The organism is Levilactobacillus muriae (genome assembly GCF_045862015.1).
GTDB lineage: Bacteria > Bacillota > Bacilli > Lactobacillales > Lactobacillaceae > Levilactobacillus > Levilactobacillus muriae.
Map to the genome: position 1 here is coordinate 57,672 of NZ_BAAFRU010000009.1, position 57,671 is coordinate 115,342.

44 protein-coding genes, 1 tRNA gene and 1 pseudogene are annotated in these 57,671 nt (G+C 48.0%); 11 read left to right on the forward strand and 35 right to left on the reverse strand.

Translation table 11 applies throughout. From position 1 onward, the window contains the following. Nucleotides 1-287: 287 nt before the first annotated feature. Together ACKTSF_RS07910 and ACKTSF_RS07915 are read right to left on the reverse strand one after the other, a co-directional pair. A complete protein-coding gene (locus ACKTSF_RS07910) occupies nucleotides 288-1,253 on the reverse strand; it encodes a hypothetical protein (RefSeq protein ID WP_407888266.1) in 966 nt (321 codons plus the stop codon). After that, nucleotides 1,250-2,749, reverse strand: a complete 1,500-nt coding sequence (locus tag ACKTSF_RS07915; protein ID WP_407888268.1) for a DUF5677 domain-containing protein — start codon at nucleotides 2,747-2,749, stop codon at nucleotides 1,250-1,252. The genes ACKTSF_RS07910 and ACKTSF_RS07915 overlap by 4 nt, the downstream gene beginning before the upstream one ends. Nucleotides 2,750-2,960: 211 nt before the next feature. On the opposite strand from ACKTSF_RS07915, the pseudogene ACKTSF_RS07920 reads away from it, so the two are divergent. Then, a pseudogene (locus tag ACKTSF_RS07920) lies at nucleotides 2,961-4,044 on the forward strand (IS256 family transposase). Between the two features lie 422 nt (nucleotides 4,045-4,466). On the opposite strand, the gene rlmH reads toward ACKTSF_RS07920, so the two are convergent. From rlmH to yycF, 7 genes are all read right to left on the reverse strand, one after another. Then, the gene (gene rlmH, locus ACKTSF_RS07925; RefSeq protein ID WP_407888270.1) at nucleotides 4,467-4,946 is read right to left on the reverse strand and encodes a 23S rRNA (pseudouridine(1915)-N(3))-methyltransferase RlmH; all 480 of its coding nucleotides are present in this window, start codon (nucleotides 4,944-4,946) and stop codon (nucleotides 4,467-4,469) included. Nucleotides 4,947-5,481: 535 nt separating this feature from the next. Further along, the gene (locus tag ACKTSF_RS07930; RefSeq protein ID WP_407888272.1) at nucleotides 5,482-6,837 is read right to left on the reverse strand and encodes a S1C family serine protease; all 1,356 of its coding nucleotides are present in this window, start codon (nucleotides 6,835-6,837) and stop codon (nucleotides 5,482-5,484) included. Between the two features lie 147 nt (nucleotides 6,838-6,984). Beyond that, nucleotides 6,985-7,812 carry an MBL fold metallo-hydrolase gene (locus ACKTSF_RS07935; RefSeq protein ID WP_125700320.1) on the reverse strand — a complete coding sequence of 276 codons (828 nt, stop codon included), beginning with the start codon at nucleotides 7,810-7,812 and terminating at the stop codon, nucleotides 6,985-6,987. 203 nt (nucleotides 7,813-8,015) lie between these two features. Continuing rightward, nucleotides 8,016-8,873: a two-component system regulatory protein YycI gene (locus ACKTSF_RS07940; RefSeq protein WP_407888275.1), complete on the reverse strand. Its 858-nt coding sequence runs from the start codon at nucleotides 8,871-8,873 to the stop codon at nucleotides 8,016-8,018. Between the two features lie 26 nt (nucleotides 8,874-8,899). Further along, nucleotides 8,900-10,201, reverse strand: coding sequence for a YycH family regulatory protein (locus tag ACKTSF_RS07945; RefSeq protein WP_407888277.1), 1,302 nt, complete (start codon nucleotides 10,199-10,201; stop codon nucleotides 8,900-8,902). Next, entirely contained in the window at nucleotides 10,188-12,044 is a 1,857-nt protein-coding gene (walK, locus tag ACKTSF_RS07950) for a cell wall metabolism sensor histidine kinase WalK (RefSeq protein WP_407888279.1), read from the reverse strand. Before walK ends, ACKTSF_RS07945 begins: the two co-directional genes overlap by 14 nt. 47 nt (nucleotides 12,045-12,091) lie before the next feature. Next, nucleotides 12,092-12,808: a response regulator YycF gene (gene yycF / locus ACKTSF_RS07955; RefSeq protein WP_407888281.1), complete on the reverse strand. Its 717-nt coding sequence runs from the start codon at nucleotides 12,806-12,808 to the stop codon at nucleotides 12,092-12,094. A gap of 620 nt (nucleotides 12,809-13,428) precedes the next feature. Between yycF and ACKTSF_RS07960 the strand changes: the two genes are divergently transcribed. From ACKTSF_RS07960 to ACKTSF_RS07970, 3 genes are all read left to right on the forward strand, one after another. Further along, a tRNA-Lys gene (locus tag ACKTSF_RS07960) sits at nucleotides 13,429-13,501 on the forward strand. 220 nt (nucleotides 13,502-13,721) lie between these two features. Continuing rightward, complete coding sequence (locus ACKTSF_RS07965) at nucleotides 13,722-14,030, forward strand: hypothetical protein (protein WP_407888283.1); 309 nt, start codon at nucleotides 13,722-13,724, stop codon at nucleotides 14,028-14,030. Between the two features lie 453 nt (nucleotides 14,031-14,483). After that, nucleotides 14,484-15,086 (forward strand): hypothetical protein, encoded by a 603-nt coding sequence (locus tag ACKTSF_RS07970; RefSeq protein ID WP_407888285.1) that lies wholly within the window; start codon nucleotides 14,484-14,486, stop codon nucleotides 15,084-15,086. Between the two features lie 40 nt (nucleotides 15,087-15,126). Here the strand turns inward: ACKTSF_RS07970 and ACKTSF_RS07975 are convergent, their stop codons facing one another. From ACKTSF_RS07975 to ACKTSF_RS07990, 4 genes are all read right to left on the reverse strand, one after another. Further along, nucleotides 15,127-15,363 carry a hypothetical protein gene (locus tag ACKTSF_RS07975; protein ID WP_407888287.1) on the reverse strand — a complete coding sequence of 79 codons (237 nt, stop codon included), beginning with the start codon at nucleotides 15,361-15,363 and terminating at the stop codon, nucleotides 15,127-15,129. A gap of 317 nt (nucleotides 15,364-15,680) precedes the next feature. Then, nucleotides 15,681-17,291, reverse strand: coding sequence for a peptide ABC transporter substrate-binding protein (locus ACKTSF_RS07980; RefSeq protein ID WP_407888289.1), 1,611 nt, complete (start codon nucleotides 17,289-17,291; stop codon nucleotides 15,681-15,683). Between the two features lie 466 nt (nucleotides 17,292-17,757). Further along, the gene (locus ACKTSF_RS07985) at nucleotides 17,758-18,033 is read right to left on the reverse strand and encodes a hypothetical protein (protein WP_407888291.1); all 276 of its coding nucleotides are present in this window, start codon (nucleotides 18,031-18,033) and stop codon (nucleotides 17,758-17,760) included. Nucleotides 18,034-18,103: 70 nt separating this feature from the next. Further along, nucleotides 18,104-19,282: an MDR family MFS transporter gene (locus tag ACKTSF_RS07990; protein WP_407888293.1), complete on the reverse strand. Its 1,179-nt coding sequence runs from the start codon at nucleotides 19,280-19,282 to the stop codon at nucleotides 18,104-18,106. 242 nt (nucleotides 19,283-19,524) lie between these two features. Here ACKTSF_RS07990 and ACKTSF_RS07995 point away from each other — a divergent pair, with 242 nt between their 5' ends. Next, on the forward strand, nucleotides 19,525-20,061 hold the full coding sequence (locus ACKTSF_RS07995; RefSeq protein WP_407888295.1) for a flavodoxin family protein: 537 nt from the start codon (nucleotides 19,525-19,527) through the stop codon (nucleotides 20,059-20,061). Between the two features lie 483 nt (nucleotides 20,062-20,544). Here the strand turns inward: ACKTSF_RS07995 and dnaB are convergent, their stop codons facing one another. From dnaB to ACKTSF_RS08010, 3 genes are all read right to left on the reverse strand, one after another. Beyond that, nucleotides 20,545-21,948: a replicative DNA helicase gene (gene dnaB / locus ACKTSF_RS08000; protein WP_407888297.1), complete on the reverse strand. Its 1,404-nt coding sequence runs from the start codon at nucleotides 21,946-21,948 to the stop codon at nucleotides 20,545-20,547. A 219-nt stretch (nucleotides 21,949-22,167) separates the two neighbouring features. Further along, nucleotides 22,168-22,626: a 50S ribosomal protein L9 gene (rplI, locus tag ACKTSF_RS08005; RefSeq protein WP_407888299.1), complete on the reverse strand. Its 459-nt coding sequence runs from the start codon at nucleotides 22,624-22,626 to the stop codon at nucleotides 22,168-22,170. 74 nt (nucleotides 22,627-22,700) lie between these two features. Further along, entirely contained in the window at nucleotides 22,701-24,716 is a 2,016-nt protein-coding gene (locus ACKTSF_RS08010; RefSeq protein ID WP_407888301.1) for a DHH family phosphoesterase, read from the reverse strand. Between the two features lie 296 nt (nucleotides 24,717-25,012). On the opposite strand from ACKTSF_RS08010, the gene ACKTSF_RS08015 reads away from it, so the two are divergent. Beyond that, nucleotides 25,013-25,771, forward strand: a complete 759-nt coding sequence (locus ACKTSF_RS08015) for a MerR family transcriptional regulator (RefSeq protein ID WP_407888303.1) — start codon at nucleotides 25,013-25,015, stop codon at nucleotides 25,769-25,771. A 381-nt stretch (nucleotides 25,772-26,152) separates the two neighbouring features. Here ACKTSF_RS08015 and yeiL read toward each other — a convergent pair whose 3' ends face one another. Next, a complete protein-coding gene (yeiL, locus tag ACKTSF_RS08020; protein ID WP_407888305.1) occupies nucleotides 26,153-26,845 on the reverse strand; it encodes a transcriptional regulator YeiL in 693 nt (230 codons plus the stop codon). Between the two features lie 107 nt (nucleotides 26,846-26,952). Between yeiL and rihB the strand changes: the two genes are divergently transcribed. Together rihB and ACKTSF_RS08030 are read left to right on the forward strand one after the other, a co-directional pair. Then, a complete protein-coding gene (gene rihB / locus ACKTSF_RS08025) occupies nucleotides 26,953-27,882 on the forward strand; it encodes a ribosylpyrimidine nucleosidase (RefSeq protein ID WP_407888307.1) in 930 nt (309 codons plus the stop codon). Nucleotides 27,883-27,913: 31 nt separating this feature from the next. Beyond that, nucleotides 27,914-29,146 carry a NupC/NupG family nucleoside CNT transporter gene (locus ACKTSF_RS08030; RefSeq protein WP_407888309.1) on the forward strand — a complete coding sequence of 411 codons (1,233 nt, stop codon included), beginning with the start codon at nucleotides 27,914-27,916 and terminating at the stop codon, nucleotides 29,144-29,146. Nucleotides 29,147-29,192: 46 nt separating this feature from the next. Here the strand turns inward: ACKTSF_RS08030 and ACKTSF_RS08035 are convergent, their stop codons facing one another. Then, entirely contained in the window at nucleotides 29,193-29,657 is a 465-nt protein-coding gene (locus ACKTSF_RS08035; RefSeq protein ID WP_407888311.1) for a VOC family protein, read from the reverse strand. Nucleotides 29,658-29,675: 18 nt separating this feature from the next. After that, nucleotides 29,676-30,140, reverse strand: coding sequence for a VOC family protein (locus ACKTSF_RS08040; protein ID WP_407888313.1), 465 nt, complete (start codon nucleotides 30,138-30,140; stop codon nucleotides 29,676-29,678). Between the two features lie 635 nt (nucleotides 30,141-30,775). Between ACKTSF_RS08040 and ACKTSF_RS08045 the strand changes: the two genes are divergently transcribed. Together ACKTSF_RS08045 and ACKTSF_RS08050 are read left to right on the forward strand one after the other, a co-directional pair. Further along, nucleotides 30,776-32,377: a peptide ABC transporter substrate-binding protein gene (locus tag ACKTSF_RS08045; RefSeq protein ID WP_407888315.1), complete on the forward strand. Its 1,602-nt coding sequence runs from the start codon at nucleotides 30,776-30,778 to the stop codon at nucleotides 32,375-32,377. A 718-nt stretch (nucleotides 32,378-33,095) separates the two neighbouring features. Continuing rightward, on the forward strand, nucleotides 33,096-34,280 hold the full coding sequence (locus tag ACKTSF_RS08050; protein WP_407888317.1) for a metal-dependent hydrolase family protein: 1,185 nt from the start codon (nucleotides 33,096-33,098) through the stop codon (nucleotides 34,278-34,280). Nucleotides 34,281-34,572: 292 nt separating this feature from the next. Here the strand turns inward: ACKTSF_RS08050 and ACKTSF_RS08055 are convergent, their stop codons facing one another. The 4 genes from ACKTSF_RS08055 to ACKTSF_RS08070 form a co-directional block, all read right to left on the reverse strand. Next, complete coding sequence (locus ACKTSF_RS08055) at nucleotides 34,573-35,682, reverse strand: glycerol dehydrogenase (protein ID WP_407888319.1); 1,110 nt, start codon at nucleotides 35,680-35,682, stop codon at nucleotides 34,573-34,575. A gap of 264 nt (nucleotides 35,683-35,946) precedes the next feature. Continuing rightward, nucleotides 35,947-37,335 (reverse strand): sugar porter family MFS transporter, encoded by a 1,389-nt coding sequence (locus ACKTSF_RS08060; protein WP_407888321.1) that lies wholly within the window; start codon nucleotides 37,333-37,335, stop codon nucleotides 35,947-35,949. A 61-nt stretch (nucleotides 37,336-37,396) separates the two neighbouring features. Then, nucleotides 37,397-38,416: an aldose epimerase family protein gene (locus tag ACKTSF_RS08065; protein ID WP_407888323.1), complete on the reverse strand. Its 1,020-nt coding sequence runs from the start codon at nucleotides 38,414-38,416 to the stop codon at nucleotides 37,397-37,399. A gap of 3 nt (nucleotides 38,417-38,419) precedes the next feature. Then, nucleotides 38,420-41,722 (reverse strand): DUF5107 domain-containing protein, encoded by a 3,303-nt coding sequence (locus ACKTSF_RS08070; RefSeq protein ID WP_407888325.1) that lies wholly within the window; start codon nucleotides 41,720-41,722, stop codon nucleotides 38,420-38,422. A gap of 165 nt (nucleotides 41,723-41,887) precedes the next feature. Here ACKTSF_RS08070 and ACKTSF_RS08075 point away from each other — a divergent pair, with 165 nt between their 5' ends. Further along, nucleotides 41,888-42,754 carry a helix-turn-helix domain-containing protein gene (locus ACKTSF_RS08075; protein WP_407888327.1) on the forward strand — a complete coding sequence of 289 codons (867 nt, stop codon included), beginning with the start codon at nucleotides 41,888-41,890 and terminating at the stop codon, nucleotides 42,752-42,754. A 156-nt stretch (nucleotides 42,755-42,910) separates the two neighbouring features. Here ACKTSF_RS08075 and rpsR read toward each other — a convergent pair whose 3' ends face one another. The 12 genes from rpsR to ACKTSF_RS08135 form a co-directional block, all read right to left on the reverse strand. Then, nucleotides 42,911-43,150: a 30S ribosomal protein S18 gene (gene rpsR / locus ACKTSF_RS08080; protein WP_048733694.1), complete on the reverse strand. Its 240-nt coding sequence runs from the start codon at nucleotides 43,148-43,150 to the stop codon at nucleotides 42,911-42,913. 28 nt (nucleotides 43,151-43,178) lie between these two features. Then, on the reverse strand, nucleotides 43,179-43,751 hold the full coding sequence (gene ssb / locus ACKTSF_RS08085) for a single-stranded DNA-binding protein (protein WP_407888329.1): 573 nt from the start codon (nucleotides 43,749-43,751) through the stop codon (nucleotides 43,179-43,181). Between the two features lie 41 nt (nucleotides 43,752-43,792). Next, nucleotides 43,793-44,089 (reverse strand): 30S ribosomal protein S6, encoded by a 297-nt coding sequence (gene rpsF / locus ACKTSF_RS08090; RefSeq protein WP_407888331.1) that lies wholly within the window; start codon nucleotides 44,087-44,089, stop codon nucleotides 43,793-43,795. Between the two features lie 319 nt (nucleotides 44,090-44,408). Beyond that, nucleotides 44,409-44,531, reverse strand: coding sequence for a hypothetical protein (locus ACKTSF_RS08095; RefSeq protein WP_407888333.1), 123 nt, complete (start codon nucleotides 44,529-44,531; stop codon nucleotides 44,409-44,411). Nucleotides 44,532-44,543: 12 nt separating this feature from the next. Continuing rightward, nucleotides 44,544-45,401, reverse strand: coding sequence for a helix-turn-helix domain-containing protein (locus ACKTSF_RS08100; RefSeq protein ID WP_407888335.1), 858 nt, complete (start codon nucleotides 45,399-45,401; stop codon nucleotides 44,544-44,546). A gap of 307 nt (nucleotides 45,402-45,708) precedes the next feature. After that, nucleotides 45,709-47,667, reverse strand: coding sequence for a BspA family leucine-rich repeat surface protein (locus ACKTSF_RS08105; protein WP_407888337.1), 1,959 nt, complete (start codon nucleotides 47,665-47,667; stop codon nucleotides 45,709-45,711). Nucleotides 47,668-48,046: 379 nt separating this feature from the next. Then, nucleotides 48,047-50,710 carry a BspA family leucine-rich repeat surface protein gene (locus ACKTSF_RS08110; RefSeq protein ID WP_407888339.1) on the reverse strand — a complete coding sequence of 888 codons (2,664 nt, stop codon included), beginning with the start codon at nucleotides 50,708-50,710 and terminating at the stop codon, nucleotides 48,047-48,049. A gap of 235 nt (nucleotides 50,711-50,945) precedes the next feature. Then, nucleotides 50,946-53,483, reverse strand: a complete 2,538-nt coding sequence (gene gyrA / locus ACKTSF_RS08115; protein ID WP_407888340.1) for a DNA gyrase subunit A — start codon at nucleotides 53,481-53,483, stop codon at nucleotides 50,946-50,948. Between the two features lie 21 nt (nucleotides 53,484-53,504). After that, a complete protein-coding gene (gyrB, locus tag ACKTSF_RS08120) occupies nucleotides 53,505-55,451 on the reverse strand; it encodes a DNA topoisomerase (ATP-hydrolyzing) subunit B (RefSeq protein ID WP_407888342.1) in 1,947 nt (648 codons plus the stop codon). 3 nt (nucleotides 55,452-55,454) lie between these two features. Continuing rightward, nucleotides 55,455-56,609: a DNA replication/repair protein RecF gene (gene recF, locus ACKTSF_RS08125; protein WP_407888344.1), complete on the reverse strand. Its 1,155-nt coding sequence runs from the start codon at nucleotides 56,607-56,609 to the stop codon at nucleotides 55,455-55,457. Further along, complete coding sequence (gene yaaA, locus ACKTSF_RS08130) at nucleotides 56,609-56,836, reverse strand: S4 domain-containing protein YaaA (protein WP_407888346.1); 228 nt, start codon at nucleotides 56,834-56,836, stop codon at nucleotides 56,609-56,611. The genes recF and yaaA overlap by 1 nt, the downstream gene beginning before the upstream one ends. 42 nt (nucleotides 56,837-56,878) lie before the next feature. Further along, the gene (locus tag ACKTSF_RS08135) at nucleotides 56,879-57,064 is read right to left on the reverse strand and encodes a hypothetical protein (RefSeq protein WP_407888348.1); all 186 of its coding nucleotides are present in this window, start codon (nucleotides 57,062-57,064) and stop codon (nucleotides 56,879-56,881) included. Nucleotides 57,065-57,671: the final 607 nt, after the last annotated feature.

Sequence of the window (57,671 nt, forward strand, 5' to 3'; positions counted from 1 at the left end):
GCACATCTCCCAATTTTTAAGTTGCTTTATTCATTCTTTGGATTGCTAGAGAGTCGTATGTTACTACAAAGGATTTTGCAGTATCATCTCTGCTCTTTCGATTCTATCATCCATTATCTGGCGCTAAAGGTTAAAAGCAAATTAAAGACAAGGTGCTCATCAATGACAAGACTCCATTACTATACGGCCATCTGATTGTCCCGCTACCAAGCTTAGTGTTGAGGAAGCCCGTATTATTTGAAATACGGGCTTCCGTAATAGTATTATTCATTATTACCAAGCTCTAACTACAGTAATAAACATCGCTTTAAACATTGTTTAAACTTAATCATCCCTTCTTTTCCATTTTTTAGTCGCTGAAACCACTTTTTTAGATCCATTTGCTCTAGTTTAGAAAGGTCTACACCTTTTACATCCTTATTGAGCGAATTCATTAATAGATTAGCGGCTATCATTCTAACGTAAAGTTCCATACTCTTAGAATCATCCTCGACTAAATGTGCTAGTCCTGAATACACAATCATATAGCTTGGGTTCTCAACAATAGGAATCCAACGAAAAATTATCATGCTTGCAAAACTACTTAACGGTCCTATAATGCTGTAACGTATGCAATCTACTATAACTTCACTATCGGTTCTATTTGATGATTGCCTTTTTATCATGAGGTACAACTCTGAGCTCTTTATAATATCTACTATAGCATCATCAGTCTCATCTTTAACGAATAAATTCTTAATCCATATTGCATGATCATCGTTCAACTCGTTAATATCATATTTAGTAGTTTTCTCTGATTGAAATATTCCATCTAACACACTATTAGTCATTTTCTCTAACAGATTGTCATAGGGCTCGTATGAACACTCCGTATATAATCTAACAGGAATCGAGAAACTATTATTATCTTCAAGAACACCAAATTCTCTTTTTACATACACTTTAACTTCCGCTATCGAAAGCATTCCTCTACTAAACATTATTTTTATTTTTTCAACAACATCTGGAATCATAACTGCTTGTTTTATCCTTTTAATGTTGCTACAAAAAGACTCTGATGGCGCTGGATCACCAATGTAATAATATATGATCTCTTCTTCATCACCAATTTCATTTATAATGAGTGGTAAAGCTTTTCTCCAAAATAATTCAATTTCTAGAAATGTCTTCTCCATTTCTATTTTATTATCCTGCGACGTTCTTAATAATTTTCGAAGAAAATCAGTATATTCTTTAGTCAAATTTTCTATCATTTTACTTCTCCAGATGTACTTACTGGAAATTCGCCAAAAAACATATCCGACCATAGCGACAAAATATATGCATAATCATCAAAAGCACTCTTCAATGGAACTTGTTCATTTAACTCCGTATTACTATGTGACTGATGTAACGGCTGATCACAAAAATCTGTTGTTGCTAGCCTTACCGCACTCCAATACCCATGGGTAAACTGTGTTCCATACTCATAATACGTATGATACAAGGACTCTAAATCTACCTTTTGAAATTTTTTTCTAATATTTGTATTTTCAAAATAGCGTAAATCAATATCGCCTACTAACTCGTCTTCAATCTCCGTACTCAAAAGATGTATAAGTCGAGAATCGTACTCTTTGGGTAAGACTTCCGTTCCGCTACTATACTTATCACTCTCAGCAGCAAGCTTTCTTAATGCCGATCCACCATACTTCTGATATGACAACCAAATATCCTCACGTTCGCTCTCACCATCTAAAAGAAATTTATTATTAATAAATGTTTCTAGAATAGACCTCATTGATTCGACTGCAACAACTGAATCAAATCCAACTACATTAACTTCTTTAAAAATTCGTAGTCCATATTCAAGTGACGCCGTCATCACCTGAAACTTTCTCGATGAGATCATTAAACTATGATTTTCAGCTATAGTTTTTTTCAAATTAATAGATAATTCTTTAAACACTTGCTCAAATGGCTCCATCGTCTTTTCACTTCCTTGATTGATCATCTTAATATCACAATAGACATACTTTGAAGTAAAATCATCAAAATCCTTCGTAAACATAGGATTTTCATTATGAAATCCCCAAATTGATAATTCCATCGCCCTAACTGTTGACGCAATCATCGGATTCAACTTAAACGAATTTCCCTCTGAAATCGCAACAAACTGATCAACTAATATATCATCTCTACCTTTTTGTAAAACAATATCACCCATACTAAGATCTAAAGACAATGCACAAAATCTTAAATAGGTTGCTTTATCTCCCCTTGCATCTAGATATTCGACAATAATATTTTCAAACTTTTTGAGTAAGACATCCAAGCTCATAAACCGCTCTAAAAACGTCCCCAAGAACATTTCTAAGAAAATATCATACATCGTATGTCGTTCTCTATTATCATATGCAACAACCACAAATGGAAGAAATGCATAGTCTAACTTTTCTTTACAGATATACTCAAAGAAATTTTTTTCATCTTCAGAATCCATATTAAGTATATTTGAAATCGTTGGATAATGAAGCGCTATCTTCTTAGTCTTAATATAATGGAATACAGATAATATCTTTCTTAATCCGTTTCCTGGTCCTTCTCTTTCAAGAATTATTGCCATCCAAAGATACTCAATCAATCTATTTTCACGCCAAGGATTAGCAACTACATTTTGTAACGATGCGTTAAAAGGTGTCTTAACTACACCTTTTTTTAATATCATTTCATCTAAAGGGATATGTCTTCCACTGGGTTGCTCATTCATATCCTGTTCACCTCACTTTGTCTGATTAGTATAAGCAATTTATCGCTCATAACTGGGCAACGTACACCACTCTTCTTTGTCCCACTATGAATTTCAGAGTGTTTAAATAATTATGTGTAAATAGAAAAACAAGCAATTGAAAAGAGAACGCCTCTCCCTTATGATAGTTAGCAACCAAACTCACTTTCATAGGACATAGGAGGCTTTCCCCATGACTCAGTTTACAAAGCAATTATGGCAACACTAGCACAAAAGCAAGATTTGGATGAAGTTTTTCGGCAACACTTAGAAACGGCCATCAATGATTTAATGCACGAGGAACTTTCGTCGTTCCTCGGTTATGAACCCTACGACCGACAAGGATTTAACAGTGGTAATTCACGCAATGTTCACTATCTACAAGCTTTCAAGACCAAGTATGGCAAGCTAAATTTAGAGATTCCCCGTGACCGCAATGGTGCCTTTAATACGTAAACAATCCCGAGCTATCAACGTCAAACGGATGGCTTAGAGGCCACGGTTGTTCAGCTCTACGAAAAGGGCACCACCACCAGTGAAGTCGCAGATCTGATTGAGAAAATGTATGGCGCCCACTACACACCGCAAACCGTATCCAATCTTACAAAGGTAGTCGACGAGCAGGTCGCAACATTCAAGAATCGTCCTCTAGCAGCCCGGTACGCGGTCGTCTATGTTGATGCGACCTACTTGCGCTTACGTCGAGATTCAGTGGCTATAGAGGCCGTCCATGTCGCTATTGGCATTCGGCCAAATGGCGTGAAAGAGGTCTTGGGGTATCAGATTGCCCCAACCGAATCTAGCACCGTTTGGGAAGAACTACTCGTAGATATTCAAAAACGCAGCGTAAAGGAGGTTCTCCTGTTTGTGGCGGATTGCCTAGTCGGTCTTACCAATACGATTGTTCCTAAGGCTAAGCTTCAGCAGTGCCTGGTCCACGTCAATCGAAACATTGAGGCTCACATCCGAACCAAGCAACGACCATGGACGACGCAATACAGGCGTTGACGGACTTTGTAACTAAGTGGAAAAAGTCTTATCCCAAGGTGACAAGCAAGCTGGAACACAATCAAAACCTCTTGACCTGTTTTGCTTTTCCCGCCGCGATCCGCAGCAGTATTTACAGCACCAACCTCATTGAATCCTTCAATAAAAAGCTAAAACGCCAGACCAAAAAGAAGGAACAGTTCCCCAATGAATCAGCCTTAGAACGGGTCTTGGTCACAGTAATTTGCGATTATAATGGGAGAGGACTTCCATTTACACAAGATATTTAACACTTCCGTTGCCGAACGCTATGCCATAGCTATACCATCTTTCTTATGGAATCAAAGTTAAATTTCATTACGTAAAAAGCTCTTATTTCATTATACCATATTTAGAGCAATATAGTATAGAGGAGTAGGAGTGGTGATGGCGTATCATTCATTTGGAGCGGAAAACTTAACTATTCTTTGCTCACTACATAAATCTGTATCATTTCCAACACGTCTACTCAGATACTTATCCGAAACTCACCCCCACACCTGTGGGGAACACAGCATCAAATACTGAACACTGCTCAAAACTATTGGATCACCCCCACACCTGTGGGGAACTGCACACTATTTTATCACACTTAAAATTTTTAAATCTGTGTCATTTATGATACGGACTTCCGTAACCACCCACTCAGCGATTAATCCGAAGAAAAACCGCGTCACTTATGATACGGAGACCCCTCATTAATCATAAACGCCCGATAAACCTGCTCCGTCAACACCAATCGCATCAGCTGGTGGGGCAACGTGAACCGTCCGAATGAGATTTGAGTGTCGGCCCGCTTCAAAACCGCTGGTGTGAGCCCTAGTGACCCGCCAATGACGAAGGTGATGTCTGAGTGGCCGTAGGTGGTCAAGTCCTTCAGTTCCTTGGCAAACTCCTCAGACGAGCGTTCCTTACCTAGGATCGCCAATGCATAGACGTATTCGCGATCCTTGATCTTACTCAGAATACGTTCGCCCTCTGCCGCCATCACTTGATCCATTTCAGCCTGCGACATGCTTTCTGGTGCCTTTTCATCTGGGACCTCGATGATACTGAATTTGCAGAAACGGGAGAGTCGCTTGGCATACTCCGCAATCCCCTGTTTGAAGTACTTTTCCTTTAGTTTTCCCACGACGACGAATTTGATGTTCATAATTATCCTCCTATACACAGGTTGTCCACAAAGTTATCCACAGGGGGACAACCTGTTTTCCTAGATGTTGGGGGTAAATTACTGATTACCTACGACATCTATTTTTTGTTGAAATGTCAATCTTTATTTAGTTATCCACTGTTTTTACGCAAAACAGACGTTCGGCGTTCTCGCTTACAATCCGCTCTGCATCAACGATTAAGAGCTATCTATCTCACGAAAAGTTTTTCTATCCACAGTTATCGACACGACCTGTGGATAACTTTTACACCGCTGTCATTCCCGCTCTTATCCTGTTCACAACTTTTCCACTGGTTAGTGGTCCTATTTATCCTCTAAGTTATCCACAGATATAATTTCCTTTATTTTCTAGCCTGAATTACTTTAGAGATTCGGGTTAGTTCGTTCGGGCGGCCAACCACCGGTTACGTTTTCATTCAGCTTAAGTCCGCCTTAAACTTCGGCTTTTCATTAAACAGTTTATCATACGCAAAAAGCGGCCGCTGGAAAAATCCAACGACCGCTTTCATTTTGCCTAACTTTCTGAGTTTGCGGTAGTACTCGTGGTGCTCTTCAATTGCGAACTACTCTCGGTCAACTTGACCTTCGTCGTCTGCTTCTTCCCGTTGTGGTAGTAAGTCATCGAGACGGTATCGTTCAGCTTATACGTGTAGAGAATGTCTCGCAATGTTGATTGATCAGAAATCTTGTGACCGCCCAACTCCGTGATGACATCGTACTTGGCTAGGCCGGCCTTCTTCGCTGGTGATCCAGACGAAGCGCTCATGACCACGACCCCTGCATCAACACTCGTTGGCAGTTTCAGTACCGACTTCTGTTGCGAGCTGGAAACGTTGGCTAAGTCGACGTAGGTGATTCCCAACGCTGGCCGCACAACCTTCCCCTTCTTCACAAGCTGGTTGATGATATTGACAACTTCGTTCGATGGAATGGCAAAGCCCATCCCCTCAACGCTCGTGCCTTCAGCGTCGCTGGCAATCTTCGACGAGGTAATCCCTACGACTTGTCCACCGACGTTGATCAGCGCCCCACCAGAGTTCCCGGGGTTAATCGCGGCATCCGTTTGGATAACCGTGGCGTTCCCGGTCTGCGTACCGGCGGAGTTCGTGGTCTCAATCGTCCGTTTCTTAGCGGAAATGATCCCTTCCGTCAGCGAGGTTGCGTACTGACTACCCAGTGGTGATCCAATAGCCAAGGCGGTCTCACCAACCTTGATCTTATCGGAGTTCCCAAATGAAGCAACCGTCTTCAAGTCGGCGCCGTTAACCTTCAACACAGCCAAGTCAGTCACGGAGTCCTTCCCGACTAACTTCGCCTGTAGCTGCTTACCGGTGCTGGTCACGACACGCAGCGCCGACGAACCGGAAACCACGTGGTTGTTGGTCACGATGTACGCCGTATTGCCATTCTTCTTGTAAACGACCCCGGACCCTTCCGAAGCCTCTTCCAATTCAGATTTCGACTTGCTGGAGCTAGAGGACGAACTCTCCCCAAACAACTGCCCTAGCGAGTTGCTACTGCTATTCTGCTTCTGCAGGTTGACTACGGAGACCATGGCGCCCTTGACCTGGTTGAAGGCCTTGGTAGATTGGCTAGATACGTTGACCGTCACGTTCGACGTCTTCGTATTGCCACTAGAATTACTGCTACTAGGAACAGCAGTATCATTAATACCACTATTATTAATATATGAAATACCACCGTAAGCCACACCACCGCCAAGTAGTCCGGCGACCGCTGCTGTAACTGCGACCTTCGTTAACGTGATACCGCCCCGCCGCTTCCGTGGTTGGGGTTCCGGCGTGGGTGTTGGTGTTGCCTGGTTATTATCATTAGATTGATTGTTTTGATTATTATTATTGTTATCCATAGCATGGCGCAAAACGCGCGCTAACCCTCCTCTTTCGTCGGCTGGGGCGTCAGGCCCCCAACCGTATTTTGATAACTCTTATAATAGCTGGATTGTGTGAATTTTTTTTGACAAATTGTTGCCGAAGTCCTAAAGTTTACGTTTTCTTTATAAAGCGACCAGTGGGGTGGCTTCCTCCGGGTTGGTATCGATCAATTGGAAGTCATGGCCCACGCCAAAGTCCCTGTTCTCCATCATAGAAGCCACGGTCAGGTGACACAGTGACTGCATGTTATTGTGCAGACTCCGGTGACCCAGATAAATCTTCTTGGTGCGGTTACCCAGCACGTCCATTAAGGCATCAGCGCCCTCTTCATTGGACAAGTGGCCCTTATCACCAAGGATCCGCTGTTTCAATGGCCACGAGTACTCGCCCATCCGCAGCATTTCCACATCGTGGTTACACTCCAACAGGTAGGCATCGGCATCGGCAATGACGCCTTCCACGTGCTCCGATACGTAGCCAGTGTCCGTCAAAATGACGAAGGTCTTGCCATGGTAATGAATCGCGTAGAATTGGGGTTCCGCAGCATCGTGAGACACCGAGAAACTCTCCACGTCAATATCGCCAAACGTTTGGACGGTATCCGGGGCAAACAAGTTCTTCTGCGCCAAGTCGACCTTGCCGATCTTCGCGCTCATCGCGTCCCAGGTTCCTTGGTTCGCGTACACGTCGAGTTGCTTGTAGCGCCGGGCCAAGATGCCCACGGCCTGCCGGTGATCTGAGTGTTCGTGGGTGACAAGCAGGGCGTTCACGTCCTTCATGTCCCGGTCAATATTACCCATTAACTTTTCAATCTTCTTGCCACTCAACCCGGCATCAATCATGATGCGTTCGTTGGGGCTCTCCACGTAGCACACATTTCCCGTACTGCCGCTGGATAACACGCTGATGCGCAAGTCATCCGCTGTTGCTGTTTCCGTCCGCAAATCCATTCGACCTCTCCTTAAAATTCAATACCGTAATAATACCGCATTTCGCCAGCCTTGTAACTATTATTCAGTCTCTTTTACTGTTGGCCGTAACTTATCGCCTACATCTAATTGGGACAGTCTCACCTGTATCAACCGCTAGCCGGATTCCTTACCCTCTAATTCAACCCCTACACAAGTAAAAAAGGCGGCCGTGGCCGCCCTTTCTATTCGCTGGTTGTCGCAGTCCCGCTAACTGTCTTGACGTTGCTGTCCGACGTCAGGATCGCCCCCGTAAAGGCATTGACGTGCTTCAACTGTAAGACGCCCGCGTTACTCCCACTGTTGGTCTTGACCGCAATGACCCAGGTTGGAATATAAACGCTACTGTTCTTTAAATTAAAGTAGCGGGTATAGGCCAGCTTGGTCCACACAATCTTGGTATTATTGGCGATCTGGTTATACTGATACAGCCAGATTAACGCCTTTCGTTCGGAAATCGTATCCGTCTTTTCACGCAAGGTCTTCACATCCGTCAAATACCCCTGTGTGTAGCCGGTCACGGTGCCATCGTTGGTCAGGCTAAACCGAATTTCACCAAATTTTGAATAAATCTGTCCGTCCGTCACACGCTGCGTGTAAACCACCGTGTTGCGACTGGACAATTGTTGATTATATTTATACTCGCCGCCATTCAGGATCAACGTGGCGTTGTTAACGACCGTATCTAAGACCTTATTCGGATGATCGACATCCACCCCAGTAATCGCAGTCTTGAACGTCGACGTGAAGGTCCCATCCGTTTGGTAACGCACCGTCTGATCTGACAGTGCTGTCAGGCTACTCTTCACGCTGTCGTTGTTACTCGTGGAGACGTAATAACCCTCACCACTCTGCTTGGATGGCGAGCTGAACTTGATATCGTCCGTCCGCATTTCCTTAATGATCGTCGTATCACTATCCGCTGAACGACTGGAGGTGGCATCCGTTTGGCCAGTCGTATCGTGTTGAAACGCTGCGAACAGGAATATATCAATTGCAATGAACGCGACTAGAAATAGCCACTCGATGCGCCGAAAATCCATGCCAGATTGCCCTCCCTTTCAGCGGATTACTGTTGTTGCTTCAACAGTTGCGTGTAGGTCTTCCAGCTACCGTTATAGTGAACGTACCACGTTGGCGTCAGGTTGACAACCTTATCGGATGATGAGGACGTCAGCCACTGATACCCAATTTGGAGACTACTGATCTTAGATTTATGATAACCGGCAGCGGTCAACTGATCAATGACAGCCTGCGTTCCCGGTAACGTGACGGACTTCTTATCCGTCGGTACTGGGACCTGGAGACTGTACAGCGAAAAGTTGTAGCGGCGGACGCCCTGCGAGAGCATCTGAATCCGCGCCGCCCCGTAGTTACTCTGATTAAAGATCGGGAAACCTTCGACGAAGCTCCGGTAGGTCACCGTTGAGTTAGCCGAACTGTAGCCGTAATACCGCAAATTTTCCATCGGAATCCCAATGGCCTTAACCGCGCTATAACTGGCCTTGAGCGCTTGACTGAAGCCTAACGACGACTGCAGGGCACTGTAATCCTCGAACAACGCAGTTCCTTGCTTATTGTAGACCGTCAACTGCCGCGAAGCCCCATCACTATAGATGGTATTGTCCTTATTCTTCTTAGCCGAAACGTTGGTCGATTCCCCTTTGTTTAGGAGACGCGTTGTAAAGTAGTCGGTCGACTGTTGGTTGACCAAATAACTATACGATGGCACGGCCACACTCGACTTGACGTAAGCCGTGGCCGAATCACTCAGCCACTGCATCTTCACGTTGATCCGGAAGAGATTTTCCTTCATGATCTTGCGAATCGCCGAGGTATTCGCTGACTTCACAGATACTTGATAGACATCTTGATCCTTATCGTCAAGCAAATAAATATGATGCGTGTCATTTAACGGCACCACGATTCGTGAAAAGCGCGTTGCATGGCTATTCAGCGTGCTACTGAAGACAGTATTGAACATCTTAATGTTAATCGGACTCGCGTAAGACAGCATCAGGCTACTCTTCCGCGTTAGATAGGACATGTACGCACTCTTAGAGCTAATATTGATTTTGCTGACTCGGCTAAGTTCCCATTTAGACAGCGCCTCACGCAACTCGGTGGTCAGATTAACTTTCCGGTTATTCAGGAGTTCCTGATTTCCGTTGGCATCACTGTAGACCACTTGCGTTGGCAGGTAGACGTCCTTTTGTGGCCGGGTACTCAGCTCAGTCGTCGGCGTATTTGAACTGCGTTGACGGTTCCGCTCGTACTGTGCCGGATTGGTCCAAATCATCGCGGATAAGACCACGCTGACGGTAACCGCAGCGGCCAGTCCCAGTGGTAGGAAGGCTTTAGTTATCTTCATCCCAAAGGTCCCCCTCCTCGTACGGCTTGTAAGGCAGGGAAATGTAGAACGTTGACCCCCGGCCTTCACGACTGTCGACCCAGATTCGGCCGCCTAGGAGCTGGACAACTTCTCTGGAAATTGCTAAGCCCAGACCAGTTCCACCTTGGGCCCGTGAACGGGCCTTATCGACCCGGTAGAAGCGATCGAAAATCCGGGGAATATCTGCCCGCGGAATCCCGAGACCCTGGTCAGACACGCTGAGAATGACGTTGTTGTGCGTCTCCAGCAGCCGGCAGGTCACAGTCCCACCATCTGGCGAATACTTGATTGCGTTGTTCATTAAATTATCGAGCACCTGCGTGAACCGGTCGGTATCAATTTCTACCCAGAGATCTCGCTTGGTGAAGTCGCGCTTGATGGTGTAGGTCTTTTCAGGCCGATCATCCTGCTTCAACATCATGTCAAACCGATCAAGAACGTAGTTAAAGAGCTCATTCAAATTGACCATTTCTAAATCAACCTTTTGGGTTCCCGAATCCATCCGTGACAACGTTAAGAGGTCGTTGATCATCCGAATCATCCGGTCGGTTTCTTCTTGTGTGACCTTCAGGAACTTCGGCGCGATCTCAGGGTCCTTCCAGGCCCCTTCGGACAGAGACTCGATGTAGGCCCGCACACTCGTTAATGGCGTCCGCAGTTCATGCGACACGTTGGAAACGAATTGCTTCCGGTCCTGATCAATCTTCTGTTGTTCAGTGACATCATGAAGCACACAGACCAACCCGGAAATAAAGCCGGATTCTCGCTGAATTAAAGAGAAGTAGGCTTGGAGGATCAGGTCGTGTTCCTTTGTGGAAAAGTCCAAGACCAAATCGTCCGGGTCTTCCAACAATTCGCGCAACGTATAGTCGTCACGAATGTCTAGGAGATCCAGAATTGATTTACCCACGGCGCTATCAGTCTCCGTATCCAGGAAACTAGCGGCCGTTTCGTTAATAATCGTGACATTTCCACGGCGATCGGTGGCAATAACCCCATCTGTCATGTGAGACATCACGGAATCGAGTCGGCGGCGTTCAGACTCAGTAGATTCCTGAGCCTCTTCCACCCGCACAGACAGGTTATTGACGGCGCTGGCCAATTGACCCAACTCGTCAGTCCCGTAGACCCGCACGTGCCCAGAGTAGTCCCCTCGGGCGATCCGCAGTGTTTGCTTCTTCATTTCATCGATTGGTCGGGTAATTGCCCGGGAAATAATGATGGCCATAACCAGGCCCAAGATGATCGCCACAAACGTTGCAGAGACGTAAATCAGCGTGATTTGATTGATGTTTTGATAAACGGAATCGAGACTCGACCGCATATAAATAACCCCGACCAATTCGCTGTTGTTGCCTTGGGTGCGAATCAATCGCGTAATTGTCGTATAGTAGCGACTATTATTTTGTGAGTTATAAGTTGTGCGGATCACATCACGGTTGTTGTAGATCGAGTTTTTAATGTTATTATCGGTGGTCTTTTGGCCAACAATCCCTTGGTTATCGACTTCGTTGGTCCCACGAATGGTCCCTTTGTTGTCAATGACCCGAATCTGGGCGTTGTTGGTATTGTTGATCTCCGATAAAGTCGATTTAATCTGTTTGTCTGCCTTGGTCGTATTCGTCGTCGACAGCTCATCCGACAAGCGGTTCACGATGTACGTTTGCACAACTTGTTGGGATTTAAACGTGTTCAAGTTTTGACGTTCCAGCTGCCGGACGAAGACGGCACCAACGATCTCCAGCGTTAATAATAGGAGTAGCGCGAAGACCAGCGCGATTTTGAAGTGAATCGACTGGAAAAATTTAATTTTACTATTCACGAAGTCACATACTCCTCCAATGCGAGATTTAGCGGTACTCCGCTAGCTTAGGCCTGATCGGAATCAGGGTTACGCAAATAGTAACCGACACCCCGCCGCGTTACTAACCAGGTTGGGTGACTAGGGCTGTCTTCGATCTTTTCACGTAGACGCCGAACCGTCACATCGACGGTCCGTACATCTCCAAAGTAGTCGTAGCCCCATACTGTTTGCAGCAAATGTTCCCGGGTCATGACTTGGCCAATATGTTGCGCCAGGTAATGAAGTAATTCGAACTCACGGTGGGTCAATTCGATGTTAGACCCCCGCTTAGAGACGGAGTACGCTTCGGGATGAATCGTTAAATCACCAATTTCAATGTCTTGGTTTTCAGGCTCTTCGGGTTGGGCATGCGCCGCAGTATTCTGCCGCCGCAAGTTTGCTTTGACCCGTGCCACCAGTTCTCGATTGGAGAATGGCTTGGTCACGTAATCATCGGCTCCTAATTCCAGACCGAGAACCTTATCCAATTCAGAATCCTTGGCCGTCACCATAATGATTGGCATATCATGCTTCTTACGGATCTCACGGGAAACTTCCAACCCATCAACCTTAGGCAACATTAAATCAAGGATCACCAGGTCAGGATCGCCGTCCTCGACTTGTTGAATCGCGGCTTCGCCATCGTAGGCGACATCCACTTCGTAACCCTCTTTTTCCAAATTAAACTTCATAATATCAGTAATAGGCTTTTCATCATCGACAACTAGAATTTTTTTAGGCATAATTAAAAATTTCCTCCTTAAAGGGAAATACAGTCCGATCCGGTAATTGCAGGATTACCGGCAGGCCAGCCATTGGATGTCAAGGTACCATCGTCAACGGGGCCACTACGATTATTGTACGGTTTACGTGTTGCTCGTTTAAAGTCAAGGAATAGTGAATCAGTCATTGTCACTGATCCGGTGTTTTTTAGGGGGCGCTGACCGGCCTGATAAGGTTCCAGAGTCGGGAAAACAACGCTATCTGAATTATAACACATCATGAAGTTTCTTTCAGTTCAGAACCCAAGCGGGTTTAAGGTGGTGTTAAAGAAACATTTCCCGGGAAATGTTTCTTTATATTAGACATATCATCTGATTTTGTCCGATTTATTTTTTTTATCATCCCTTCAAGGAGCGAATCTATCCCGCTTTGGCTTAAATTCGGCTAAATTTCAAAAAAAAAATTATTTTTTCAAACCTCGTTAAATTCCTGTTAAATTAAGGGATTAGCAGCGCATAATAACCAATTTTTTGAATAAAAATCAACTTTTTTTCAAAAAGGGGTTGCGCACCCCCAATCCTCATGATATGATAGTTCTCGTTGATATGGAAGACATACAACAGCAGCAAATCAATCATATGGGCAGTTAGCTCAGCTGGCAGAGCAACGGACTCTTAATCCGTGGGTCCAGGGTTCGATCCCCTGACTGCCCATAACTACTAATCAGCTTTCACGAAGTTATCTTCGTGGTTGCTGATTTTTTTGTGCCTTTAATTTATAAATATCCGTTTTTGTTATGTTTATTCAGTTTGCGCTAGTGGCCTAGAACTTTATCTTTCGCTGGTAAACTGCCGTTTTTTCTACCCACTAATCGCTCGCCTTCTTTTAGTATACTTAAAGTGTGCCAAGATTATCGAGTAGGAGGCGCTTAACATGCACGACCAACCTTTTTCAACGAATGTGCTGACCTTAGAGATTCTTGATGCTATCTGTGAGCGCTTGGAAAATCGGCCTAGCGCTTTGATTTTTCTCGATCATGAATTCTCTAATAATGAAATTACGGTGCTAGAAGACTTCTTGACCCAACGTACGCTCAGCCACATTAAGACGCCAGTAGCTGATCTCGCTAACCAACTCCACGCCGTCAAACCAACCTTCACCCCAGAAACAACGCGGATGCTGGCCCGTGAGCTCAGCACTGCGTTTCTTCAAGAGGACCGTGACGCACAGGCGCTGACATAAACCCAGCATGACTGGCCACAAACTGGCCGTTAACATCCCACTATTTTACATAGGGAGACCTAGTTTCACGATGACGCACCACCTTCACCCTAAAAAGGAACCAAGAACATGAGCTGAAGCAAAGTTCTTCCTAAAAGAATGAGGAAAACCGTTATTCTATTGACCAAGAACATTAACGGCAGCTACGACGTCATCAATGATAGTCAAGAGACTTTGTGGATGCGCAAAATTCATAGAACTGATGTAGTTGAATACGACCGCAATATTTATCCAAAAGCTAGGCGCCATTAATCAAAATCGGCGACCACGGAATTTCTTCCAAAGTCGCCGGTTTTATTGGTCTTAGCAGTCTTTTTATAAGAGCTTTTGTATACAATTTGCCGTATAAAGCTGTTAAACGTTGACTTGGACGCTAAACTTCCGTAGTGTGAAGGCTAAACTAGGAGGTTAACGATGAATAAAGTAACCCTAGGTGCACTCGTCGCCGTGATTCTCGTGGGTACCGGTGCCGGCCTAACATTTAAGGCCAGCACGGCCAGCGCCCCCTTCACCGTCACCAAGGTCCAATACAACGGCCACACCCATAAGCTTCTTCTTAAAACGAAGTCAGCGCGTGCCCAGACCCTCAAGGTCACCTACAAGGGGAAGACCATCGCACAATCAGCCCGAGCCGCCAAGCACCACCATTTCACGGTCAAATTTCACGGCTACGGCACCTTTAAGGTCACTAATGGCCATCTGACCAAAAAGATCTCTGCCAAGCGTTACGCGACCGCTAAGCCAGTTCTCCAGTCCGCTAAGACGCCTGCTGGTCAGCAAACGTGGCAACCCACGGTCAAGGTTCCCGTCCACAGCAAGGTCACGCTCAAGTTCCACGGGAAAGTTTATCACGCCGACGCACAGACCAAGCAACGGATCACCTTTAAAGTCCCTGTTAGAACCCGCCCATCCGATCAGGCCTTCCGTCAGGAACAAGTGACGTTGACCGCTAAGCAGCCCCATAAGAAGACTAGCAAGCTCCTACAACGCAAGATTGGCCTCGACTTTCCCGCCTAAACTAAAAAACAGCTACCCCTAAAGATAACTGCAGATCACTTCAACGTGAGTGGTAACGCCGGATCGCCTCGAACAGATCGATCACCACGAATAAACTGATAAATCCACCCACACTCTTTAAAATTAAAAGACCATAACTTAACCAGAATAATTGCCCTTGTGACAGATAATCGATGGTCCCTTTCGCTAAAACTACAGGAACCAACAAACATAAGAATATTTCCAATAGGTCAACCGTTTGCACAACTTGATCTCGCAAGATTTTTTGAAAACTCACTGCGCAGCCTCCTCCAGGTCGGACCTGCCCCATTCAATCGCTGATTTGCCGTCAATTCACGTCAACGTTCCCCCAAATCAATGACCAAAACGGTTCCCCGAGGTCCTCCTTGGTTTCATAGTAACACAAACTAATCGCTAACTGATTAGTTTTCTGGTACAACTATTTTCAGGCTTAAAAACCAAAAAAACTGGTCGCAATTGTGCGACACAGCTTCTTTGAAATAGAGGGTGAATTTCACTTGGTGAGCGGGCCTCTCTGGACGCACACTCACAGACAGGATAATCCTTGTAACGGTTAAGTCACGTATTACAGAATTACTTCCAGTAAGCGTACTTGTACTGCGCATCGGTCATCATGGTGTACTTCAAACCACCTACTTGGCTTGAGACCAGGTGTGCTTTAGCTTGTTGGTAGAGTGGGACAAGTCCCGCTTGTTGCGTCACGTACTTGTCAGCTTCCTTCATCAGATCCCACCGTTGTTGCGTCGTGTAGGCGGAAGTATCGTCAATCTTCTTTAACAGATTAGTGTAGTGCGCATTGTCCCACTTCGTGAAGTTAACGGGACTGGTTCCGTCAGCCATTTGCAAGAAGTCGGATGGATCCCGCCAACCGGTGTTCCAGCCATCCAGATCGATGTCAAAGTTCCCGGCGGAACCCTTCGCAATCTGTTGGGCCAGTGGCATGGACTTGATGGTCAACTTCAGGCCAGGCATATACTTCTGTGCTTGTTGTTGCAGGTATTGGGCCGCATGCTTTTGTTCATCAGTATCGGCTGTCAATAATTCCAGGCTGGCACTCTTAATACCAAGTTCCTTTTTGGCTTGGTTCCACAGTTGCGTGGCCTTCTTTGGATTATAGCTCAACAGGTTGCCAACATCTTCGGAGAAATCTTTCCCGGTTGTTGGATCATTACCATCGCCGTAAGGAATCAAGCTCTTGGCTGCGGATGACCCGTCTTGCAAGACATTCTTGGTCAGTGCGTTCCGGTCAATCACGTAAGAGAAGGCTTGCCGTACCTTAGTGTTATGGGTGACCGTCTTCTTATCGTTGAATTCCAGGAATCGCATGGAGCTGTTTAGCGTCGTCTTCAGTTCCTTGTTGTTAGCATTTTGCTTAATGTATTGGCCGGATAGCGTGGTCTCTTGCACCTTCCCGGATTTAAATAAACTAGCAGAGGTCCCTGGATCCTTGACGACCTGAACGGCAACCTTATTGATCTTAACGTTCTTGGCGTTCCAATAATGGGCGTTCTTAACGTAGGACCAACTGTCAGTCGTCCCACTCCAGCCGACTAACTTGTAGGCCCCTTCGGACATGGTCTTTGTGGATGATGTGCCATAGTTACTGCCATATTTCTTAAAGAGATCCGTCTTCATAGGATATTCGGACGTTGCCAAGATATCTGGCAACCAGGGTTGGGCCTTTGACAGGGTCAACTGTAATGTTGACTTGTCCAGCGCCTTAACACCGAGTGAGGAGACATCTTTCTTACCCGCCTGAACGGCATCGTAGTTCTTCAAGAATTTTAGTTTGTTCGCCACCTGTGACTTTGACTTGGGGTTGATCTGCCATTGGAAAGACGTCACGAAGTCCTGAGCCGTCACGGGATCACCATTGGCCCACTTGGCAGCCTTCTTGATCTTAAACGTATACACCGTCCCATTTTTCGTTGGCTTAACGACTTTTTCGGCCACGCCGGCAACGACCTTCCCATTTTCATTCAGCGTATACAGTCCCTCTTGCGTCTGGGAAATGATACTAGAACTGTTGGAATCCCCAGAAATTGCTGGGTTCGCCGTAGCGGGGTTCCCCACCATCGTCACGTTCAATGACTTGTCATCACTGCTCTTAGCCTGTGTGGTTCCACAGCCTGCCAACGCTGCAATTGCCAATAACCCGAAGCTTAATCCTACTAATTTTTTCATTATCCAATCCCTCATTTCGTTCAACTAAAAAGAGCCACTCATCCTCGTTGGTTTCCTCAAACCAACAAGGGCGAATGACTCGCGGTACCACCTTGTTTTATCTCTCATGGAGCTGATCACAACCAGCTCTCCGTGCGGTAATGGGCACGACCCAGGGGTAACTACTGCTTTCATTACCGCGACGCTCCGATGCGCTTCACCCTAACCACTTGATTCGGCTCCCATCGGCCCGAACTCGCTTAACAAATTGATTAAGGTTACTCTTCATTGCTTGGTCTCATATATTGATATTAAATTTATCATCATTCATTATCGCTGTCAATGCTTTTATAAACATTCATTTTAATGCATATTTTCTGAATGTTTGGGTAAAAAAAGAGCTAACCCTTATCCCTGTAGGTTAACTCTCCTGTATACTCGTGCTTAAACACTCAAAAATGATCTAAAATTCGTTTAGATATTCATTTTAGCGTTGTGGTTGATTTTGCTGTTGCCGCGTTGGTGAGGTGGTCGTCGTCTGACGACTGACCGTCTTACCTTCTTGACTCGTTGTGGTCTGCGTCTTAATCTCAACGTGACCGCTCCCCGTTGTATTCGTGACCTGCACCGCCGTCTGCCCTGATGTGGGCTTTACGACGGAATCCGTAATCGTTGATTGGTTACGTGGTGGCTGTACAAATAGTAGCAAGCCGAGCACGAGACCAATAAACAGACCACAGACTCCCCTTATCTGTTTTTTCATGTGCTTTCCCCTATTTCCCTAATAATCCAGATAGTCTCCTAGTGTTATTATACACCATTCGCGCCAGAACTCATTTAAAAGTTTCCACACGGTGTTGGTTTCCCGTAATAATGACACCGTTAAGCGCTAAGATCGCCAGATTCGCCACCGCCGCAATGATGAAGAGCAGCGTATAGGAGGAATGATCGATGACGATCCCCCCGAATAATGGCCCAACTGCCTTACCGACCGAAGCCCAGGCGTTGGCCATCCCCTGATACTTTCCCTTGACCGCTACCGGTGTCAGGTTGTTGACAATCGCCGGAATGGCTGGAAAGGCCGTTGCCTCTCCCATCGTCAGCACGACCATCGCAATCACGAAGTGTAGATAGTCCTTCGCAAAGATCAGGGTCACAAACGACACCGCGACGAAGAAGATCCCCGCATACACCTGCAGGTAGAGGTTGCTGAGATAGTGTGAGAACCAATTGATCAACGCTTGGAAAACCACAATGAGACCGGCATTCAGCGTCCATAATAGACTGTAGTCCTTCATCGGAATACCCATGCCAGTCATGTAGACGGACAGGTTGGACACCCACTGTTCATACATGATCCAGATGACGACCAATGAAACAAAGAAACCCGCCATTATGCGACGGTTAGGGAGCGCGATGTGCACGTGTTGATTTTCCTGCTTCACGACCTGTCGCTGCATTACGGCCGGCGCGTGGTAACATAGAATCGCAACGGCTAGAAATAGAACAAACAGGCTCGCCGCAATCCCAAAGAGCAAGGTCACACTGGTATTATAAATGTAACCCACCATTGCGGTTCCCAAGACAACTCCCAGGTTCTGCGCAAAATATAACATGTTAAATATGTATCGTCCGTCACGGCTATGAATCGTGGTTCCTAGTGAGTTGACCATCGTCAGCGTCCACCCTGAAGCTAAGCCTAAAAAGATCAGCGAAATGGGGAACGCCGGCCAGTCATGATTAAAGATCAAACTGCCAAGCGTCAATAGAGAAACGGTAACCCCACCAATTGTCAGGTAGTACGGATTCAACCGATCGAATAACCGGCCGCCCAGTACACTTCCAACGACGTTTGCCAGAGAGTAAAAAAGCAAGACGATGCCGACCTCAGTCAATGAAGTCCCTAGCCGATTGTGCATGTAGATTGTGGTCAACGGCCAAATGAAACTCATGCCGATACTGCTAAACAGCGCTCCTAGTAATAACCAGCGGAGCCGAATTTCTTGTTTCATAGTGCTCCTCCTTTCGCAAATTGCATGTTAAGCTACATTCTAGCACTAGCCTCTGGGAAATAACTAGCCGTCAATTCTCGGAAAGCGTTGTCATTTTGATGACCGCAAGCTTTACAAAATTTCTTCTGACCCGCGACGTCCAGACCCGGTTATTTCAGCATGGCCTTATACCTACTGTCATTCCCCGTTAAATTGAAAGTAACTGGCTCATCACCTTTAAATACCTAAAAGGAGTTCTGCTCATGTCTATTCTATTTATCAATGGTAGCCCGCGCCCTCAAGGCAACACCGCAACTCTTGGCAAGCGTCTGCTTACTGGTATCCCCCACACGACACGTGATTTAGCCGATTATCAGCTCAACTTTGAACAGGATCAGCGTGAGACCACACAACCACAACGCGACCTGACCGACGACTATGAACACCTCATGACCACCTACTTCGCCCCAGCTAGCGACATTATTCTGGGCACACCCGTCTACTGGTATGGCATGACTGGCCAGATCAAAGTCTTCATGGACCGATGGTTTGATAGCTTTAGCCACGACTTTCCGTTTGCTGGGAAACGCATCTACCTCCTAATTGTCGGCGCCGATCAGCCTGAGACCAAGACTACTGGTATCATCCAGGCGGTCCAATATTCCTGTGACTGGCTAAAAATGGACTTCTGTGGAACCGGCATTATTACCGCCGATGGGCCGCGAGACGTGGCTAATCTCACGATACTCCCCGTCAATTGTCAGGTGCTGCGTCAGCATATCCAAACAAGCATCGAATAATGTTTCATGTGAAACATCTGCAAATTAAAACAGTCCCGTACCGGTCATTAACCGGTACGGGACTGTTTTTAGACAAAGAAAAAACCACCGCTCGGGGAAAGCGATGGTCATCGGAGTAGGGGTAACGTCATTATACTAATGACGTTAACTATTTTTTCATTATTCCAGGGGAGGAGGAGTACATGAAAAAAGATTGTTAATCTTTGGTAGAAGCAACCGATTGGTTAACTTCTATGATTCATATAGTAATCTGAAAATATGACGAAAATGTGAACTTTCTAGCACAACCCTATGAATTTTGCGCATAAACATCATTTATCCACTTATTTTAACCAATAAAGCAATAATTGTGAGTCGCAACTTGATTAATGTCAATTTGTTCGAACCAATTTAAACCACACCTACTCGTCTTCTCTGCGCCCCGACATTATACTTAAAAAGTGCCATAAGCGGCCGCAGTCGCCCAAGACACTCTCACCAAAATTATTGTTGCCCATCCGGCACATAAGCCACGGATGAAAATTTATTGAATGATTTTACGAATAACAATTTGACGGTTCCCCGAGGACCCGACCGATTCTTTTCAATAATGACTTCAACTTCACCGACATCCTGATCCCCGTCATCACGTGGATCACTGTCGTTACCGTTACCGCCGCCATCTTCATCACCGTCCCGTTCGTAGTAATCGTCACGGTATAGGAAGGAAACAATATCGGCATCTTGTTCGATTGACCCAGACTCACGAATATCCGACAGTACGGGCCGCTTATCTTGCCGCTGTTCCACCCCCCGTGAGAGCTGAGACAGCGCGATAACGGGCACGTGAAGTTCCTTAGCGAGCTTCTTGAGCTGTCGTGAAATATCAGAAACTTCTTGTTGCCGACTTTCGTGGTTGGTTCCTTCAATCAATTGTAAATAATCGATCACGATCAGGCCTAAGTTCCCCTTTTCCTTAGCCAGCCGCCGACACTTCGCCCGAATTTCGGTAATCTTATTCCCAGCCGTATCATCGATGTAAATGCTGGCTTTGGCTAAGCTGCCCATCGCCACGATCAGGTTCTGCCACTCATCTTCTGAGAGCTGTCCGGTCCGCAAATGATTGGCATCGATAGACCCTTCTGCACAGAGCATCCGGTTAACCAATGATTCAGCACTCATTTCCAGGCTAAAGATCGCCACGGTTTTATCCGTTTTAGTTCCCACGTTTTGTGCAATATTCAGCGCAAACGCCGTCTTCCCCACGGCAGGTCGCGCGGCGAGAATCATCAATTCATCATTGTGAAGCCCCGTCGTCATTTTATCCAGCTCGGCGTATCCCGTCGATAGCCCGGTGATAATGTCCCCTTGCTCAGATAACTTGTTAATCTCCTCAAAGGAATTGTTCAACACATCTCGGATCGGTTTGAATCCCGATTGATTACGGGTCTCCGCCACACTCATGATGTCTCGCTCAGCATTATCTAACAGGTCTGAGACATCCTCATCCTGCTGGTAACCTTGCGTGGCAATGTTCGTTGCCGTTTGAATCAACCGGCGTAAAATGGCCTTTTCTTGGACAATTTTGGCATAGTAAGTGGCATTGGCCGCCGTGGGCACGGCGCCTGCCAGTTCGGCAATATAGGTGATTCCACCCACATCGTCTAGTTCATTCTTCGCCGTCAAACGATCCGTGATGGTCACCACATCAATGGCCTCATCACGGTCGTTGAGGTCAATCATGGCTTGAAATATAATTTGATGTTCCCGGCGATAGAAATCCTCCGGCGCCAGGTATTCCAACGCATCCACCAACGCGTCGGTACTCAAAAAGATTGCCCCGAGGACGGCCTTTTCGGCATCGAGGTTCTGTGGTGGTGTATGGTCTGTTAGTACGTTATTATCCATGCTTAACTATTTACCTCTTAACTGGCCTCTGCAACGTTAATCAAACATCTATTTTACCATGTAATCGGTAGCCAGGTAAAATTAGATGGTCAACTCGCTTCTGCTAATATTCTACTAGGAATCATACACTAATTTTTCCATTCAGCGGTACCAAAATGCTTCGTTCAAAACGAAGGTAGTAAAAAACCGCCAGTCACGTGGCGGTTTCAAATCATTCATTTATTTTTGCTTCGCTGCGACGTGCACCCGAATCTTAGCAGTCACATCAGTGTGAAGCTTGACCGGCACGTTGGTGTAGCCCAACGAACGGATTGGTTCTGGCAGTTCAACTTTGCGCTTATCAATCTTCAAGTCAAACTGCTTTTGCAAAGCTTGGACAATCTGCTTACTTGGAATGGAGCCAAACAACCGATCATCTTCACCGGCCTTAGCGACGATTTCAACGACCGTCTTATCGTCTTCCAAGCGTTTTTGCAGTTCCTTGGCTTCGGCTAAGTTTTCAGCCTCACGCCGTTCCTCTGCAATGCGTTCACCCTTTAACTGGCTCATCGCAGCTTGATTGGCTTCCTTAGCCAACCCGCGTTTGATCAGAAAGTTCTGGGCGTAGCCATCGGGCACATTCTTGATTTCACCGCGTTTACCTTTACCGCGGACATCTTGCATAAAAATGACTCTCACGTCGGTCACTCCTCACTCATCATTCAATATTGATACTTCTAATCCTACGCCGAAACGCCGCTAGAAGCAATTAACTATGTGGTTGCCGGCTCTGGCTCGTCAGATTGGGTCAGAATATCCAGTAGCTGCTGCTTGACCTCAGCAACGGACTTGTCGCTGATCTGGGTCGCAGCATTGGACAAGTGACCACCACCACCCATAGCTTCCATGACCAGTTGGACATTAATCTCACCCAACGACCGTGCGGAAATTCCCACGCGGCCATCCGCCCGGCGCGTAATGACATACGAAGCATCCACGCCAGACATGTTCAACAGATCATCAGACGCCTGGGCCGCTGTCACGGGATCGTAGGTTTGATCCTCTTCACCAGCAATTAAGGCCATATCTTCATTGACGAACTCAACCATTTCAATCAAGTGATTGCGTTGCAGGTAGCTATCGACGTTTTCCTTCATGTACTGCTGCATCTCAATCGAATCGGCTCCAGCAGACCGCAAGTAACTCGCGGCATCAAACGTCCGGGTCCCCGTTCGTAACGAGAAGTGCTTGGTGTCCACGAAGATCCCCGTCAACATCGCCGTTGCTTCCAACTTATTGATAGGTTCCCCTTCTTGAGACTGGTACTCAAACATTTCGGTAATTAACTCACACGTCGAGCTAGCATACGGCTCGATGTAGACCAACAGCGGATTCTCGGGAAATTCTTCGCCCCGCCGGTGATGGTCGATAATCATGACCCGGTTTTCCAAACGGTGATAAAGCTCTGCCGAAATGGAGATCGAGGGCTTCGAGTGATCGACCATCAGCAACATGCTCTGCGCCGTAGTCTTTTCCAAGGCTTCCTGTGGCGAAATAATGGCGGCATCGATGTCAGGATAGCTCTTCAGATTATCCAACAATCGTTGCACGTCTGAGTGTACGGTTTCCTTGTCCAACACAATCCAACAGGTCTTGTGATTCATCTTGGCGATCCGACGAATCCCCAGGCACGCGCCCAATGAATCCATGTCCGGTTGCGTATGACCTTGAACGAAGATCTGATCGGACTCGTTCATCAGCTCTTGGAGGGCCTGTGAAATCATCCGGGCTCTGACCCGCGTCCGCTTCTCCATCGGATTGGTCTTACCCCCATAATAGCGGGCTTCCTGGTCGGCGGCCTTGACCACAACTTGATCCCCACCCCGACCGAGGGCTAAGTCCAGATTGCTCTGCGCTTGGTCTGCCAGCTTGTTCAGGTTGGGATCACCGTAAGCAATTCCGATACTCAGAGTCAACGGGAAGTTTTGCTTCGACGTCGTCTCCCGGATGGTATCCAGAATTTTAAACTTATCGGCCTCGATGGCTGCCAACGACTTGGCATAAGCCAAGACGAAGTAGTGGTCATCATCCAGTTGCTTTAAGTACATATCGAACTGCTGAACCCACGAAGATAACTCATTAGTCACGTAGTTTCGCAGGTTGGAAATATCCTGATCGGTCATCGACTGGGTCACTTCATCATAGTTATCCAAGAAGACCTGACCGATGGCAATTTTTTCATTATCATACTGCTCTTGAATCAACTCGTAATGCGTGATGTCGTAGAGGTAAACGGCGTGAAAATCCGGCTCCACAAACAGCGTAAAACGACTATCCCGCCATTTCACAGTCGTCATCGTCTTAGGTTCGGCATCGTTGATCAATTTAGCAAGCTCCGCATCCACATCGTTGATTGACCGACTCAATACATCGGTATCACCGAAATAGTTCTGCAGGTAAGGATTGACCCATTCCACTTGATCGCTATCACCCAGAATCATGACACCGGGCGGCATCCGTAGCAGGGCTTCTTGCTCCCCCTGCTGAATCCGAAACGATAGGTCGGAAATGTACTGCGTCGTGTCATCACCGATCTCCGCCATGGTGTTAAACACCACCAGCGTCGCGATTCCAACCAGGACTAAGACAATCACACCAAAGACCCAGTTCAACAAAAACGACAGGACAATTCCAAGAATGGCCAGAGCAGCCGTCATGATAGCGATACCGCGTAGACGCCGGTTCTGTAAGAACTCGGGTATGTTGGATCGCGAAAATAATTTTTTCATTTTGCTCCTCATCTGATTCATCTGGAAAAATTCGTTTTGACCGCCACTTCACGGGCTTCCCGCGGGGGGGCCAAAAAGTTACAAATAATACCTATATTTTATCACACTCCGGGGTAATCACAAAACTTACCCGTAGCAAAGAACCCCGGCATGGCGGGGTTGCTTACTATTCTTTAGTTGATAGTACTTGAATCACGGTAATTCTAGTAAAGCGCTACCAATTTCATAAAATAACTTGACCTTGACGTCACGGCAACCTCTATAGTAAGTTCTAAGCAAGAACGGAGGTGGTCACGATGACCTATAGTATCCAACAATTGGCACAGATTGCCGGCGTTAGCCCACGCACGCTGCGCTACTACGACCAAATCAGCCTGTTACCCGCTCAGCGAAATCCGGTGAACGGATATCGAACATACCCAGATTCAGCGGTCGATCAGTTACAGTTAATTCGCTACTTTCAGGCGTTTGGCTTCAGTCTGGCACAGATTCAAGCCTTGCTCGCTCAGTCCCCGACCGAACAAACAGTGGCACTCACTACGCAACGGACTCAGTTGGCAAACCGTCGTGATCGCCTTACAACCCTGCTGAATACTTTGGACCGCACGCTAGCGGCCCGCAACGGAGGTCCCCAAATGACAGATACGGAAAAATTCGCTGTCTTCAAGCAGCAACTCATGCAAAATGAACAAGAATTCGGTGAAGAATCGCGCCAACGCTACGGTCAAGAAAAGGTAACCGCCAGTCAGAAAAAGTTCGCTGGCCTCAGCGAGACTAACTATCAAGCAATGCAGGCAATGGAAGCAAAGCTAATGACAACGCTCAAAGAAGTTGCGACCACGGGTGACCTCGCCAGCGATGCTGCCCGCGAAGTCTATGACTTACATCGGCAGTGGTTGTGTTTCACGTGGAACAATTACTCGGCAGAAGCACACCGTGGCCTGGCTCAAATGTACCTCGATGATGACCGCTTTGCCCAGTACTACAACGACCGTGTAGGCTTAGATAATGCGACTGAAACGCTGGTGGCGATTATTCAGCGTTATGCGCGATAATCTACTGAGCGGATGCAACCCGTACTCATCCGACTTGAATATAAGCAACAACAGGGCAGAATTATTCGTGGAGGATAATTCTGTCCTGTTTAGATCACATACAAATTGACTGCGTAACTGCTTATGCGTTTTCTATGCAATTTCCGCAAGTATCTTATTGTTTACCATTACTGCGCTTGGCCATTGAACCCCTGGTAGAAGTGACCATGTTATCCTTCCGCAAAAAAGCATACACACCTCGTCAGGAAAAACATCTCCATCCTCGAATACCTTAACGAATTGAGAAAAAACAAGGCCTGAATTTCTCTGAGGTTTTGATCGAAGCACGCCACGATAAATTAAATGATTAACCAGCACTGGGTGATTGGCTCAGTGCTAGTTTTATTTCTCGGAAGAAACAGTTTCCCAATCCACCTCTTGGGCCAGCTTTGCTAAACTCCCGGGTTGAACCACACGATAATGATGTCCCACTTTTTCTAGATACCCCAGCTTTACAAAGTCAGCTAATACATACAACAGATGTCGATACGACACACCCAGATACTGTGCAACCTGACTGTGTTTTTCCTCGTACTTTTCATTATTTGCCGTCAACAAAATGAATCCAGCTAGTCGTTGAGACAAGGTGAACGCTTGGTTCTGCGAGAACGTCCTAATATTACGTGCGTTTTTCCGGCCCAGATACTGACACACACTCCGCAAAAATGTCGTGTCCTGTAACAGTTGCTGCTGATATCGCACCATTGGCAAGGCCAGACACCAACAATCCTCAATGGCTTGCACCGTAAATGACGGACTTTTAGGATCAATCAATTCCATCTCGCCAATAAAACAAGGTGGCGTAAAGAAGTCGATCAATGATACTTTTCCGTTGGCCAAAGTGTCATAAAGCTTTGTCTTCCCCTTTACGAGATAGAGCAAATTTCGTGGTCGGTCTGGTGCCTGCACAATGATACTCTTAGCCGGAAACAAGTAAAGTTGAGCAGCTTGGCCCACATCAAAGGAGAACTGACGGTCATAGCCCCATTCATCGATAAACTGTTGTTTTAAGTCCTCATTTTTAATGATTCGCAAAGTAACTTCACCTCAAGTATGAGATTTATCATACTTACCATAACAACTGTCTCGCTATAATGCAATCAGTAAGTAAGGGCTTACATATAATTTAGGAGGTCTTTCAAATGACGAAACGTAAAATTATTCTCGACTGCGATCCCGGACATGACGATGCAATTGCTATGCTGATGGCGAATGCCCATCAGGACATTGATTTACTCGGAATTACCATCGTTGCCGGCAACCAAACCCTCAAGAAAACCGTCCACAACGGTTTAAACGTCGCACAACTGCTAGACATTAACACTAAAATCTACCCAGGAATGCCACAACCTCTGGTACGCGAACAAGTTGTGGCCGGTAACGTCCACGGCAAGACTGGCCTGGATGGTCCCGTCTTCCCGGAACTACATCGGACTGCCGAAAAGAAAAACGGGGTCCGTTTCATCATCGATACGCTACTAGCGAGCGACGGCGACATTACTTTGGTGCCAACTGGCCCACTAACCAACATTGCCACTGCCATGCGTATGGAACCCCTGATCATCCCCAAGATTAAAGAAATCGTCTTAATGGGTGGCGCTTACGGCACTGGTAACTTCACGCCATCTGCCGAATTCAATATCTTCGCTGATCCTGAAGCGGCTCACGTCGTCTTTAAGTCTGGCGCTCCCATTGTCATGATGGGCTTAGACCTGACGAACCAAACAATCTGTACGCCAGATATCATAAACCGTATGGAAGCCGTGGGAAATAAGGCTGGAAAATTATTTGGCGACCTCTTACGTTTCACACTGAAGACGCAATTTGAAGAATTTGGATTGGCTGCGGGTCCCATTCATGATGCTACCACCATTGGGTACCTCATTAATCCAGAACTCTTCGACATGCAGGCTATGTTTGTCGAAGTCGACATCAACCGTGGACCTTCATACGGTCGGACTGTCTGTGATGAAAACAACGTCCTAGGGAAGCCCGCCAACGCTAAAGTCGGAAAAGGTATCGACACTGCAGGATTTTTTGACCTCGTGGAACACTGTATTCGGATGTCTTAACTCCCATTCTAAATAAAAGAGGTTATGTACCATGTATCTTGCAATCAATGCCGTGGGAGTGATGGTCTTTCTGATCATCGGCTTCCTCTTCTCAAAAAATAAACAGCAGATTCACTGGCGATCCATCGGTATTATGCTGACTCTAAACCTAATCCTAGCCTGGTTTTTCACCAGTTTCAGTGTCGGCCAAGACGCTGTTAAAGCCGCGGCTGATGGGTTTAATTGGCTGGTCGAGGTATCCTATCAAGGTATCGTCTTCGCGCTGCCAAATTGGGTCACCCCAGCTTTTGGTGGAACTGCCAAGTCGATGAATTTTATTACCAGCGCACTACTCCCAGTGCTGATGATTGTGCCCTTATTTGATATTCTGACCTACATTGGCATACTCCCCTGGATTATCAAGTGGATTGGACGCGGCCTCTCCTTCATTACGGGTCAACCACGCTTCGAATCGTTCTTCGCCGTTGAAATGATGTTCTTGGGCAATACCGAAGTTCTCGCTATCTCTGGGATTCAGCTACGGCAAATGCGCGCTGAACGTAACCTAACGTTGGCCATGATGTCGATGAGTTGTGTCACGGCTTCCATTTTGGGCGCCTACACCCAGATGGTCCCCGGTCAATTCGTCTTGACAGCCGTTCCCATCAACGTGATCAATGCCATCATTGTCACTAACTTGTTAAACCCGGTTCAAATAGTCGCTGAAGAAGACACCATCGCCAAAGTCGGTGCCGAGGGGCAAGCTGGCGATGGAAAGCGCGAACCATTCTTCTCTTTTCTAGGTGATTCTATCCTGACTGCCGGCCGGTTGACCCTCATCATCGTGGCCAATGTCATCGCCTTCGTGGCCCTCGCTGCCTTGGCAGATAAGCTGTTGGGGCTGATCTGGCACCCCCTCTCACTTGAAAGTATTCTTGGTGTCATCATGTTCCCCTTTGCTTGGTTGCTAGGCTTCCCCGTACACCAAGCGTGGCTCCTCTCACAGGATATGGGACTCAAGCTTGTCACCAACGAATTTGTCGTCATGGGCAAGGTTGCCGGTAGTGTCATTAACGGTTACACCCCTCACTTAAGAGCCGTTCTGACCGTCTTTCTAACGTCATTCGCCAATTTTGGAACAACCGGAATGATTATCGGGGCCTTCAAGGGTCTAGTCGATAAGGAAAAGAATGATCTGATTGCCAAGAATGTCGGCTATATGCTGCTGTCTGGAATTTTAGTTTCCTTGCTATCGGCTGGAGTCGTTGGCTTATTTGTTTGGTAAAATATAAATGCTCACCACCGCTTTATTGCATGGTGAGCATTTATATTTACGCATTCGGATCCTTAATCTGGCGCCACGACATCACGTGCAACATCCACGAAATACCATATTTATCGGTGAAGTGGCCCATCTTGCCACCCCAGAACTGCGGTTCAAACGGCATGTCAACCGTCACCGTGCCAGAAGCGACCACGTGTTGATAGAAGTCTTCAGCGGCCTGAGCACTCGCGACATCATCGGCATTGATATCCAGAATCATATCAATCTGGTTCGTCGGTTCTGGCTTACCACGAAAGGCATCAGCACATTGGAAACTCATCCCGAGAATACTGAAGCCCGCATGAATGGTAATATCATCCAAATCCGCATCCGCTGGCAATCCAAACTGTTTCGCCTGTGCTGCATCTGGACTAAACCGGTAAACATCCGCCGCTTCAAAGACTTCCTGATAATAGGCCAAAGCGTCTTTAGCACTCTCAAATGAAATGCTAGGAATCAACCTTGATTGCATATTTCTCGTCACCCTTCCTTACTCGGTAGTTGCCGAATTCTTTTGCCACGATGATACACTCAACATCCATGAAATACCATATTTATCGGTGATATGCCCCATTTTATCACCCCAGAATTGGGTAACAAACGGCATATCGATTGTGACCTCATCAGAATCCACTAGTCGCTGATAAAAGTCATCAGCTGCTTGCACGCTGGTCGGGTCATCCCCATTGATATCCAGCATCACGGCAACCTGCCCGGACGGCTCCTGGTGGCCTTGAAAGGCATCGGCACAAGCAATCTGAACACCGAGAACGGTAAAGCCAGCGTGCATGGTCATTGATGTAAGATCGGTATCCGCAGGTAGTCCAAACATCTTTGCTTGCGCAGCTTCCGGCGCTAAGCGGTAAACATTGGTGGCACCAAAGACTCTTTCGTAGTAAGCAATAGCCGCCTTGGCGTGATCAAAAGCAAAGTAAGGCATGGCGCGCGTTTGCATGGCAAAACATCTCCCTAATTTGAATAGCCTAAGTGTACCAAGTTCCCCGCAGAGTGGGTAGTGATTGCCCTTGATCTCTTAAAAACCTGTGAATGTTTCATGTGAAACATCGGTAGATTTCCGCACCATCTAAATTATTTTTCCACAAGTAACTACCATAAGAAGTCGCCACAACCCGATTGTCTGCCCAGCAAAAATTTGAATTTTCCCGTTGACAATCCCAGTTTCCGTGATAAACTAGCAATTATTAACAATTGATTAGAAAATTAAAAAGTGATGATGAAGTCCAGTAACGCAGGTCACCCCTTGTTAGCGAACCCGGTTTAGTGAGAGCGGGTCAAGGTCGCCAGCGCGAACATCCCTTCGGAGCTGTTTGCTGAAATTAAAGTAAGTCTATACCGGTAGCAACCGTTATCAATGCAGTGAATCGCGAGTGTGGTTCGATTTCCCAGTAGATCCTAGACTCTGGGAACGTCCCTCTAGGAAGCTCGCCGTTCATGGATAGTGCTACTTTTTGAGTAGTAAAAATAAGGTGGTACCGTGCAGACTGCGCCCTTACGGAGAGTTTTTTCCGTAGGGGCGCATTTTTTATTTTCAGGTAGGTCTAATCAATTGAATATCTAGGAGGTTTTTGCATGAAGCATCTCACTTTCACCGCGCCGTTAGCCCTACTCTTACTCTTCACCCTGAGTGGCTGCGGTAGCGCTGCCGGCAACACCACTAAGAATCGCACACTTAACGTCACCCTCCCCAGCGAGCCCGCAACTGCCGACCCCAACAAGTCGACCGACACCAACAGTGGGAGCGTGATCTCTCAGACCATGGAAGGCCTCTATACTTATAATCAATCTGGCAAGGTCGTTGCCGGCGTCGCCACAAAGGTGGTCACCCCCACCAACAACGGCAAGACCTACACCTTTAACCTTCGCAAAACTGCCAAATGGGCCAATGGTCAGGAAGTCACCGCGCAGGACTTCGTCACGTCGCTGCGTCGGTGGGTCGATCCGAAAACGAAGGCCCAATACGCCAACAAGCTTTCCGCCATCAAGGGTTACACCGCGATTCAAAATGGCAAAGCGGCCACCTCGACGTTTGGCGTGAAGGCCCTCAGTAAGACCAAATTACAGATCACGCTGAGTCAGGCCGTGCCCTACTTCGACGATCTCGTCTCCGACTACTATCCGCTGAACACCGCCGCCGTGAAAAAATACGGACAGAAATACGGGACCAACGCCGCTAAGACTATGAGCAACGGTGCCTACAAGCTCGTTGGCTGGACCGGGAGCAATTCGACCTGGACCTACGTCAAGAACACCCACTACTGGGACGCCAAGAACGTGAAAATCAAGAAGGTCAAGGTAGCTGTCACAAAGGATGAAAGTACCGCCGCAACCCTATTCAAGAGTGGCAAGATCCAGGAGACGACCGTCAGCGGCCAATACGTTCGGGCCAATGCCAACAATAAGGAACTTCACAAGACGCTACAGGGTCGACTGCAGTACCTCTACGTCAACAGTAAGAAGACTGCGACCAACTCCGAAAACTTACGACAGGCCATCTCCTACGCGACCAACCGTGCAACGCTGACCAACAAGGTCTTGGCAGACGGCTCCAAGCCCGCCCTCAACGCCGTCCCACGGGGCGATCAAGCCAATCCAAAGACTGGTGAAGACATGGCGACCCAACTGGGAAACCTCCTACCAACCGATGTCACAAAGGCCAAGATGTATTGGGCCAAATATTTGAAGGAAACTAGCAAGACTAAGGTCACCTTGAACCTATTGACCGACGATACCGATGACGACAAAAGCGTCGGTACTTACCTCCAATCCGTGCTGGAGAAGAGCTTCAAGGGCCTGACAGTGACCACGACCGCCATCCCCCACGCCCAACATGTCGCACGAGATTTCGCCGGCACCTTCGATCTAAATCTAACCGGCTGGTCCACCAACCTATTAGATGCCTCAGACTTCTTGGACCTCGCCGCAAAGGGCAACACGGTCAACTTTACGGGATGGAACGATACGACATTCAACACACTCCTAGCCAAGGCAGCAACCCAAACGGGCCTGACCCGCTACAACACCTTAATGGACGCCAACCAACGTCTAATGGCGGTCAAGGGCTATATTCCACTGTACCAGCCCTCACAGGCGAAACTCGTCAGCAAGGATGTTGGCGGATTGAAAGATACGCTGCTACACGGCGCACAGTATAAGTATGCGTACTGGAAGTAGAGAGTGAAGCAAGCCGCTTAGATTCTGAGCATTAACGTCATTAAGTGCCCGCTCGGTGGAACCGAGCCGGTGCTTAATGGGGTTAAGCGTAGGAATCTGGCTTGCGCAACTCGTTTCAGATCAGAGTGTGAAGAAGGGCGGTAGGTCCTGAGCATTAACGTAGATAAGTGCCAGCTTGGCGGAGACAAGCCGGTGCTTATCTGGGTTAAGCGTAGGAATCTGGCTTGCGCAACTCGTTTCAGATCAGAGTGTGAAGAAGGGCGGTAGGTCCTGAGCATTAACGTAGATAAGTGCCAGCTTGGCGGAGACAAGCCGGTGCTTATCTGGGTTAAGCGCAGGGACCTGCCCGACCGAACACGTTTCAGAAGCCGCATGTCTCCGGATATCAAGGCAAGAGAAAGCCTAACGCACTAAGACAGAAGAAATGTTAACAACTACCCAGCAATGTCGCTTAAAATCAACCTTCGCTCAGATCAAGTCCCAAACACTATCAACGCAACATCGTTATCATCATACTAGCCCCCAAGCCGCCCGTACCCCGAGTCCCCGTCCACAACCACCGTCTAAGACATCCTCAACTATTTCCCGGTGGTCATGTCTCACGGTACTTCAGGTCTGTGCGGCGCTTCACCAGAACTATGTATCACGCTTAACTACAACGATTTTTACATCTATTCTCACCTATATCATCACAACACAAAATTCAGGAGGAATTTATATGACCAAAACGACTTTCTTTAATTTCACCCTATTCGATGGCTCCAACGATCAGAATCAAGCCGACGCGTGGTTTACCGTTGACGACGCTTCTGGAAAACTGGTCGATCGTGGGCAGGGTATGCCCGCAGCGGCTGACACTAGCGTCGATCTCAACGGCCAATACGTCATGCCGGGCTTCATGAACGTTCACGTCCACGTTACTGCCGATACGCAGTCACTCCAAGGCAAGGAACATTCTGAGGCAGAGGCTGGTGTCCTGGCCTTCACCAATTTACAATCACTGCTCAAATCCGGGGTCACCTATGTCCGGGGATGTGGGACCGGCTATGATGCCGATGTTAAACTAAAGAAACTCCAACAATCCGGCCAACTCCCCCACACGCCACATATGTTGACCTCTGGTAAGGCTTTCTCAATGACTGGGGGTCACGGTGACTCCCCGCATGGTGGCCATGCGGTCGACTCCCCCGATGAAATGCGCAAGGCCGTCCGTACCGCATTTAAGAACGGCGCTGAAAGCATCAAAGTCATGGCGACCGGTGGTGTTATGACCCCCAATGATTTCATGGAAGACGCCCAGCTCTCTGTGGCCGAAATGCACGTGGCTGTTGAAGAGGCTCACCACAAACGTCGCATTGTTGCTGCCCACGCTGAGGGCAATCCCGGCATCCAAAATGCCCTAGACGCCGGCGTAGATTCCGTAGAACATGGCTTCTACGTTACCGAGGATGAGGCCAAGCAAATGGTTAAGCAAGGCACCTACCTCACACCCACACTGATCGCCGAGTGGGTCATCCCCGAACAGGGCCACGGCGTCTTACCCGACTGGGAAGTCAAGAAGGCCGCTGATGCCCTAGATGACACCTACGTTAACATGCGTCGTGCCTTCCAACTTGGGGTAAAATTCACTTGTGGCACTGATGCTGGGACACCATTCAACGGCTTTGACTTAACCCCCAGCGAATTTGGTCTCCTGACAAAATTAGGTATGACGCCTGCCCAGGCCTACCAGTGTTCAACCCTGAACTCGGCCGCCTTGATGGGCGTTGACCAAGCATATGGCACCTTGGAAGTTGGCAAATTCGCTGATTTTCAAGTTCTGAAGGCCGATCCCCTCGCCGATACCGCCAACGTCGTTCAGACCGATAAACTGGTCTACTTAGGCGGTCACCGCGAATTCTAAATCTTGTTAAAAGCAATGCGTCCGCACAGGATCCGACCCCTGGTGCTGGCGCATTGCTTTTTGGATACGCTCACGATCCCTTGGATATTTATTTCGTTATATTAACGGTTTACCAGTTGACTTTTATTCCATTTCCGTTAAACTGAGGAAACCTTCCTCAGTTTCGAGGTAATTACCAACAATCTCCTTAAAAAATAAGCTTACCAAATAAAAATGGACCCGGCACAAATGGCCCAGGTCTATTTCTAAGCGGCTGATAAAGCGGCTAACAACGAGCCTATTTAAAAGGATTCTAGAACCGTCGCTGCATCTGCCGAGACAACTCATCGGTAGCCTTCATCGCGGAGAAAACGTCGCGGGCGCTCACTGGAAAGCCCATATTGTGGATTGTTTCCCCGGACTGGACCGTTAGCTTGGCAACCTTCATCAGATCCTCATCACTAGCTTCATCCAGATGCAAGTCGGCTAAGGTGGTCGGTAATCCCAGATCAGATTCAAAATCCAAATAGCGTTGAAATTCGGCATCCGTTGCCCCCTCCAAGACTAAGTTGAGTAGCGTTCCGAACGCCACCTTCTCCCCGTGCGACAGCTTATGCACATCACCGGACAACGCTGTCAACCCATTCTGAAAACTATGGGCTGCTGCCAACCCGGAGCTTTCGGCGCCCACACCACTCAGAAGAATGTTGGCCTCAATAACGTGGGATAGTGCTGGGGTAACCACGTGGTCGGCGGCTGCGGAAACGGCTTGCCCAGTGTATTTGAACAGCAACGACTCGCACTTCTCGGCAAGGGCTAACCCAGCGGCCGTTTGATCGGTCTGCAGCGGTAAGAGTGTCGTGGCCCGGGCCCGGGCGACCGTCTGAGCCTCAACGTTGGTCGACAGTGCATCTGCAATCCCATCGACTAGGAAGCGCACGGGTGCCCCGGCAATCACGGTCGAGTCCACCAATACCAAGTCGGGATTCTTATTATAGAATTGATACTTCAAGAACTCCCCGTTGGGTGAATAAATAACACTCAGCCGCGTGCATGGCGAATCGTTAGACGCCAGCGTTGGGACGATCACGACGGGCACGTGAAGCTGATCGCCAACGGCCTTAGTCGTATCATTCGTCTTCCCACCACCCAGGGCAATGACAAATTTGGCGTCCTTAGCTGCCCCAATAGCTTGAATCCGCGCAATTTCTTCTGGAGAACTCTCACCCTTGAAATGAATGTGTTCGATCTTAAGTCCATCCGCCGTTAGATGATGATAGAACTGCCCGCCCACTAATTCCCAAACGGTATCGTCAGCAATCAACAGGCCACGGTTGCCAAACGGGGCAATGTAACGGGCCGCGTGCTGGAGAAGCTGGTCACCCTGAACGTAGGTCGAGGGACTCGCAAATGCTGTAATCATTTCCACTACCTCCTCATTGAACTAGCTTCAATTCTAAAGAGTTCACGAGAAAACCAGCAACTGACGACTTCGTTTTCGCAATTTAAGATAGCTAATACCCGCAACTAGTAAAAAGGAGAGTGGGCTAAAAGGCGGTTAGCTGGCGAGCATTAAGGCTGATAGCGGAGTCAGCTGCCTTCTGGCCCACGTTTCAGCAATATAGCTTAGGAGAGCAAAAAAAGGGCCTGGGATTTTGTCCCAGGCTCCTTAAACCATTGACCAACTTTAGTCCTTAACCGTTACCGCAGTGCCTTCATTCTTACGGTGCCAGTACAGTTCAATTTCTTCCAAAGACTTCCCTTTGGTTTCTGGAACCTTTTGCCAGATGAAGATGGCCGCAATCATGGTAACCGCCACATAGAGCATGAAGGTCCACCCCTCCCCGATATTTTTGGTCAAAATTGGGAAGGTGTAGCTTAAGACGAAATCACTCAGCCACAGAATCAGTGTACAGATAGACATCGCCCGTCCCCGAATTTTGGAAGGGAAAATTTCCGATAACATGATCCAGGTCACTGGTGCTAATGAAATGGCGTAAGACGCAATCGCCAGCAGGATAAAAGTCAGCGTGAGTGCGCCAGGTGCCTGCATAAAGAAGCAAATTGCAACAACCAGCAGGCACAGTGACATGGCGAAGGAACCCCATCCCAACAAGGCTTTCCGGCCAACTCTGTCGACCAAGCCTAAGGAAACAATCGTGATCACCATGTTGATGACTCCGATGGAAACGGTCGCCATAAACGCACCGTTCTGGCCGAAGCCAGCACCCTTAAAGATTTCCGGCGCATAGTACATGATGGCGTTGCTCCCGGAGAACTGTTGGAAGACGGCCAGTAACACCCCGATCATCAGTACAGGGAGCCAAGTCTTATTGAATAGGTCCTTAAATGACGTGTCATCCACTACTTTTTCGGAAGCCACGATGTCGTCTAACTGCGTTTGTGCCGCAGCATCATCGCCTTCCACACGTTTCAAAACGCTCAGTGCCGCGTCCACCTTGCCATGTTGCTGGAGCCAACGCGGACTTTCGCCCGCCGGAATCAGGGCAAGGAGGAACAGCACGGATGGCAAGACGCCAACTCCCATCATCCACCGCCACCCCACAGATACGTTCCAGGCTTGCGTAGACCCGGAAACGATGGCGGCGTTGACGAAGTAGACCACGAAGATCCCAATGGTAATCGCCAGTTGGTTCACGGTGACTAGCTTTCCCCGAACCTCCGCTGGGGCCATTTCGGCAATGTACAACGGGGTAATTAGGGAAGTCAGGCCGATCCCAATTCCGGCTAACATCCGCCAGATAACCAGCGTTATGTAGCTACCAGCCAAAGCGGCGCCGACTGAGGATCCAGCAAAGATGATGGCTGATAACACCAGAATCTTCTTTCGACCAAATAGGTCACTGAGAACCCCGGCAATTGTGACCCCAATGGCACAACCAATTAGGATACACGAGGTGACCCAGCCGACAGCCGCACTGCTCAGCGCGAACTTGATCTGTAGGAACCCAACGGCCCCAGAAATAACGGCGGTATCGTACCCAAACAGAAGTCCACCCAAGGCCGCCGCACAAGAAATTAAGATCACGTAGGAACTTATCTTTTTCTTTTTCATTTTTATTCTCTCCAATCGTTGCTAGCTGAAAGCATGCGTCTCAACTGATCTGACGGACCAACTAGAAGTCGAACTGCCAACTGGTCTGGCGATCAAAGCGTTCTCCCGGCATCAGTGTCAGTGGCGTCAGGTCGCTGCCCTCTTGTGGGGCGACCTGCGCTTCAAATGCCACCCCGCCGTACTGGCCGATCTTGGCCGTGACACCCGGCGTATGTGCAAAGTGATTGGCCGTATAGACGACGACCGCTGGTGCCGTCGTCTGCATCCGCATGACTCGGTTCCTTTGCGGCGATGTCAATGTGACAACTGGCTGGCGTCCTGTCAACATAAAGGGATGGTTCAATCCCCGCTCGGCTACGATCTCCGGATCATTCCCATCGAGGACGGCCCCAAGACGTTTACCCCGGCGAAAATCAAACACGGTCCCAGCAACCGCCGCGCGACCGCGATACGGTAGGCTCTCTGCATCCAAAGGGAGGTAATAGTCACTGGCAATCTTCAGGTGCTGATCCGCCACGGTCGTCTCCGGCCCATCGAGGTTGAAGTATACGTGGTTGGTCGGATTGAAGACCGTTACTTGGTCCGTTACCGCTTGAATCCGGTAGGTCAGCCGATTCTGGTTATCCAGTTCGTAGCTCACCCACATTTTCAGCGTACCCGGGTACCCGTTGGCACCGTTCGGATCGACCAACGTCATCGTTACCTTGACGCTACGTGCCGTAATTTCTGGTTGAAAAGCAAAGACCTGCGTATCCGTTCCAGTGCCCCCATGGGCGTGGTTCTTCCCACTATTCACAGGCAGTTGAATCAACTGGTTGCCCAGTTGCCACTGACCGCGACGCACACGACCCACGATTCGACCAACCGTGCCGCCCAGATAGTTTCGGGCCACGCCATAATCAGCTGATGATGGTAACGACAGGATCACGTCTTCGGGTCCATTTTCACCAGGTAATAGAACCTGCTCCAACGTAGCCCCATAGTTTAGCAGTTTGACCTGCATTCCCTGGTCGTTGGTCAATGTCAGTTCGCAATAATCTTTACCCGCCTGATGATCATACTTTTTCACCGTTATATCCATGGCTTAGACCTCGGGTTTCACAAAGTTAACGTGCCGAAGAACCCCTTGGTGATGGTTGTTGCGTGCTCGGGCGCGGTCAAAGAAGGTCTGTGCCTTGGCTGTCTGGTTCAAACCTAAGTACCCCAGTGCCATCAGGTAGTCACAGTGAACGGAATTCTTCGCTTGATAGTCATCGTCAAAGAGTAAGGCGTCCGGCAATGATACGGCGAAGTAGTCCAGCTTGAAAGTGTTGAAGATGTGCTGCTCACCGAAGTTAATCAACTTGTAGTAGCGTGCCTTCGCAGCGTTCATCCGGCCCAACTGCTCATCAGCCAACGCTTGGTAGAAGATAGTATCGGCCGGTTGATCGTTATAGTACATCATGTCGGTCGGTTCACTCAGGCCCTGGGTGGCCGCTTCGAAGTGCGCCTTGGCCGCGGTCTCATCCCCTTTGGCCTGGTAAGCCATGCCGAGATAGAAATCGATTACGTTATTGACGGCGATTGGCAACTTGCCTTCACCTAAACTCCGCGGATATACCAAGGCCTGTTTCAGCTTGGCAATAGCGTCATCGCTGTCATGGGCCTGCAAGTCCTGCTTGGCCAACTCAACCAATGCATATTCATACTGCGTGCTGACTTTGCCTTCGCCGCCTTCCCATGGATGGAAGATATGGGCCATCACGGCATCATAAGCCTCCTGGTACCGACCGGTCTCATTCAACAGTGTGACCAGTAAGATGTAGCTGTCATCCCGTTGTGAAACGAGGTCGCGGTGATCTTCCAGAAATTGTAAACGGTCGGCCAACGGATCGTTGAGCTTCTCGTGGAGCGTTGCTAACTCGAAGACCAAGCGGCTATTCTTCGGATCTAATTGAAATGCCGTCGTCAACTCGGCTAAGGCTGCCTCGGGATCATTCTGCCGGTTGAAGTAGGCAATCGCTAAGTTCCGGTGCGCCATCGCGTAGTCTGGATTGACTTGCGTACAATGTTCCCACAATCCTGTTGCCGTCGTATATACCTGCCGATCATAGAAAAAGTTGCCTAAGTAGTAAGCAGCTAGACCATCTTGAGGGTAATTCTCACAAATATACTGCAGTACCCGGACGTCTTCTAACCGATTCGGGAAGACATAATCTGGCGAAGCCGTCGCACCGGCAGCGGCGTAGGCCGTCGCATCGGCCGATCGATCCAATTTAGCGGCTAGATAGGCTTGATAGTAGCTCTTCAGGGGATGCTCGCCAGGGTAATGACTGATAATCGCCAAAGCATCGGCATACGCCCCACGACGACTGTAAGCCTCGGCTAAGGCTAAGTAATTGTTGAGCTTGCCGTTCAACGCAGCCGTCAACGCGCCCTCAGTCGTGGCATTGGTGGTTAACCGATAAGCTTCATAACGATTGGCCAGGTCGATCCGGTCCAATTGCGTATTCTCAGCCACCAGTTGTGTTGCCGCCGTAGTCTGGCCAAGTTTCCGTAGTAAGCTGACCTTGAGTGTCCGCGCCGCCATGTCGTGTGACCCGGTAACTAATGCCTGATCGACAAATTTCAACGCAGCCATCAGTTCACCGCGACTGGCCTTGATCTGAGCCAGTGCGAGGAAGGCCACGGATTGGGTTTCGTGTGACCAAGTCGCCTTGAAGAAGTGGTCGTAAGCGACGGTCAGCTTTCCCTGCATTCGCAGACTCAACCCCAAGTGGTAGTGTGCGGCACCACTAACTGGATTGGTGTTGTGTGTCGTTTGTCGCTTAATGGCCGTTTCAAAGTATTCCTGGCTCTTCGCAAATTGTCCCCGCCGATACAAGAGTAAACCATAGGCGTCGTTGATCCGGTAGTCGCCGGGGTCACGTTTCAAACCCTCTAAGTAGTAATCCGCCGGTCGATACGTGGCATGTCGATACTGTTCCAAGTGTTGTCCCGCTAAGTAAAGTTCATCGTTCGTCTGTAACTTCTCGGGTGCGGCAATTTCCTTGGCAGCGTCCGGGATCTGTTCCACGTCATCCTTGGCTGGCTGGTAACTGACTAATTCTCGACCAGCAGTGTCGGTAACAACCACTCGAAAATCATGGTCGGCCCCTGATGGATTAGCGAGCGTTTTCTCGAAGGTTGCCGTTGGACTCAACGTTTGAACATCATCGGTAAGGACTTGCGCGTTCTGATAGAGCTTAACGTGAGCGTCCTCGAAGACCGACGTCGCGTAGGCTTTTATCCGCAAGTCACTACCCTCTCGTTCCAAATTAACGGCGGCATTGATCGTCGCATTCTTCACAGCCCCAACATTTTTGTAAGGCATGAAGTATTCCGTCGACGACTTCTCTTCGTGAGGTTGAAGCCAAGTGAAATCAGGTTGGTTGTCGGTAAACGTCCCCACCATCAGTTCGATGTAAGGCCCGTCATTATCGGTCAGTTGATGATCCCAGGATTTCCCAAAGTCACCGTTACCCCAGGTCCACTGCTTCTTCCCAGGCGACGTGTGATGGTCGGCAACATGGAGGAGTCCAGCATTTTTCTGGTGATCGTAATTGCCCAAGAAGTCGTACTCCGAGTGCGCCGCCATGTAGGACGTGGGTACGGGAACATTCTTGTAGCGAGAAATATCGACGCCGGCAGAATAATCGACCTTATAGTATTCCCCTGTCGCAATCGGAAAGGTCGACACGGCCCGCTTACCGTGATCAAATACGGCATTCACGTCAGGTGGGAAAATAGATTGGGTGTGGTCATTAACCGGTACCGCTGGGTTAGCCCACCACAAGAAGGTCTGGGGCAAGTCGGTCGGATTCTTAAAATGTTCGTTCAATTCGAGGTAGGACCTGTCCGCATACATCGTGAAACCCACGGAAATTTTAGTGCCATACATCCGGTCGATATCACTCATCCATAATGTCTTAGACCCATCGTCATGGCTTTCAATTTGTGTCTCAATCGGTAAGAACGTGTCTGGCCGGTGATGTTGCGGCCAGTTAAACTCAATGCCTCCGGAGATCCAGGATCCGGTGAGCCCAACTAATGCCGGCTTGATCACATGATTATAGTAGACAAAATCGTAATTATTGGTCTTATCGAGTGCCCGATAAATCCGACCACCCAGCTCTGGCAGAAAGGTCACTTGTAAGTATTGATTCTCTAGAATAATGGCATGATAGGTGTGATTCTGCTTCTCATCAAAAATCCTTTCGGTGACTGGGAAGGGATAAACCTTCCCGCTACTCCCTTGATAGACCCGCTTTTCTAAAAACATTGGGTTCTTCTCCGGCTGGCCCGTCTTATATGTCGGGATTGTTAGTTCAGTTTCCGTTAACGAAACGCCCGTAATCGTTTGCAACATACACAATCGTTCCTTTCCTCAATCTAGCCTAAGCTTAATATGGAAAGCGCTTTCTTTGAATGCACTAAAAGACCAGAAAGATGGATTATCCGTGTTTCAAACGGTATACTCAAGGTAGTTCAGGGGCTTGAACGTCAGAGCCCCCAGCGAAAGGAGATCACCACATTGCGGCGCCTACAGGACTTTGATAATGAATACTTATTTGTGTTACCCAAGGACGTCCTTCAAGATTACATATTTTCACCAATTATCGCGAACCTCTATGTGACCGACCTGGGATTTTTCCCCAATGCTCAGTACCATTACGTGAATCGCGAACAGGGGTCGGCTGGTTGGGTCATTATCTTCTGTACAGGCGGCTCCGGTACCGTGATCGTCGAAGACACGACCTATCACCTGCACCAATACTCACTGATTATCATGCCTCCGGGGATCAAGCACACCTACTATGCTTCGAAGGATGACCCCTGGGATATCTACTGGCTACATTTTCGGGGTAAACTGGCCGAGGAATATGTCAATGTCTCGCCTAAACAGGCTCACTTCATCGACCACCTCACAAATGAGCAGGTCAATTCGACCATGCGGCAATTCTGGCAGATGATCAAATCCTTCATCCCAGGATTCAGCTACGATGCCGTCTTCTACGTGTCGCAGGTGTTGGGCGTTCTACTGGCCACGCTTGCCATGGATGATGCCCAAACCAGTACCCCCGGGAGTAGCTACGTTGACGCGGCAATTCACTACATTTACCAACACATCGATGAACCAATTAAGCTTGCGGATGTTGCCAATGCACTCGGAATTTCGACCAGTTATCTCAGCCGAAAATTCCGGGAAGTGGTCAACTCCAGCGTTATCGCATTCATCACTTCCATTAAGATGAAACGTGCTAGTCACTATCTGCAGTATACCAACGTCCCAATTCAGCAGGTCGCACAGCGGTTGGGTTACACGGATAGTTACTACTTTTCGCGAGTCTTTAAGAAGGAATTTGGCTTATCTCCACAACACTTTCGAAATAGACTATAATCTCATTGCCACAACGATGTAGGTGCGCCAAAGGGCCCACGACAAATTTGCCGTGGGCCCTAATTTATAGCTTACCTATGTGGTTTTCAGATTAGCTCAATAATAAATTCCCAATAAAAAAGACCAACGTCGCCAATGACGTTGGTCTCTTTCAGACTAGCCTTCTTCGCTAACGAATGGCATTAAGCCCATGATCCGTGAACGCTTGATAGCAATAGTTAATTTACGTTGGTTCTTGGCACTTGTACCAGTAACCCGGCGAGGTAAGATCTTACCCCGTTCGGAGATAAACCGACGTAATAAGTCAGTATCCTTGTAATCAATGTATTCGATGTGGTTGGCTGCAATAAAGTCAACCTTCCGACGGCGACGGCCGCCACGACGTTGTCCTGCCATGAGAAATTCCCTCCTCGTATTTTAGTGTTTAGAACGGTAAATCATCATCGGAAATGTCAATTGAATCGCCGGTATTCGCAAACGGATCAGCTGAGTTATTCCCAGCATTGTTGCCGTTATTGTTACTTGGGGCTGGATTCGAATTTTGTGATGGGGCCGTCGAAGACGGATTCCCACTCGTAAATGGATTGGCATTTTGATTTTGATTTTGTTGAGGTGCATTATTCGCTGGGTTACCGCCGTAGTTATTGTTACCGGCGTCATTGTTGTTCGCGTTGCGAGAACGTGGTTCGAGGAACGAAAAGTCCTCGACAACAACTTCGGTAACATAAACCCGTTGGCCCTGTTGATTTTCGTAATTACGGGTCTGAATTCGACCTTCAATCCCAACAAGGGAACCCTTGTGGAAGAAGTTCGCAAAGTTCTCCGCAGACTTGCGCCAGATAACGCAACTTACGAAATCAGCTTCCCGTTCACCAGTTTTGTTGGTGAACCGCCGATCAACGGCCAAGGTAAACGTGGCAACAGCAGCACCGCCTTGGGTGTATCGTAAGTCAACATCCCGTGTCAGTCGGCCAGTTAGTACTACTCGGTTGATCATTGCTGAATAACTCCTCTCAAAATTAAAAGTTTAAAGTCAAATTAGTCTTCGCGCTTAACGATCATGTGACGTAAGATGCTGTCGTTGATCTTAGCTAAACGGTCAAATTCGTTCAATGCTGCATCGTCATTGGCGTTTAAAGTAATAACGTGGTAGATACCTTCGTTAAAGCCACCAATTTCGTAAGCAAAACGACGCTTAGACCAGTCTTTAGAATCAAGAATGTTGGCACCGTTATCCTTAAGCACGTTGTCGAACCGTTCAACCAAAGCGGTCTTTGCGGCATCGTCAAGGTCTGGACGAATAATGTAGGTAATTTCGTATTTAGTAGTTTCCATGAATGTTACACCTCCTTATGGACTTCAGGCCCCCGCTGCAATGCGGAAGCAAGGAGAGACTCTAGCAAAAGCCAGATACTCACAAGCTAGTAGTATAGCATAAAACATTTTGTTAAGCAAATCGGGGCCGACCGACGGGTGCTGCTTACGCTACACTACTTAACTACGTGAAAAGTAGCCGAATATTTTTTATTTTCAAAATTAATTTATTTCCATTACTTAATGATCGCTCAACCGCGGTCCATTGCACTTCGTGAATAACGTGTCACTGATAAGAAACGCGACCAGGACTTACCAGATCGCGCTAATTGCTTTGCTTTTATTTGGCTCGTGGCACATCTGACTCAGCCTCATCCTCGGCCTCGCGAGCCAGTGACTCGACCAATAAGCCATCGTGCATGAGAAATAACGTCTCTTGAATTGCTGCCCATTCACTCATCATCGCCTATTCCCCCTAATAGATCTGCTGCCTCGTTGACGGCATCATTGCTGTCGTAACTGCCCCTAGACGCTGTTCCGCCAGTACTTGTTGGGTCAACGCATACGCTTGGGCCAACAATGTATAATTATCAGCGAGCATATAAGTCGACTCATGGGCGTCCGCCCACGCGATGCCGTCAATTAAGACCTGAATCGCTCGTTGTGGTTGCCCCTGTGCTAAACATATTCGTGCATACTGGTTAAAGACCATGCAGAGATTTTGACTGCTGTCTATCAACCGTTGTTCGTGAATAATGGCCAATGCCCGCTCAAAGCCGGCATAATTCGGCTGGTTCGTAGTAGCTGCTGTCATATAATTTTCAGTTGAAAAGAGTAACACTTCGAGTGTCCGATAGTTTTGCGGATGCTGTGGCATCATCATGGTCAACGCGGTACGAATGCTGCGCAACCCGGCGGTCACATCGTGAGTCGACTGATAAACGGCCCAACCATAGTAGTAATAATAGGTCTTTAAATCTTCATCGGTTGTCAAAACTTGGAGACGACCAGGACGCTCCATGTAAGCCTTCAGGTCAGCGTATCGCTGCTGGTCACATAATCTGTGGACTTTATCGCTAAACGACGGTAGCCGTCGAATAGGGTAGTTCTCCTTGAGCATCTGATTGTGAGGCAAGCGCAGTCGCTCACACAACTTAGCCAGTAGGTTCGCGTTGGGCAGATCAATTCCCTTCTCAATATTACCGATCATGGTTTGCGCACACAGCCCACCAGCAAGTGCCTGCTGAGAGAGTCCCAGTGCTTGACGCCGAACTTTTAGATGATTTCCCAGTACAGTGAGTGCCGTCGCAAAATCAATGATGGTCGTTGCCATGGCGTCTCCGCTCCTCCTTTATTTTCCAAAATTCCCCTAGCCAATTGATGTTGTTTTGAGCTTACCAGACGTCAGAACTAAAGTAAATACATTTAACTATATACAATTATTTAAATAATTTAAATTACTATCTTCATATAATCGGCTTTATATCAGGAATTATCAGTCGTTTTAGTATCTTATACACCAATTATATTATCGGGTAAATTACCAATATATTCAGTTGTATATTTCAGCTAAGCATGAGTTGATTATCTAAAGAAAACCGCTTGGCCTAAGCCAAGCAGTTCCCCATTACTTATGACGTTTAACTTTGGCGCTTAAACCAGTTCAAGCTGAGTAGACTCAAGCCGATGACTCCGGCCAACGTTGCCCACCAACCGGAAGCTTGTTGTTCACCCGTTTGCGGTAAAGTGGTCTTCTGACTCTGTTGCTTAGTAGCAGGCTGGCCGAGTTGCGTTGCCCGTGCCTGTTTGTCCGCCTTAGCAAAGACTACCGTGGTAGGCGCGTTGGACTTCGTCGTATTTCTCTTAACGGCCTTTTTGGCAACGGCTCTGGTGGTCTTCTTAGCCCGGTTAACTTTAGCTGCCGCACTGCCATCAATTGTGGCGCCATCCCCGCCAGTCACAACATCGCCATTAGTCTCCGGCGTCACTGGATCAGTCGTATTATCAACATCTGGTGTCGTTGGGTTCGTCGTATTTCCAGTATCAGTCCCAGGATTTGTTGGTGTCGTTGGCTTAGGCGTCGTCTTTTGCCAAACGTAGGTCCCGGCCATCGTGGCGCCATCATAAGCGGCCATCAACTCAGCAGCCGTGTAGGTTGGCCCATTAGGCTTGTCAACTGTTCCGGTACCCACAAACTGCCAGAGACCAGTGTAGTCATCGGAAGGTGTAATTTCGGGAAGGCCTAACATCCACTCTGGATGGCCCTGTGTGGCCATCGCATTATTCGGTCCTAAGGTCAGCTGTTTCAGTCCCGTCATCCCATAGACTTGGTGATAAACGCCTGAGCCGGCAAAATTTGTCAAATCAAGGCTACTAAGCTTCACATCATTTGCAAATATTGACGCAACATTTCCTGTCAAATTCCAACCGGCCAAGTTGAGGCTCGTCAAGTTGTACATATTGCCGAACGCATTAATTGCTTTAAGATTTGATTTAAGTTGCCAATTGCTGAGATCTAATGACGTGAACCCCGTGCCATTGAAAGTATCAGCCATATTGTTAATCTTGCTGACATCCCAATTTGCAGCGTCAACCGAAGTCAACATCTTGTCGCCTTCAAACATGGCAGCAATATTCACCGACGTCTTACCCAGACTGTCTCCCATCTTCACACTCGTCAGGTGCATGTACGCCTCACCACCAAGTGAAAATTCCGGCTCTGCGTTGGGCCCTTGGAACATCGCCAACATATTATTAACTTTGCTCATATCCCAACTACTCAGGTCAATACTCTCCAGTGCAAAGTTGTAAGCAAACATACTAACCATGACATTAGCTTTGGAAGCATCCACATTCGCTAAGCCTTCGTATGATTGAACCTTAGTCCATTCATTAAATAACTGTGAGCACTTCCAAGGCAAGATAAACCCGCTATCAAAAATAACTTTCGTGACGTTGCCCTTAACCGCGGCCATCTCGAGACTAGTCCCTAGTGTCCCCGCCTTAATCGTCATCACGCCTTGATCATCCATACTCCAGGCACTGGTACCCCAAGTTCCAGTCTGAACGACCGGCGCAACAGCAACTTTCATCAAGTTACTCTTAGACTTGGCGGCGTTTACTTGAGGTGCTGGTGTCGGAGGAGTCGTCAATTGAGGCGCTGGTGCTTTTGCGGCTACCGGATTTGGTGCTGGTTTTGCTGGATTCGTAGGCCCCCCAGGCGCTCCAGTGATACCGCTTTCATTTCCATCCTTTTGAGCATGTGTACCAATCGTTTCCCCATTATTACCTTGCTCTCCAGCCACTACGCCATCTTCCTCAGTATCTCCAACCGAGTCTTCACCTTGTGAACCATCCTTTTGACTGTCGGCCGGTCCTGATGCACCATCGCTTTGTGAATTACTGAACTTTTCTTCATTGCTATTAATATCGTTAGCTGTCGGTGCAACGCCAGTATTTTCCGTTCCGTTGTTATCATCTCCGGATCCCGTCGTATCGGCTTGAGCCGTGTCTACTTGATGCCCAACTCCGGCGATAACACTTAAAATTGCTAAGGTAGTCAACTTGTGTTTTGCGCTATTCCCCAACTTAATACTCATGATGCTACCCCTTTCATGTGTAACACATCTCAATATCTGTCTAAAGTCAGTATAGGACACATTGACAAATATGTCCATACCATCTAACAATTAACATGCACTTTCATTTCCTATAGTACTGGTGAAATAAAGTAAAAGTATAACTCGTGAACGATTTGGTTGTGGAAGCCGGCTTACAAATCCCTTGTATCATGCAGAGCTATAACATTGTTCCCACTATCTAATTTTATTTAGCAACTTTTCTTAGACCAACCTTCAACAGCTAAGCCACGAAAAAGAGGGAATTCGACAATTGGTAAATTCCCTTTACGATTATTCTTTCATCCTATTTTCATTTAGGTCTAGTCAGCAGTCTCATCGCGCTCTTCTAGCGACTAAGTTATCGCCTGCGCTGCCACCACCACTGCCAACTCAACGCCGCTAGCAATAGACCACTCAGCATTATACGCCAGTCATACACCGTCTCTCCGGTGGCAGGTAAGGCTTGATTTCGTTGACGCTTTGCGCTATCGGTCGCTACATCGGCTGCCCTGCCACGATGGCTTTGCTGGTGAACAACCTTTTTACTTTTCCGACGCTGTTTCGCCGGTTTCGACGAAGCCTGATTGGCCACACCAGACGTAATCAAGTCGCCGTTTCCACCATTTTCTACCGTCTCAATCGGTTGGGCCGGCTTCTCCGAATTAACTTGTGACGTAGGCAGTGGTGTTGGTGTTGGTGTTGGTGTTGGTGTTGGTGTTGGTGTTGGTGTTGGTGTTGGTGTTGGTGTTGGTGTTGGTGTTGGTGTTGGTGTTGGTGTTGGTGTTGGTGTTGGTGTTGGTGTTGGTGTTGGTGTTGGTGTTGGTGTTGGTGTTGGTGTTGGACCCGGCTTCTCCGCGCTATTTTTCTTAAACATCAAGGCTACTGTCTCTTCTCCAGCCCCGTATTTTCCTGGCATGCCAATTCCCCGAAGAAAAGTAAACCCAGCTAAACCGCTCTCTAGTCCCATTGTAAACTGTTCTACGCGATAGTCCGTTCCAGCTTCACCCTCGAACTCTCGGGCTTGTAAAATGGGATGCCACGCTTCGTCGATATACCAAACTCTAACCTTGCCCCATTGCCGATAAAGGAACCGAATCACCTGTGGTTCTACAGTAAACACGCCCATTGCTGGTAATGGTGCATCTAAGTGTACGCGATACCCTGGAATTACCGGCGCCACAATTGGAAACTGGTTCCCAATCTTGCCAGTCTGATTTACGTCTGGACTCACCCGGTTGCCGATATCATCTAGGGCTTCAAAGGTAACACTACCTAACTTCGAGGTCGTCTTCAAATAGTACAATGTTATCGTCTGCAGGTGATTCCCAAATTTCCCCGTCAGTGGTCCACTTGCACGTTGATACTGATACCCTGGTACATTCTTCCCAATTGTAAACACCTCTCCTATAAAACCATTCAAGGTCTGTCCAGCTTGAATAATCTCGCCAGTGTCTAGGTCTGAATAGGACACAAACACTGGTGCTGCCTTGATCTTTCGCACATACGTTCCAGCCATCGTTGGGGTATAGTGATCTTCTAACTCTGGAATCGTTAGTACCGAACCCTGTGGCTTAGCAATCGTTCCTGTCCCGACGGCCTGCCAGAGATCGTTGTCGTGATTATCATCAGATGCACTACTTAAACCAACCGTATAACCGTTAGCATCTTTTAATAAATTCTTGGGCCCCAGCTGCAACACGTGGAGATTAGGCAAACTTCCCAGCATCAATTCAACGCGACCACTATCCCAATAATCTGAATAAGGATCATCTCGGTAATCTAAATGGGTCATATCAAATTCTCTCAAATCTAATGCTGTAACCTGCGCCCGGTAGAACATCTTCTGCATGCTTCCTGCGTGGGATGTTTGCCAGCCACTAACGTTAATATTTTCGGCCTGACTAGCCGCAAATAATTGTTCAAAATTCACCACTTGACGCACATTCCACTTATGTAAATCTAGCGTCTGCGCCCCCGTCTCGGCTAGCATCTGACTCATATCGGTCACGTGGCTCACATCCCAATCGTCAATTGGTAACGCCTTAGCAGGAACGTGTCGAAACATCCTCCCCATATTGGTTACATTACCCGTTTGCCACCCGCTAAAATCTATAGATTCCAAGTCGTAGCAGTTCCAAAACAGAGACGCCATCGTGATCACGCGACGTACATCCCATCCGCGTAGATCCAGTGACCGTAACCCCGTATGCTCAAACGTTCCGCTCAGATTAGTCACCTGACTGGTATCCCAGTGATCGCCCAACTGCAGATTCGTCAGCTCTGGCGTCTCCGCAAACGTATTAAACAATGACGTAACCCGTTGCGTTTGCCAACCGCGTAAATCTAAGCTCGTCAGGTAGCTCATACCAAAAAACATCCCCGACAAGTCACTGACTTTGTCGACCGACCACTGCCGTAAATCCAGAGAATGCGCACCACAATACATGAACATCGATTGCATCCATGCCACCTGTGCCGTTTTCCATGTTTCTACATGCAACTCACGCAATGATTTCGTCCAAGAGAACATATTCCTCATTCCCTTGACCTGACGAACGTCCCAGCTTCGTAGATCTAATGACTCTAAGGCGTTGTCAAACTGAAACATGGCCCCCATGTTGGTGACCTGACTCGTATCCACAAACGCCGTCCCGGTGAAATGACGTAGCTGTCGCAAGCCTTTGAATAACCCATAGCTCTGTTCTGGAAAAACAACCTTTCCGGTAAACTGAATTTCTTGAATTTGATCGGCATATTTCCGCCAGCTGCTATTATCTTGATAGTTACCGGCGCCTATCTTCAAAATACCATTTTGGAAAGTCCATTCACAAGTACCACTTCGACCAGTCATGACCGTTGAAGTCACTTGCGTCTTCCCTGGCACTGCCACCCCCAACTTATTTTCCGCTTGTATCGGTGACGACCACATCATTATTCCCGTTGCCGTTATACCAGCAACTAGACTAATTCTAATGATCCCAGTTAAGTATTGCCGGCTCTGACATGTCTCCTGATTTTTCAAGATTTTCTCCTCCAACTATCGTTATCGTAGAAAGGCTATGGTCTAGACCGAGTATACCTGGGATCACAATCAAAATCCACCGAAATCATTTACAAATTAAATTATAGGCAGGTGGTTGACTTTTCTTCAAAAAAAAGGCCAGGACAACCGTCCCAGCCTTTTCAATCTCAAAATTTATCGTATTGGACCAAATGCTAAAAACACATTCGTTCCAGTCTCATTAAGTCGCTTTCAATTAAGCTTCGGGTGCGTCAGAATTCGGCGTTACCGGTGCACTATCGGTTGCGGGGACGTCGCCGTCCGTCGTCTCGCCTTCAGCATTGGCACTGTCATCTTCCTTATCAACTTTGGCCATCGTTGCCACCGCAGTATCTTCGCCCAGACGAATCAGGTGCACCCCTAAGGTTGCCCGACCTGTCTCGGAAACATCGCTCCCGTTGAAGCGAATCATGACACCCTTGTTCGTGACTAACATCAGATCCTCGTCACCATCCAAGGTGGTCAATCCAGCTAACGGTCCGTTCTTCTCGGTCACGTTGACGGTCTTGATTCCTTTACCACCACGGCCCTTGATTGGGTACTCACTAGCTGGCGTCTGCTTCCCATAACCCTTTTCGGAAATGACAAACACCCGACTGTCGGCCTTGAGGACACTGGCACCGATCACGTAATCACTCTCACGTAACCGAATACCACGAACCCCAGTCGCTGATCGACCCATTGACCGCACGTCCTTAGCCGCAAAGCTAACGGCATAACCTAGATGCGTTCCAATGATCATGTTGGCATCACCATTGATGATATCAACATCGATCAATTCATCATCATCCTTGAGGTTAATGGCCTTCAGACCATTACTTCGGATATTGGCAAATTCGTCAACCGGCGTCCGTTTGACCGTCCCTTGGACCGTCGTGAAGAAGATGTCACGTTCGGCATTTTCTCCCGGATTAGCCACGTTGATTACGGCCTGCACATGCTCATTATTGTTGATACCAAGCAAGTTAATCACCGGAATCCCCTTGGCTGTCCGCCCGTATTCAGGAATTTCATATCCCTTCATCCGGTAGACCTTCCCCGTATTGGTAAAGAACAAGAGCATGTCATGCGTGGACGTTGCCACGAGGTGTTCGATGAAGTCATCTTCATGGACACCCATACCTTGAACTCCTTTACCACCACGGTTTTGAGCCTTAAACTCAGACGTTGGTAATCGTTTGATGTAGCCGTTGTGCGTCAATGAAACCACAACGTCTTCTTCGGCAATTAAGTCTTCGTCTTCCAGACTCAAGACCTCACCGACCATCAATTCGGTCCGCCGCGCGTCGCCGAACTTGTTTTGAATTTCCATCAATTCGTCGTAGATGATGCTCTGTTGACGTTCCTTGGATGCCAAGATTTCCTTGTAATCCTTGATGTTCGCCATAACATCGTTGTATTCCTTCTCAACCTTTTCACGTTCCAAACCGGTCAGACGAACCAGTCGCATGTCCAAAATGGCTTGTGATTGCTTGTCTGATAGGCTATAACGCGTCATCAATTCATTTTTCGCCACTTCCGCAGTCTGTGACTGTCGAATAATGGTGATAATTTCATCGATATGATCGAGGGCGATCCGCAACCCTTCCAGGATGTGAGCCCGAGCTTCAGCCTTCCGTAATTCGAAAGCCGTCCGCCGTTGAATAACCTGCAGCTGGAAGTCCAAGTAGTATTGCAAGATCGGCTTCAGGCCGAGAACCTTGGGGGCACCCTTCACGATAGCCAGCATGTTGATCCCAAACGAGGTCTGCATGAGGGTCATCTTATACAGGTTATTCAAGATAACTTCTGCACTAGCATCCCGCCGAACATCAATAACAATTCGCATCCCTGTCCGGTCGGTTTCATCGTTGACATCGGTAATGCCTTCAATTCGCTTGTCTCGAGCCAGTTCAGCGATCCGTTCGATCAGCTTCGCTTTGTTGACCATGTAAGGAATTTCTGTGGCCACAATGCATTGCTTACCGTTCTTTTCTTCTTCGATATCGACTTTCGCCCGTAAGGTAATGGTACCCTTCCCGGTCTCGTAAGCCCGGCGAATAGCAGCCTTCCCCATCACAATCCCACCGGTTGGGAAATCGGGTCCTGGTAAGACCTCCATCAACTCAGCCAGACTGGCGTCAGGGTTCTTCATCAAGATGTGCAGGGCACTGATAACTTCCGTCAGGTTGTGTGGCGGAATGTTCGTGGCCATCCCCACGGCGATCCCAGAAGCCCCGTTAACTAACAGGTTAGGGAAACGAGAAGGGAGCACAACGGGTTCGCGTTCGGACCCATCGTAGTTATCTTGGAAATCAATCGTATCTTTATTAATGTCACGCAGCATTTCCATCGCGATCTTACTCAGTCGCGCTTCGGTATACCGCATGGCAGCGGCCCCATCACCATCGACAGAACCAAAGTTCCCGTGACCGTCCACTAACATGTAGCGGTACGAGAAGTCTTGCGCCATCCGCACCATAGATTCATACACAGCAGAATCACCATGCGGATGGTATTTCCCAAGGACATCCCCGACCATCCGGGCAGATTTCCGGAATGGCTTGTCAGGGGTGATCCCGAGTTCGTGCATATCGTATAGGATCCGACGGTGGACTGGCTTCAAGCCATCCCGCACGTCTGGTAACGCCCGTTGTACAATCACACTCATCGCGTAATCCAAGAAGGATGTTCGCATGGTTTGTGAAAGGTCAACGTCGGTAATCCGACCTATATTGTAATCTTGATCAGCCAAATTTTTGCCCTCCGTTCTTCACTAAACATCCAACTCGGCGAAGGTGGCATTGTCCTCGATAAATTCCCGTCGAGGCGCAACCTTGTCCCCCATCAACATACTAAACACTTGATCAGCATTGATGGCATCCTGAGCATCAACCCGCAAAAGTCGTCGATTTTCCGGCTTCATGGTCGTGTCCCAGAGCTGTTCAGCATCCATTTCACCAAGCCCTTTGTACCGTTGAATCTGAGGCTTGGGTGCAGGTGGTAATTGCCCTAATAATTCCTTCAATTCATCATCGGTATCCAGATACTGTTGCATCTTCCCTTGCCGAACCCGATACAGGGGTGGGCAGGCGATGTACACGTAACCGGCATCCAACAATGGCCGCATGTAGCGGTAGATCAACGTCAATAACAGTGTCCGAATATGGGCACCGTCGACATCGGCATCGGTCATGATAATTAATTTGTGATAGTTGGCCTTTGACACGTCAAAGTCAGAACCAAAACCGGTTCCCATGGCGGTAAACATAGACCGAATTTCTTCGTTTGCCAAGATCCGGTCCATGGACGCCTTTTCAACGTTCAAAATCTTCCCCCGAATGGGTAGGATAGCTTGAGTCAATCGCGACCGGCCCTGCTTAGCAGACCCACCGGCAGAATCCCCTTCGACAATGAACAATTCGGAAATGGCAGGGTCTTTAGACGTGTTATCGGCTAATTTCCCAGGCAGATTGGAGATTTCCAACCCACTCTTTTTTCGTGTCACTTCTCGGGCCCGCTTAGCAGCGACCCGCGCTTTAGATGCCAGTGTCCCCTTGTCCACAACCTTGCGAGCAATGTCTGGATGTTCCATCAAGTAGCGCATGAAGTGATCAGCGAACGTGTGATCCACAGCGGTCCGGGCATCAGAGTTCCCTAACTTAGTCTTGGTCTGACCTTCAAATTGAGGATCCGGATGCTTCACGGAAACCACGGCGGTCATGCCTTCACGAACGTCATCCCCAGTCAGGTTAGGCTCGTTATCCTTCATCAGCTTGTTTTGCCGAGCATAATCGTTCACGACCCGGGTCAGCGCGCGCTTGAATCCTTCTTCATGGGTCCCACCTTCATAGGTGTGGATGTTGTTGGTAAACGTCAACAGGTTGTTATGATAGTCATCCGTGTATTGCAGGGCAACTTCCACAGTAATCCCGTTTTCTTCACCTTCAACGTAGATTGGGGGCTCGAATAAGGTTGTTTTATTTTCGTTCAAGTAATCAACGTAATGGCGGATCCCACCTTCATAGTGAAAATCGTCTTCAGTCGGCGTTTCTGGACGTTCGTCACGAATGGTGATCCGCAAGCCCTTGTTCAGAAAGGCCAGTTCACGTACCCGCGTCGTTAGCGTCTTAATATCAAACGTCGTCGTTTCCCGGAAGATATCTGGGTCCGGTAAGAAGTGCACAATGGTTCCGTGTCGATCTTGGTCTAGGCCCTCTTCCATGACGTACATGGGTTTCTTAACGTGACCACGTTCAAAGGTAATCCCATAACGCTTGCCACCCCGGATAACCTGAACTTCCAGGTGAGTTGACAACGCGTTGACAACGGATGCACCGACCCCGTGAAGACCCCCGGAGACCTTGTAACCGCCACCGCCAAATTTACCCCCGGCATGCAGGATGGTATAAACCGTTTCCAAAGCGGGCTTCCCCGTTTTTTGTTGCGTGTCGACAGGAATCCCACGACCGTTATCAGAAACAGTAATACTGTTATCCTTTTCGACCGTGACATGAATGGAATCCGCAAAACCAGCTAAGGCTTCATCGATCCCATTATCCACAATTTCCCAAACCAAGTGATGAAGACCTTGGGCACTGGTCGAGCCAATGTACATCCCGGGCCGTTTCCGGACCGCTTCGAGGCCTTCTAGGACCTGGATTTGGCTGGCATCATATTCTCTGGCTTGTTCTGCCTTGGTTTCATGTTCTTTATCAGTCACTGCTTAATCCTCCTTTGTTGCCGGATCGCCACTTGGGGCAGATCCATCAGCCACCACCGTCCCGTTAGCCACGTGAAAAATGGTCGGGTCCTTAATCAACTGGCGGGTAATCCCGCTCAGACTGGTGGTGGTAATAAACGTCTGTACTTTATCCTGGATAGCTTTCAACAGATGGGTCTGCCGGGCGTCATCCAATTCAGAAAGGACATCATCAAGTAACAAGACCGGATACTCCCCGGTCTCTTCTTTCATCAGGTCAATCTCAGCAAGTTTGACGCTTAACGCTGTAGTTCGCTGCTGACCTTGAGAGCCGAACGTCTGCACGTTCTTCCCGTTGACCCGAAAATACAGATCATCTCGGTGCGGGCCCACTAGGGTCGTCCCCCGGTAGAGCTCCTTGTCCTGATGTTCCTTGTAGAGCTGCGTCAACGCCGCACAAATGGTGTCCGGGTCCGTCAATTGATCCTCTGGCACCTGGGTTGCGTAGTGAAACGTCAGCTCTTCTTTTTGCTGAGAGATCTCGGCGTGAATCGCCTGCGCCCAGTGCTCCAGCTTATGTAACATCCGCAGCCGCTGGGCAATGATCTCCGCACCATACGCGGCCAGTTGGTCGGATAAAACCGACAAAAACAACAGGTCACGATTTTGCTTATGCTGTAAATCTTTGAGGTACCGGTTCCGCTGCTTTAGCAGTGTCCGATACTGGCTCAGATTGTACAGGTAGCGCGGATTCATCTGGCCAAACTCCATGTCCATAAAGCGCCGCCGAACAGTCGGTGCACCTTTGACAATAGCGAGATCCTCCGGTGCAAACAAAATCACATTGAGCTGGCCGATATATTGTGACAGTCGAGCCTGCTCAAGGTGATTCACTTTGGCGCGCTTACCTTGACGTGAGAACGTTAATTCTAGGGGCACCGACCCCACCGATTTCACGACTCGTCCGCTAACCTTCGCCGTTTTGGCTTCCCAGTTAACGAGGTCGTGATCATTGGCCGTTCGATGACTACGCGTCAACGCAAGAACGTAGATTGCCTCTAATAGATTGGTCTTGCCCTGCGCATTTTCTCCCAATAAAACGTTGATCCCGGGTCCTAACTCGAGATTAGCACTGGGATAGTTTCGAAAATGCCGCAGCTGCAGTTCTTGCAAATACATTATTCACCCTGCTTTGAGCGTATAAAAAATAATCCTGTATCAGGCACTTCCACCGTATCTCCAGGATACAGCTTGCGGCCCCGCCGGTTGTCCGGCTCGTCGTTGACATTAACGGTGTTTTCCCGCAAATACCACTTGGCTTGACCGCCAGTACTGATAACGGATTCTTCTTTGAGTAACTGGCCTAAAGTAATGTAGGGCGTCTCAATGAAAACTTCTTTTTTCACAATTTCACCCCTCTATATTCTTCTTTTATATTATACCGCATTTTAGGGAAAAGTACAGTTTAACTGCTTGATTTTTGCGTTCTCAGCCGATTTAAGCCCTTCCTGATATTTTTGATAAAAAACCGGTAGATTTGCTCTAATCAAAAAATAGCGGCCTTTTAACGATTTTTTTGTTTTTTCAGTCCCTTTTTCAGGCTTTTCTGAAAGTTGTTGAAAATCACGAAGCATATGCGCACGCAAGTAACCAATTTCACGTGGAAATTGGCGGAATTTTGAGGGTATTTTCAGAAATTGTACCCGTTTTGGAGCTTACATGGGTGTTTAACGTTGGCATACCAGATAATTGGCGCGAAATGATCCGTCATTTTGAAAATTTTAGCTGATCTGTCCATTTTATATAGGCTGGCACTGAGGTCGTGGCTTGATCGGTGCTTTTAGCTGGATTGCTGGGGGACTTTTTCTTCAATTCAACATTGCCGAAACGTGCTCCAGAAGGCAGGTCCCTGAGCTTAACCCCATTAAGCAAAAAATCCAGGCCCGGGATTTTCTGCTTAATGACGTTAATGCTCAGAGTCTAACCGCACTCTTTTTCCCTAGTTTCGGAACTTTTCCTCTAATTCAACATTGCCGAAACGTGCTCCAGAAGGCAGACTCCTGCGCTTAACCCCATTAAGCAAAAAATCCAGGCCCGGGATTTTCTGCTTAATGACGTTAATGCTCAGAGTCTAACCGCACTCTTTTTCGCTAGTTTCGGAACTTTTCCTCTAATTCAACATTACCGAAACGTGCTCCAGAAGGCAGGTCCCTGCGCTTAACCCCATTAAGAAAAAATCCA

Excerpts from the sequence above, each read along its gene's own strand:
- ACKTSF_RS07910 (WP_407888266.1), bottom strand. The coding sequence starts at position 1,253 with ATGATAGAAAATTTGACTAAAGAATATACTGATTTTCTTCGAAAATTA.
- ACKTSF_RS07915 (WP_407888268.1), bottom strand. The coding sequence starts at position 2,749 with ATGAATGAGCAACCCAGTGGAAGACATATCCCTTTAGATGAAATGATA.
- rlmH (WP_407888270.1), bottom strand. The coding sequence starts at position 4,946 with ATGAACATCAAATTCGTCGTCGTGGGAAAACTAAAGGAAAAGTACTTC.
- ACKTSF_RS07930 (WP_407888272.1), bottom strand. The coding sequence starts at position 6,837 with ATGGATAACAATAATAATAATCAAAACAATCAATCTAATGATAATAAC.
- ACKTSF_RS07935 (WP_125700320.1), bottom strand. The coding sequence starts at position 7,812 with ATGGATTTGCGGACGGAAACAGCAACAGCGGATGACTTGCGCATCAGC.
- ACKTSF_RS07940 (WP_407888275.1), bottom strand. The coding sequence starts at position 8,873 with ATGGATTTTCGGCGCATCGAGTGGCTATTTCTAGTCGCGTTCATTGCA.
- ACKTSF_RS07945 (WP_407888277.1), bottom strand. The coding sequence starts at position 10,201 with ATGAAGATAACTAAAGCCTTCCTACCACTGGGACTGGCCGCTGCGGTT.
- yycF (WP_407888281.1), bottom strand. The coding sequence starts at position 12,808 with ATGCCTAAAAAAATTCTAGTTGTCGATGATGAAAAGCCTATTACTGAT.
- ACKTSF_RS07965 (WP_407888283.1), top strand. The coding sequence starts at position 13,722 with ATGCACGACCAACCTTTTTCAACGAATGTGCTGACCTTAGAGATTCTT.
- ACKTSF_RS07970 (WP_407888285.1), top strand. The coding sequence starts at position 14,484 with ATGAATAAAGTAACCCTAGGTGCACTCGTCGCCGTGATTCTCGTGGGT.
- ACKTSF_RS07980 (WP_407888289.1), bottom strand. The coding sequence starts at position 17,291 with ATGAAAAAATTAGTAGGATTAAGCTTCGGGTTATTGGCAATTGCAGCG.
- ACKTSF_RS07985 (WP_407888291.1), bottom strand. The coding sequence starts at position 18,033 with ATGAAAAAACAGATAAGGGGAGTCTGTGGTCTGTTTATTGGTCTCGTG.
- ACKTSF_RS07990 (WP_407888293.1), bottom strand. The coding sequence starts at position 19,282 with ATGAAACAAGAAATTCGGCTCCGCTGGTTATTACTAGGAGCGCTGTTT.
- ACKTSF_RS07995 (WP_407888295.1), top strand. The coding sequence starts at position 19,525 with ATGTCTATTCTATTTATCAATGGTAGCCCGCGCCCTCAAGGCAACACC.
- dnaB (WP_407888297.1), bottom strand. The coding sequence starts at position 21,948 with ATGGATAATAACGTACTAACAGACCATACACCACCACAGAACCTCGAT.
- ACKTSF_RS08010 (WP_407888301.1), bottom strand. The coding sequence starts at position 24,716 with ATGAAAAAATTATTTTCGCGATCCAACATACCCGAGTTCTTACAGAAC.
- ACKTSF_RS08015 (WP_407888303.1), top strand. The coding sequence starts at position 25,013 with ATGACCTATAGTATCCAACAATTGGCACAGATTGCCGGCGTTAGCCCA.
- rihB (WP_407888307.1), top strand. The coding sequence starts at position 26,953 with ATGACGAAACGTAAAATTATTCTCGACTGCGATCCCGGACATGACGAT.
- ACKTSF_RS08030 (WP_407888309.1), top strand. The coding sequence starts at position 27,914 with ATGTATCTTGCAATCAATGCCGTGGGAGTGATGGTCTTTCTGATCATC.
- ACKTSF_RS08035 (WP_407888311.1), bottom strand. The coding sequence starts at position 29,657 with ATGCAATCAAGGTTGATTCCTAGCATTTCATTTGAGAGTGCTAAAGAC.
- ACKTSF_RS08040 (WP_407888313.1), bottom strand. The coding sequence starts at position 30,140 with ATGCAAACGCGCGCCATGCCTTACTTTGCTTTTGATCACGCCAAGGCG.
- ACKTSF_RS08045 (WP_407888315.1), top strand. The coding sequence starts at position 30,776 with ATGAAGCATCTCACTTTCACCGCGCCGTTAGCCCTACTCTTACTCTTC.
- ACKTSF_RS08050 (WP_407888317.1), top strand. The coding sequence starts at position 33,096 with ATGACCAAAACGACTTTCTTTAATTTCACCCTATTCGATGGCTCCAAC.
- ACKTSF_RS08055 (WP_407888319.1), bottom strand. The coding sequence starts at position 35,682 with ATGATTACAGCATTTGCGAGTCCCTCGACCTACGTTCAGGGTGACCAG.
- ACKTSF_RS08060 (WP_407888321.1), bottom strand. The coding sequence starts at position 37,335 with ATGAAAAAGAAAAAGATAAGTTCCTACGTGATCTTAATTTCTTGTGCG.
- ACKTSF_RS08065 (WP_407888323.1), bottom strand. The coding sequence starts at position 38,416 with ATGGATATAACGGTGAAAAAGTATGATCATCAGGCGGGTAAAGATTAT.
- ACKTSF_RS08070 (WP_407888325.1), bottom strand. The coding sequence starts at position 41,722 with ATGTTGCAAACGATTACGGGCGTTTCGTTAACGGAAACTGAACTAACA.
- rpsR (WP_048733694.1), bottom strand. The coding sequence starts at position 43,150 with ATGGCAGGACAACGTCGTGGCGGCCGTCGCCGTCGGAAGGTTGACTTT.
- ssb (WP_407888329.1), bottom strand. The coding sequence starts at position 43,751 with ATGATCAACCGAGTAGTACTAACTGGCCGACTGACACGGGATGTTGAC.
- rpsF (WP_407888331.1), bottom strand. The coding sequence starts at position 44,089 with ATGGAAACTACTAAATACGAAATTACCTACATTATTCGTCCAGACCTT.
- ACKTSF_RS08095 (WP_407888333.1), bottom strand. The coding sequence starts at position 44,531 with ATGATGAGTGAATGGGCAGCAATTCAAGAGACGTTATTTCTCATGCAC.
- ACKTSF_RS08100 (WP_407888335.1), bottom strand. The coding sequence starts at position 45,401 with ATGGCAACGACCATCATTGATTTTGCGACGGCACTCACTGTACTGGGA.
- ACKTSF_RS08105 (WP_407888337.1), bottom strand. The coding sequence starts at position 47,667 with ATGAGTATTAAGTTGGGGAATAGCGCAAAACACAAGTTGACTACCTTA.
- recF (WP_407888344.1), bottom strand. The coding sequence starts at position 56,609 with ATGTATTTGCAAGAACTGCAGCTGCGGCATTTTCGAAACTATCCCAGT.
- ACKTSF_RS08135 (WP_407888348.1), bottom strand. The coding sequence starts at position 57,064 with ATGCTTCGTGATTTTCAACAACTTTCAGAAAAGCCTGAAAAAGGGACT.